Here is a 55484-nt window from a genome sequence, read left to right as displayed (position 1 = left end):
GCGCGGCATCCAGCGCCGTGCGGGCACGGACCGCGTCGCCCGCCTGCAGCGCCTGCTGCAGGGGCTGCAGCGGCGCGGACAAGGGCTCGGCCACGAGGTGCGGCGCGGGGTCGGCCCGCAGGGCGTTGACCCACTGGATGCGGTCGCGCGGACGGCTCAGCACCAGGCGCACGGGGGCCTTGCCCACCTCGGCCAGCGCGGCCTCGTTGGCTGCGACGCGCACCTGGCCCTGGTCGTTGGACAGCTCCACCACGCCCGAGAGCACGGTGAGCACGGTGCGGCCGTCCGGCCCCACCTCCAGGTCCCAGTCGGTGCCGCGGATGGCGGCCACGGCGGCGGGCGTCTGCACCTCCAGCCCCGAGCCGTCGGCGCGCTTGGTCTGCGCCCAGGCGCGGCCCGCGTCCAGCACCAGGCGGGTCAGCGGCTGCGCGGGTGTGGCGAGCGACTTGACCTGCAGCGTGGTGTTCTGGTGCAGGCGCACCTGCGTCTGGTCGGAGAACAGCACGGCCATCTTGGCGGCCTCGCGCGTGCGCACGGAGTCGCCCGCCGCCAGCGGCTGCGCGGTGCGCGCGGGCTGCCACTGCGTGGCGGCGGCCGGGCGCTGGTCGCCCAGGCCCTGCAGGCTCAGGATCTCGGCCGCGGCGCCCGGCGGCACTGCGGCCGGCGCGGTGCAGGGCCAGGCCAGCGCGCAGGCCAGGCTGCAGGCGCTCAGACGCAGGGCGATGGTTGGCATGGGGGTCCCCTCTGGTGTTCGAATAGGCCGCATGGCCCTGTTGGGTGAAATTATCCCGTCGCGGCGGCCTGTTCCTACAGCCGAGCCGCACGCCCGGCCGCACAATAGATCACGAAAGTGCCCTTGACGATGAATTTTTCTCACCGCCTCAAGATCGGCCTATCGGCCTGTTTTTCGCATGCCGACCCCGCGCGGCCGCTGTTCACCAACAAGACCCTGCAGTACGTGGAGCAGTCCATCGCGCACTGGATCATGTCGGCCGGCGCGCTGGTGGTCATGGTGCCCTGCCCCACGGGCGAGACGGCGCGTGGCGACGTGACCCTCAAGCACTACGCGGAGTGGCTCGACGGCGTGGTCATGCACGGCGGCGCCGACGTGTGGCCGGGCAGCTACGGCGAAGTGCCGCTCAAGGACGCCTGGCTGGGCGACCGCGTGCGCGACCTGTACGACCTGGCCGTGGTCGAGGCCTTCGAGCAGGAGGGCAAGCCCATCTTCGGCGTGTGCCGGGGCCTGCAGCTCATCAACGTGGCCTTCGGCGGCACGCTCTACCAGGACATCGAGACGCAGCACCCCGGCGCCATGCAGCACCGCAACGCCAGCACCTACGACCAGCATTTCCACGAGGTGGACATCGTGCCGGGTTCGCGCCTGGCGCGCCTGTACCCCGGCCAGCCGCGCGTGACGGTCAACAGCATCCACCACCAGGGCATCAAGAACCTTGCGCCGGGCTTCGACATCGAGGCCTGGAGCTACCCCGACGCCGTGCCCGAAGCCATCCGCCGCCACCCGCGCCATGGGCGCGGCTACATCGCGGCCACGCAGTGGCACCCGGAGTTCCGCGCCGCAAGCGGCTCGGCGCTGGACGACTCGCCGCTGCTGCACGACTTCCTTGCCGCGTGTGCCGACGCGCGGGCGCGGCCCCGGCCGGGCCACAGCCCGCTGCAGATCCGCGACCGGGCCTCGCGCCTGCTGCGGCAGGCCCTGCTGCGGCGCTTCTAGCGGTCGAGCCGCAGGGTCTGGGACAGGCGGAACCGCCCTTCCGGATAGAGGCTGATGGCCACGTAGAAGCGCCCCTGGTCGCCCTCGCCGTGCAGGCGGTAGACCGCGCGCAGCGCGGGGCTCTTGGGCTGCACGCCCAGGATGGCGGCGACATCCTTGGGAATCTTGCAGGCTTCGACCGTCTGCTCGATGCGGTCGATCGGGTGCTGCTGCAGCTCGCTCAGGAACTGCCACACCGAGCCGCGCTTGTGGCCGATGAGGGGAACGATGCTCCGGTGCTCCGGGCGCAGGTAGAAGTCGGTCCAGGACGCCGCCACCTTGGTATCGGGCGAGTCGCGGTAGGTGGACACCTTGATCCAGGCCTCGCCGATGCCGCACCCCAGCTCGCGCGCGAGCGGAGCGTCGGCCACGACGTCCTCGGTGTTCACCAGGTGCAGCCCGGAGATCGACGAAAAGCGCAGCACGTCGCTGGCGCTGTTGGTCTGCACGCTGTAGGTTTCCTGCGGATTGCGCGCCAGCACCACGCTGCCCACGCGGGGCTTGCGGGTCACGTAACCCTGGCGCTGCAAGGCGGCCAGCGCCGCGCGCGCCGTGAAGCGGCTGACGCCGTGCATCTCGCACAGGACCATCTCGGGGGGCAGCGTCCCTCCCACCGGATACTGCCCTGAAGCTATCTGCTGCTGCAGCGTCTCCGCCAGCTCTACATAGATGGGCTTGCCCAATCTCGGTCCTCGAATGGTGTGCGGCCCAGCCGCCGGCGGCGCGGCGGAGCCAGCGGTTCAATGCGTGTTCGCGGGTGGCGGCACGTCGCACGCGATCATCGCGTCGAGCGCCAGCACGCCCTGGCCTTTGGGCAATACGATAACAGGATTGACATCCATTTCGGCCAGCGCGTCCGCATGGTGCGCAGCGAAGCGCGACAGGCAGACCATCGCATCGACGAGCGCCTCCTCGTCCGCCTCGGGCTGTCCCCGGAAGCCCCGCAGCAGCGTGGCGGCGCGGGTTCTCGAGATCAGCTCCCTGGCCCCTTCGGGGCTCAGCGGGCACAGCCCGAACGCCACGTCCTTGAACAGCTCGACGGAGATGCCGCCCAGGCCGAACATCAGCACCGGCCCGAACGCCGGATCGCGCTTGATGCCCAGCACCACCTCGACACCGCGCGGCGCCATCTCTTCGACGAGGAAGCCCTGGAAGTCCAGCTCCGGCGAACGCTCCAGCATGGTCCGGGCGGCGGCCTCGGCAGCTTCGGGGCTCTGGAGGTTCAGCGCCACCAGGCCATGCTCGCTCTTGTGGGCGATGCCGCGCGCTAGGCCCTTGACCACGACCGGTCGGCCCAGTTCCGCCGAGCACCGGGCGACGTCGTCCACCCGCGCCGCGACCTGGGAAGCCGGCACGCGGATTCCCAGCGCTTTCAGCAGTTCCTTCGACTGCACCTCGTCCACCAGCCCCTGCCGCGCGGGCAGCGGCGGGAAACGCCCGTCCGCACCGCCTGCGGCGGCAGCGGGCCTGCGCCGCTCGCGCGCCTTGCCGATCAACTGGGCCGCCGCGCGCAGGCTGCGGGCGATCGGGATGCCCATGGCCCGCGCGCGCTCGAAGCCCGGCTCCTGCACGTAGCCGGACACGGGAATGATGGCGCTGGCCTTGTCGCTGGGGCCCAGCACGTCCAGCGCCTGGTTCAGCCAGAGCTGCGAGCGCTCGTCGCGCGGCGCGCCCACGCCGACCCACAGCACCGAATCGATGGCCTCGTCCTCCAGCGCGATGGCCAGCGCATGCCTGGGCAGTTCCGGATCGCTGAAGACCGCCCCGCCCACGTCCAGCGGGTTGGACGCTTTCACATAGGACGGCAGGATGGCCTCCAGCCGCGCCAGCGTCGTGGGGGAGAGCTCCGGCAAAGGCACCTGCGCATCCGCGCACTCGTCGGCCAGGATGGAGGCCGCGCCCCCCGACAGGGTGAAGACGAGCAGGCCGCCGGTTCCGACCGGCTTGCGCTGCTTCCAATGGGACAGCAGGGACGCCGTGGGCAGCAGGTCTTCGCTCTCGGCCACGCGCACGATGCCCTGCTCGCGGCAGACGGTCGAGAAAATCTCGTCCGAGCCCGCCAGCGCGCCCGTGTGCGACATCACCGCCTGCCGGCCCAGCTCCGACGTGCCGGCCTTGAACACGACCAGCGGCTTGCCCCGCTCGCGCGCCTTGCGGGCCGCTTCCACGAACCGCCGGGGCTGCCGCAGCCCCTCGATCATCAGGGCGATGACGTCGATCTGCGGATCGTCCAGCATGTATTCGACGATCTCCTCCATGCCGATGTCCATGGCGTTGCCCACGTGTGCGTACAGCCCCACGTCGGCACCTGCATCCTCGCCGTTGAGCAGCAGCCCGCCCATCATGGCGCCGCTTTGCGTCACCAGCCCGACACGCCCCGCGCGCGCATGGGCCATCGATTCGAAGCTGCTGTTGTATCCCAGGCTGAGTCCTTGCGCGGGATTACCGGCGCCCAGGCAGTTCGGCCCGAGCATGCGCATGGACGCACCCTCCAGCAGGGCCTGCAGCCGCCGCGCCCGCCGCACGCCCTCCTCGCCCTGCTCCTCCCAGCCGGCGCTGCACACGACGATGGCCTTCACCCCGGCCTGCCGGCACTCCTGCACCGCGGCCAGCGTCATCTCCGCGCCGAGGGCGATGGTGACCAGCTCCGGCACCTCCGGCAGGTCCGCCAGCGCGCGGTAGCAGCGCACGCCGAACAACTCCTCGTACTTGGGATTGATCGGATACAGCCCGCCCTGGAAGCCATGGCGCAGGCAGTTTCGCAGGCCGCGCGACGCGGGGGTGTTGGGACGCTCGGACGCGCCGATGAACGCGATGGACCGGGGGCGGAACAAGGCATCGAGGCTGGCAGCGGGATGCTGCAGGGCGGTGTGCTCGGCAAAGGTATTCACGGTATGTCTCACTGCTTTCTTGGTAAAGGCATCAATGGGAAGGGTGGACGGGCAAACGCGCGAAGCGCCTGCAGCCCTGCGCATCCACCGACGACACGAGCCACCCTTCGCCTTCGAGGAAGTTCAGATGGGCGATGGCCTCGCCGAGCCCGAAGCCGATCTCCTCGTTCCTCAGTTCCCTCCCGAACAGCGCGGGCAGGAACTCGTAGCCCGTCATGGGCCGGTCGCAGGCCTGCAGGACCGCAGCCAGGCGCTCCTCGTGGTGCGCGCGGATTTCCTCCACGCGCCGGGCGATGCCGCGGAAGGGCTGCCGGTGCGAAGGCAGCAGCAGGGCCTGCGCAGGCAGGTCCTCGAACTGGCGCAGCGATTCCAGGTAGGACAGCAGGGGGTTCTGGTCGCCGCCGGGCCAGACGGCGATGTTCGGCGTGATCTTGGGCAGCACCTGGTCGCCGCCGAGCAAAAGGCCCTCTTCCGCGCACCAGAGGCTCAGGTGCTCCGGGGCATGCCCCCTGCCGATGATCGGCGTCCAGGTCCGGCCGCCCAGGACCAGCGGCTGGGACACGTCGATGCGAACGACGTTTTCCGGCAGCCGCCCCACCTGCGTTCCGTAGCGCGGCATGTGCTGCAGCAGCGCCGCAGCGACGCTCTGCGGCAGCCCGTGCTCCCGCCAGACGGGCGTGCGCTCGGCCACGACATCGCGCGCGGGGTCCGCATAGCGTCCGGCGACATGGAGTTCCCCGGGCGTCATCAGGATGGGCACCTCGAATCGCTCCGAGAGCCATCCGGCCAGCCCGATGTGGTCGGGATGGTGGTGCGTGACCACGATGCGGCGCAGCGGCCCCTGCGCGAACAGGGAGGAGCCGAACACGGCATTCCAGACATCGCGGCTGGCGGGCGTATCGATGCCCGTGTCGACCAGGGTCCAGCCATCGCTTTCGCGCAGCAGATAGACGTTGATGTGGTTGAGCGCGAAGGGCAGCGGCAGGCGCAGGAGAAAAATCCCCTCGGCCAGTTCGACCGGCGCGCCCACCTCCACCACGGCCTCGTCATAGGCCAGCGGCGCGAGCCCGGCGCGCCGCGTCCAGAGCGATGGCCGGATCGGCGAGACCGCCGCACCCTCTACGGAAACCGTCAGATCGCGCTGCATGCTCACAACCCCATCTGCTTGGCGATGATGGTGCGCTGGATCTCGGAAGCGCCCGCACCGATCATGCCGATCCGCGAGTCGCGGAAGAATAGCTCCATGTCGTACTCCTTGAGCACGCCGTAGCCGCCCATGATCTGCACGCCGTGGTTCGCGATCTCGAACATCGCCTCGCTCGCCCAGAGCTTGGCCATCGACATCTCCTTGAAGCAGGGCAGGCCCTGCTGGAGCATCCAGGCCACGCGGTAGCCGAGCAGCCTGGCCACGTCGGTCTTGATCTGCATGTCGGCCAGCTTGTGCTGCACCGCCTGGAACTTGGAGATGGGTTGCCCGAACTGCCGGCGCTCCTTCGCATAGCGCGAGACATAGTCGATCATGGCCTGCGACGTGCCCGCGTACATCATGGCCACGCTCAGCCGCTCGATGCCCAGGCCGCTGTTGAGGTTGGCCCAGCCCTCGTGCAGCTTGCCCATCATGCGCGCGCGGGGCACCTTCACGTTGCGGAAGAAGACCTCGTTGGTGTGCGTCGCCGAGCGGCCCATCTGCTTGAGCGGGCGGATCTCGATGCCGGGCGCATCCGCATCCACCAGGAAGATCGTGATGCCGTCGTGCTTCTTCTGCGGGTTGCGCAGCGTCCGCGTCACCGTCACGATCTGGTTCGCCACGTGCGCGTTGGTCGTGAACATCTTCTGCCCGTTGAGCACGAAGTGGTCGCCCTCCTCCTGTGCGAACAGCTCCACGGCCGCGGCGTCCGAGCCGACGTTGGGCTCGCTCAGGGCGAACGCCAGCCGGGTTTCGCCGGCGATCACCTTGGGCAGGAACTCCTGCCTTTGCTCCTCGGTGCCATACGTCAGGATGTTGTAGGCGCCCAGAACCACCGTCGTGAAGTAGGACGTGCCGGCGCCATACCAGCCGTAGCCCGCCTCTTCGAGGAAGATGGCCAGTTCCATGGGGCCGAGCCCCGAGCCGCCGTACTTCTCAGGGAACGGAATGCCCATCCATCCCTGCCGCGCCATGCTCGCGTAGAGCTCGTGCGGAAAGCGGTCGTTGTCGCTGCACGCCCGGATGTACTCGCGCGTGCACTCCTTGGCCATGAAGCGGCGGACCGACTCCCTCAACATCTGTTGCTCTTCGGTGAATCCGAATTCCATCGTGCTGTCTCCTTTCGTATGGTTCAACGTGGCTTGCGGCTCAGGAAGCGGGCGACCGCCGCGCGGTGCTCCTCGGACGTGAAGCACTGGCCCAGCGATAGCGCCTCCTGCTCCAGGGTGGCGTCCAGGCCGTTCGACTGCGCGAAGCGCTGCAGTTGCTTGATGCGCGCCAGCGCCTCCGCAGGCAGCGCAGCCAGGTGCTGCGCCATCTGCAGCGTGGCCTGCGGCAGGTCCTGGTGCGCCACCACGCGGTTGACGAGCCCGTAGCGCTCTGCCGTTTCCGCGCCGATGAACTCGCCCAGCAGCAGCAGCTCCATCGCGCGCCCCAGGCCCACCACGCGCTGCAGCAGGTAGGAGCAGCCGAACTCCGGCGTGATCCCGATGCGTGCGAACGGCAGGCAAAAGCGCGCCTGGTCCGAGGCGATCCGCAGGTCGCATGCCAGCGCGATGGTGGTCCCGCCGCCCACCGCGACGCCGTTGACGGCCGCGATCACCGGCTTGTCCAGGGTCTGCAGCAGGCGGGCCAGCACGTTGGGGCCGTTGCGGATGCGGTCGCTCCACTGCTGCGCGGACATATCCCGACCGCGCTCGAACGTGTCCTGCATGTCGCCGCCCGCGCAGAACGCATCGCCCACGCCCGTGACCACCAACACCCTCACCGCGGGATCATGCGCCGCGTCCTGGCACAACTGTGCGATCTGGCGCGTGGTCGTATCCCCAAGCGCATTGCGGCGCTCAGGACGGTCGATGCGCACCCAGGCGATGGCGTCGCTTTTCTCGTACTTCAGGTCGGTGATTTGCATGGCGGAAAGGGACACACGTCAAATCTTTATATGTCCGGACAATATTTTGAACACTGGACGTTGTCAACAGCGCCCGGCCGATATTCATTAGGGAATATCGCTACATGCATATCGCCTATTCTTCGTTGACACCGCGTCGGGCGCAACTGTATTGTCCGGATCAGCACATGTGACTACTTCCCTGACAACGACCGAGCCCGGCCGGAACTGCAGCCCTGCCGGCACGGTTTTCCACGAGGACATCTGTGTATGAAGCGCCGCATCGCATTGCTCACCGCACTGGCCGCCCTGACGGCCAGCCCGTATTCCTTCGGGGAGACGGCCTTTCCCCAGAAGGGCGTCACCTTCATCGTTCCACTCGCCGCGGGCGGCGGGACGGACATCCTGGCGCGCAAGCTCGCGCTCAACCTGGGGTCCATCTGGGGCCAGCCCGTCGTCGTGGAGAACGTGAGCGGCGCCAGCTCCATCATCGGGACCCAGCGCGTCGCCCGGGCCGCATCCGACGGCTACACGCTGCTGGTCACGACCAACGGCGCCATCGTCAGCAACCGCTATCTGTTCAAGTCACTGCCCTACGACCCCGACAAGGACTTCATCCCCGTGGCGCAGCTCGCGGACATCGACATGGTGCTGCTCGCCCACCAATCGCTGGGCGCCAACAACCTCAAGGAACTGGTGGCCCTGGCCAAGCGCGACCCCGGCAAGGTCACCTATGCGTCCTATGGCAACGGCTCCCAGCCGCACCTGCTCATGGAGCTGTTCAACAAGCGTGAAGGCATCCAGATCACGCACGTTCCCTACAAGGGCCTGGGCCCCGCGCTCACGTCCGTGATGGCCGGCGAAACCATGATGACGCTGACCGGCCGCGGCTCGGGCGACGCGGCGATCCGCTCGGGCAAAACCAAGGTCCTCAACTACAACTCCGACAAGCGCGACCCGCTGCACCCCGAGGTGCCCACGTCGGAAGAATCCGGCTATCCCTACTTCCGCGTGGCGACCTGGCACGGCGTCTTCGCGCCGCGCGGCACGCCCAAGGACGTCGTCGCCAAGATCCACCGCGACATCAACAAGGTCCTCAACCAGCCGGAATTCCGCGAAGACATGGCCAAGCGCGGCTACGCCATTCCCACCCGCACGCCCGAGGAGTTCGCATCGGCGATCCAGGAAGAGGTCAAGGCGACGGGCGAAATGGTCAAGGCCGCAGGGCTCGCGCCGGAATAGCCGCCGCAATCCGACAAAAAAAGCCGGCCCCTGGCCGGCTTTTTCGTGGCTGGCACCGCCTCAGACCGTCGCCCCCGTGATGCGCACGATCTCGGTCCACTTCTGCAGCTCGCCGGCAATGAAGGCCGCCGACTGGGCCGCATCCAGCGGTAGCGGCTCCATCCCCATGCCGAGCAGCTTCTCGCGCGCCTGCGTATCGGAGAGGTATTCCACGATGCCGGCGTTGAGCCGCTGGACGACGGCCTGGGGCATCTTCGCAGGCCCCATGACGCCGTACCATGCCTTGATGTCGAAGCCGGGCAACCCCTGCTGGGCGAGCGGCGCGACGTCGGCGAGCGTGGGGGACGGCTCCGCCGCCGTCTGGCCCAGTGCGCGCAGCTTGCCGGCGCGGATGTGGGGCAGCGCCGTCGGGATGTCCACGAACAGCATCGTCAGCTGGCCGCCCAGCAGGTCCTGCATGGCGAGCGCGCTGCCCTTGTAGGGCACGTGCAGCACGTCGACGTTGGCGAGCTTGTTGAACAGCTCGCCCGACAGGTGCTGCGACGTGCCAGCGCCCGAGGAGCCGAACGACAGCTTGCCGGGCTGGGCGCGCGCCATCGCGATCAGGTCCTGCGCGCTGCGCACGTTCAGCGACGCGTTCACGACCAGCACGTTCTTCTGGACCACCGTGGCGGAGATGGGCGTGAAGTCCTTGAGCGGATCGAACGGCAGGCGCTTGCCGTAGATGCTGGGCGCGATGCCGTGGGTGGCGCTCGACCCCATCACCAGCGTGTAGCCGTCGGGAGCGCTCTTGGCCACGTATTCCGCGCCGATGTTGCCGCTGGCCCCCGTCTTGTTCTCCACCACGACGGGCTGCCCCAGCGTGTCGCCCAGGCGCTGCGCGAGCAGCCGCGCGAGCTGGTCCAGCGCGCCGCCCGCCGCGAACGGATTGATGATGTGGACGGGCCGCGCAGGATAGGCCTGCGCGAACACCGAGGGCGCGCAGGCCGCGAGCGCGCCGCCTGCAAGGGAGTGGATGAAGTGACGACGCTGCATGGATGTCTCCGTGGTTTCGTTATGGCAGTCAACGGGCGGAAGTCCCGCCCCCGTGCGTCTTCAGAGCTTGCCGGCGTAGCTGGCCTGGAAGGCCGCGGCGGGGTCGCACTGGATGCCGTAGGGCGGAATGGGGTAGCGGATGCCGTGGCCGGCCAGCCAGTCCAGGCCCAGCACGATTTCCTGCAGGTGCGAGACCTGCAGCGCGATCAGCAGCTCATCGTCCTGCACGCCGCCGAAGCGGCGCTCCGCGAAGCAGGGGATGGACATGCTGGGCTCGCGCGTCGCCAGCCCCGCGCCCCAGCTGTCGGCGCAGGCGGACTCGCCCGTGGTCGCGAACTGGTAGCGCACGTAGCTGCGGTGCTGCAGGGCGTTGATGAGCGTGACCATCTGGCCCGGCGTGGCATAGACCAGCACCGAGTCGGGCTGCTTCAGGCGGCCGCTCGCCAGCGGCGACAGCACCACGCCCACGTACTTGCCGCTGGGCACGCGCGGCATCTGGGCCTGGTGCTCGCGCGAGGCCTCGATGGTGGCGAACCACACGCCATGGAACATGCTGCCGTCCAGGTATTTCTTCCCCGGCGCATTCAGCCCCATGACGCCGCCGCAGTTGCTGTCGGGCGGCACATGCTCGTGCGTGGCGCCCAGCGTCCACCCCAGCCAGCGGGCCTGGCCCACCAGCTGGCACATGGAGAAACGCGTGCCCTCCACGGGCCAGCGGATGCCCTTGATGCCACGCATCTCGTCGACGGTCTCGAACAGCTGCAGCGCCAGCGGCGCGCTGCGCAGGCGCAGGCGCTGCATGAGCCGGTCGACGAGGTCCTGGTAATCCACCTCAGTGGCTGTTGCTTCGCTCATGGGGTTCTCCATCGGTTGTTGTCGGCAGCGGGCCCGTGGCGGCGGACAGCAGCGCACGGCTGGTCTCGCCCCAGCGCGGCGCGGCCTCGCATTCCACGTCGATCAGGTCGAGGCAGCGCATGACGCTGTGGTCCACGATGTCCGCGACGGACTGCGGGCGGTTGTAGAACGCCGGCACCGGCGGAAAGACGATGGCGCCCGCCTGCGTGACGCGCAGCATGCTTTCGATGTGCCCCGCGTGCAGCGGCGTCTCCCGCAGCATCAGCACCACGCGCCTGCGCTCCTTGAGCGCCACGTCGGCCGCGCGGGCCATCAGCTCGCCCGTGTTGCCCCAGGCGAGGTTGGACATGGTCTTGATCGAGCACGGCGCGACCACCATCGCATGCACCCGGAACGAGCCCGAGGAGATGGAGGCGCCGATGTCGGCGCTGGAATGGACGACATCGGCCAGCGCTTCCACCTGCTCCACGCGCAGCGACGTCTCCAACTGCAGGGTCTGGCGCGCGGAGCGGCTGACGATGAGGTGCGTTTCCACGTCGGGCACGCCGCGCAGCATCTCCAGCATGCGGATGCCGTAGGCGCTGCCGCTGGCACCCGAGATGCCGACGACGACCCTCCGCCGCGCGGCGGCGCGGGCGCTCATTCCACGCTCACCTTGAAGCACACCTGCCCCCAACTGCCGTTGCAGAAACCCGCGTCCTGGCAGCTGAAGGTGTTGAACCACATACCGTCGGGGTCCAGTCCTTCGGCGATGCGGTCGTGCGCCATGGCGGCGTGGATGGTCATGGGCGCCACGGCGTAGATGCACACGTTGCAGGACTTCACGACGCCGGCCGCGCTGACCTCGATGCGGTCGCCCATCTTGAAGCCCGCGGCGCAGCCGTGGCTGGCGACGACCGTCGCCACCACCGTGCGGCGGTTGGCCTCGGGAATGGCCTCGGCGGCCCGGCGCCGGCGCTCGTCGGCGCGGAACTCCGCCATCTGCTCGTCCGTGTACCCCAGGCTCGCCTGGAACTTGTCCCAGTTGAACGGCTTGGCTGGCTTGGAGGGATGCGAGGTATCGCTCATGTGGCTTGCCTTTCGGAAAGTGGGGTGGGAAACGCCGTCAGTAGCCGCGCGCGAGCATCGACTTGAGGTAGTCCGGCTGGCGGGCCCGCAGCCGGGACGCGGCCTCGGCGCCGATCCAGTCCTCGATGGCCACGTTCTCGAAGCGCCCGCGCTCGTAGCGGTCGGACCGGTTGAACGGCGCCGTCGCGTCGATGTAGACCTTGCGGCCCGTGCCCGCTGCGTCGCCTTCGGCCAGCATGCCGCTCACCTTGGCCCGGGGCGAGAGCATCAGCCCCTCGCGCATGTCCGAACGCGTGATGACGGCCCACATCACGTCGTCGGCGTTGGTCAGGTCGATGTCGTGGTCCACCGCGATGACCCAGCCCAGGTCGGAATGCGCCGACAGCGCACCGAACGCCAGGTTGTTCTGCAAACCCTCGTCGCGGAAGCTCTTGCGCCGGATGCGGATGACCACGCCCAGGCAGCCGCGCATGGCCTGCAGCACGTGGCAGTTGTCGAAGACGCGCGGGCTGATGCGGCGGCAGGCGTCGAACACCGAGGCCTCGGCCGGCAGCGCCATGAGGTTGGTGGTCTCGGCATTCACGGCCAGGGGGAACCAGTACACGGGATTGGTGCGGTGCGTGATCGCGGTCACGTTGAACTGCCACACGCGCCAGGCGCGGCCCATGTAGCCGCCGGCCTCGGGCATCATGCCCTTCTCGCCGTCCTTGCCCGAGTCCTCCTCGGACACCAGGCGGTCGGTGTCGATATAGCCTTCGAGCACGTATTCGGCCTCGGCCAGGCTCCACGCGCCTTCCTGCGAGCGGCAGGGCACGACCTCGACCGCCTGGCCCTGCAGCGCGCCCGCCATGCCCAGCTCGTCGTAGCCCAGCGGCGTCAGGGTCTGCTGCGTGCTGCCGGAGCAGGCCAGCAGCACCGCCGGCCCCGCGCCGATGTTGACGCTGATCGGAATGCGCCGCTCGCCGCGCGCACGCAGCTTACGCGCGATCTCCAGCAGGTGCCGCCCGGCCTGGATGGTGATGCAGGTATGGTCCGGACCAAGCACCCGCATGCGGTGGTACGAACCGTTGAATGCGCCCGTGTCCGGGTCGCGCACCAGCGCCAGCCCGCCGGTGATCACGCAGCCCGCGTCGGCCTGGGTCTGCTGCGCCAGCGGCAAGGCCTTGAAAAGGTCGATGCCGCTCGTGGTCACGTGCGCCTGGCTCGCCCCCTCGCTCACGATCCGGGACGGCACGGGGTTCAGCGCCGCGTCGGCCAGGCGGCGCGGCAGGTCGATGGCTTCGATGCCGCACCAGCGCGCGATGCGCTGGCGGTCGCTGAACACGTTGGTCACGATCCGGTGCCCCGGGTAGCCCCTGAGCTGGTCGAACACCACCATCGGGCCCGCGTCCGTGGTGCGCGCGATGGCGGCCACCTCCAGATGCGGGTTGGTTTCCCGCGTGATCGTCAGCAGATCGTCATGTGCCCGGGCCTCTTCCATGGCGGCCGACAGGCTGGTTACGGCGTGCATCTTGTCTCCTGGTCATCGGTCTATTTGTCCGGACTATATAAGATCAAGAAGGCTTGTCAAGCGGGTGCGCACGGACGTCCGCGCCGGCCCTTGCGGCCTGCGCAGGCACGTGCGGCCGCACTGCCGCCGGGGTTATTCCAGGTGGTTTTCCAGCAGCCGTATCGCGGCCGCGACCTCGGGCTCGGACGCGCGCGCCAGGCATCCGCCGCGCTCGCCGTAGAAGCGCACGACGTGCTGCACGGCACCTGGCGCGGAAGCCCCGCCCTGCGGCCAGGGCATGGCCGAGAGCAGGGCCAGCCCATGGCGCTCCGCCTCCAGCTCGCAGCGCTGGATGTCGGCGCGCAGGCCGCGCACCGCCGGGTCGTCCTTGCCGAGCGCGCGCCGCACGGCACGCAGCGGCTTCACCACGGTGTCGCGCCACCCGCGGATCGCCGCGTCGGCCCGGCCGACGTGCTCCGGTCCTGCCGGCCCCTGGCCCCGGCCCTGCGCATAGGCCAGGTGCAGCAGCACCAGCACATCGACGCCCAGGGCCTCCTGCAGCAGCAGGCAGGCCTGCGCCACGCCGGGGCGTGCGTAGGTGGCGATGACGCTGCGCCATTCATCGCCAGCGTTGAAAGCGGGGCCGTCTTCTTCGGGACGCATGGAAGTCTCCTGGACAGGTGGGCAAAGCCATGGAGCGTACCGCCAGTCATGGCATGCAAGCCCGGGAGAAAGAACGCCCTGCGGAACCGCTATTTGAATGAAATAGGCCCCCAACGCTTGTGCAGAAAGCGCGAGCAGCTATGTTTTCTGGAGCATCCGCGCGCGGCGCTTGCGCTCCCAGATCACGATGCCGGTGACCGAGAGCATGACCACCACCAGCCCCATGAACGACATGAGGATGCGCCCCGGCAGCCCCAGGATGCGCCCGGAGTGCAGCGGCAGTTGCAGCTGCACGAAGACGTCGGCCGCAGTGCCGTGCCAGGGGCGGTGCATGCCCAGCACCTCGCCCGTGTCGGAGCTGACGTAGATGTTCGACAGGCCCATGCCCATCGCGCCCAGCTCGTGGGTCGGGTCGAAGAACGAGATGTTGTAGAACGGGAAGTCGCCGCCGTACCAGATGCCGCCCGGCGGGTGCTCGAAGCCCAGGCGCTCGCCCTCGCGGCGCGCGATGGCGATGGCGTCGGCGAAGCCGATGCGCGGCTCGATGAAGGTGCCCAGCGGTGCGGGCTTGAGGGTTTCGTAGGGGCCCGGCGTGGTCGTCGAGATCTTGCTCATCACCGGATAGAACACTTCGCGGTAGAGGTTGAGCGAGAACGAGGTGAACGACACCACGATGATGATGCCCCACACCCAGAGGCCTCCCGCGCGGTGCAGGTCGAAGTTGAGCTTGTAGCCCCCCGCACGCCAGCGCACCGCCCACGAGGGGCGCCAGCGGCTGGCCCAGGTGCGCGCGGAGCGCACCTTCTGGCGCACCGGGAAAGTGAGGTAGAGCGCCACGAAGCTGTCGATCAGCCACATCAGCGCCACGCCGCCCATGAGCCAGAAGCCCCAGCGGTCGCTGCCCCAGAAGGCGGGCATGTGCAGGCTCTCGTGCAGGTGGCGCAGCCAGGGCATGAGGTTGCGCTTGCTGAGCGCGATGCTGCGCGAGTTGCGGTGGCCGGTGATGCGGGCCGTGACGGGATCGACGTAGACGGTGTTGTAGTCCAGCACGAACCTGGCGCCGGTGGACGGGTCGGTGCGCGGGCGCACGAGGAAGGAGGCGGCGTGGCCCTCCTCCAGCCCCAGCGTCATGTAGCTCACCTCGGCGCGCGGATCGTCGGCCTCCACGGCGGCAGCCAGCCGCAGCGGGTCCTGCAGCGGACCTCGGCCGGGGGTGTGCATGATGTCCGCGTTGAGCCACTCGTCGATCTCGTGGTCCCACGAGATCACCGCGCCGGTGAGCCCGGCGACGATGAGGAACAGGGCCACGGTAAGCCCCGCCCAGCGGTGCACGAGCGTCCAGAAGGCGCGCATCAGAAGTCGACGCTAGCCGTGAGCGAGAACGTGCGCGGCGCGCCCTGCACCAGGTAGCCGTAGGTGGTGTAGCCGCCCACCGAGGCCCAGTAGCCGCGGTTGGCCACGTTGTCCACGCGCGCGTTGAGCGTGACGAGCCGGCCGCCTACGTCCAGCAGGTAGCGCGCGCCCAGGTCCAGCCGGGTCCAGCCCGGCGCGCGCAGGGTGCTGGCCGCGTTGGCGTACTGGGCGCCGGTGTAGAGCACGCGCGCGTTGAGCGCGAGGCCGCTGACGCCCGGCACGTCCCACTCGGCACCCAGGTTGGCCTGGGTGCGCGGCACGCCCACCACGCGGTTGCCGTCGAAGGCGCCGCCCGCCGTGGTCAGGTACTTGGCATCCAGCAGCGTCAGGCCGCCGAGCACGCGCAGGCCCTTGGCGGGTTCGCCGAACACGTTGAACTCCAGCCCCCGGTTGCGCTGCTTGCCGAACACGCCGTAGACGTTGTTCATCACGTAGGCGCTGGGCATGTCGGTGGTGAAGAAGGCGGCGCTGGCGCCGATGCTGCCGCCGTCGTACTTGAGGCCCACTTCCTTCTGGCGCGTGACGTAGGGCGCGAACACCTCGCCGGCATTGGCGACGGGCTGCCCGCCGCTGGTCGCCGGGGCGGAGCCGCCCTTGGCCAGCCCTTCGATGTAGTTGGCGTAGACCGACACGTCGGAGCGTAGCTTGAACACGATGCCGCCCACCGGGGTCACGCGGCTCTTGTCGTAGCTGCCGGCGCTGGCGCCGGTGGTGGCATCGAAGCCGTCGACCTTGATGGTCTGGTGGCGCAGGCCCAGCGTGACCAGCAGGCGCTCGTCCAGGAAGGCCATGGTGTCGGCCAGCGCCAGGCTGCCGGTCTTGATGCGCTCGGTCTCGCGCGGGCTGCCCAGCGTGCCGCCAAAGCCGGTCAGGGCCGGCGGGGTCAGCGCCACGGGGTTGTAGATGTTGTTGGTCTGGCCGGTCGCGTAGTTGTAGCCCCAGGCGTTGCGTTCGCTGGAGTCGAAGGCCGAGAGCGACGCCACGGCCGTGTGCTTGACCGCGCCGGTCTCGAACTTGCCGCGCACGCCCAGCTCGCCGGTCTTGATGTGGTTCTCGCGCGTGTTGTCGAAGCGGTTGAGCGTGGCATTGCCCGTGGCGCTCGAGAGCGTCAGGCCCGACAGGGAATTGTCTTCCTTGCCGCGGCGCATGCCCAGGGCTGCCCAGCCCGTCCACTGGTCGCTGAAGTCGAACTCGCCGCGCACGGTGCCGAACAAGTCGCGGCTGTCGGAGTACGTCCAGGGCTGGGCGTAGTTGGCCTTGGCATCGGGCACGGCCGGCATCGGCAGGCTGGCCGTGGGCGTGACGGCGGGCCGGGGCGCGCTCAGCTTGTGCTCCTGCCAGCCCAGGTCGGCCGACAGGCGCGTGCGGCTGCTGCGCCAGTCCAGGCCCAGCGAGCCCACGGTGGTGCGCGTGTCCTCGTTGTCCACGCCCGTGTCGCCGCTGCGCCGCGCCAGGTTCAGGCGCACGCCCGTGGCGTTGTCGGGGCCGAAGCGGCGGGAGAGATCGGTGGCCGCGTAGAGCTGCCCGCCGCTGGCCACGCCCACGGCCACGCGGCTGAGCGGCTCGTTGCTGGCGCGCTTGGGCACCACGTTGATGAGGCCGCCCAGGCCGCCGCCGCTCACGCTGCCCGCACCCGATCCGCTCAGGAACGCGTTCGCGCCGCGGAACACCTCCACGCGCTCGACGAACTCGGTGGCCATGTACTGGCGCGGCACCAGGCCGTACAGGCCGTTGTAGGCCACGTCGTCCGAATACAGTGTGAAGCCGCGCACGAAGTACGTCTGCTGGAAATTGCCGAAGCCCCGTGCCTGGCGCACGCCGGCATCGTTGAGCAGCACGTCGCCCACGCTCTTGGCCTGCTGGTCCTGGATCAGCTCGCTGGTGTAGCTGGTGGCGGAGAACGGCGTGTCCATCATGTCCTGGGTGCCCAGCACGCCCGCGCGCGCGCCGCGCGCCACCTGCCCGCCCGCGTAGGGCTTGGCCAGGCCCTGGGCCGACGCGTCGGCGCTGGCCTCCACGGTCACGGTGGCCAGGGAGGGTGCGCTGTCGGAGGCCTGTGCCTGCGCGCCGGCGGCGCCCGCCGCGAGCGCCAGGCCCACGGCCGCCGCGACGGGCAGCAGCGGGAAGCGGATAGTGTTCGGATGCATGATGAAAAGGATATTGAGAAAGATTCGCAATTATCTTTCAACAACCGGCTTTAGGCATTTATGAGACAAATAGCACCCCAGACCAATCAGGACAAGCGCGAGCAGCTCACTTTTACATAGCGAGCTGCCGCACCGCCACGTCAATGGTGGTGGCCGTGGCCGCCGTGCACGTGGCGGTGGGCGATTTCCTCGGCCGTGGCGGCGCGCACCTCGGTCACCTTGCAGGCGAAGCGCAGCGCCTTGCCGGCCAGCGGGTGGTTGCCGTCCAGGTGCACCTCGGGGCCCTTGATCTTGACCACGTGGAACACCTGCGGCTGCCCGTCCGCACCCGGCCCCTGGAGCTGGCCGCCCACCTTCACGCCGGGCGGGAATTCGCTCTTGGGGATGGTGCGCACCAGGCTCTCGTCGCGCGGGCCGAAGGCGTCCTCCACGGCCAGGTCAACCGTGGCGGCATGGCCCGCGGCCTGGCCTTCCAGCGCGGCCTCCACCTTGGCGAAGAGATTCTCGTAGCCGCCGTGCAGGTAGGCCACGTGGCCGGAGTCGAGCAGCTTGCCCGTGGCAGGTTCGGTGATCTTGTAGGTCAGGGTGACGGCGGTGTCTTTGGCGATATGCATGGCAATGGGTTCACGAAACGAAGGCGCCATTGTCCCGCACGCGCCCCGCGCTCAGTCGAGCTTCACGCCCGTGGCCTGGACCACCTTGCGCCATTTCTCCACGTCGGCCGCGATGTCGCGCGCGAACGCCTCGGGCTTGTTGGCCACGGGCTCGGCGCCCAGGTCGCGCAGCTGCTTGGCCACCTCGGGCTGCTGCACGGCCTGCGCCACGGCCGATTGCTGCGTGTCGAGCACCGCCTTGGGCGTGCCCGCGGGCGCCAGCAGGCCGAACCATCCGGAGACCTCGTAGCCCGGCACGCCGCTCTCGGCCACCGTGGGAATGTCGGGCGCGCCGGGCCAGCGCTGCGGCGTGGTCACGGCCAGCGCGCGCACCTTGCCGCCGCGCACGAAGCCGATGGTGGACGGCAGGTTGTCGAAGCCCACCTGGATCTGCCCGCCGATCAGGTCGGTGAGCATGGGCGCGGCGCCCTTGTAGGGCACGTGCGTCATGTCCACGCCGGCCATCATCTTGAGCAGCTCCGCGCTCATGTGCGGCGAGCCGCCGGGGCTGGTGGAGCCGAAGTTGATCTTGCCCGGCTGCGCCTTGGCCAGCGCCAACAGCTCGCCCAATGTCCTGGCGGGCACGCTCGGGTGCACCACCACGATGTTGGGCGTGCTGGCGACCACGGTGACGGGCGCGAAGTCCTTCACCGCGTCGTAGGGCAGGTTCTTCTGCAGCGCGGAGTTGATGCCGTGCGAGCTGGCCGTGCCCATGACCAGCGTGTAGCCGTCGGGCGCAGACTGGGCCACGGCCACGGACCCGATGGCGCCGCTCGCGCCCGCGCGGTTCTCCACCACGAAGGGCTGCTTGAGCCGCTCGGCGAGCTGCGCGGCGGCGATGCGCGCGATGATGTCCGTGGTGCCGCCCGCCGGGTAGGGCACGACGATGCGCACCGGCTTGGCGGGGTAGTTCTGGGCGTGGGCCAGCACGGCGCAGGCCGAAAGGGCCACAGCCGCGAGCGTGCGAAGCATCCTGAAGTTCATGGTGGTGTCTCCTTGCTTGTGGTGTAGGGGGTGTCAGGCGGGCGCACGCTCGCGCAGCAGCGGCGCCAGCTCGTCGGGCACGTCGAGCTCGAAGCCCAGGATGGCCGCCGACAGCGCCTTGCCGTAGTTGTCCAGCGACAGGCTGCGCGAGACGCCGCCGCCCAGGGCGCCGTGCGCGACGAAGTTGAGCGCGTGCAGGTTCTCCGCCTCGTAGCGCAGCACCTCGCCGGTGATGGCCGCGCGGTGGAAGGCCTTGAAGCGCTCGGCGGTGAGCTGCTCCTTGAGCAGCGGATACAGCGCGGGTTCGTAGGCGAACACGGCGATGTTGGAGGTGTTGCCCTTGTCGCCCGAGCGCGTGTGGGCCAGCTGTTCCAGTCGTGCCTTCATGGCGGTCGCTCCTCAGCTCGTGAAATAGTCGATGTGCGCCGCGACCTGCCCGCGCGGCACGAGCGATGACCACACGCCGATCACCTCGCGCGTGCGGTCCTGGTGCGGCACGCGCTTGCCGGTGTGGCCCACGCCGGAGACGGCCATGCCGTCCACCTCGCGGCCGACCTTGACGGCCTCCTCGCGCGTGCGGGTGCGCGCGGCCACGCGCACGGCGACTTCGTAGGGCTCGGGCGCATCGGGCGGCGTGGCCGCGCCGTGGATGGCGTTCAGGCCCAGGAAGTCGATGCGCACCTCCTCGGCGTCGAGCTGCACGATCTTGAAGCGCTCTTCCAGAATCTTCTTGGCGAGCTGCGCGCGGCGCAGCGCGCCGGGGCCGGCGTAGAAGAACATGTCCTCGCCGATGAAGCCCTCGGTGCAGCCCATCGAGACCTTGAGCGTGGGCGTGCGCGGCTTGCCGGTGAGGCCGGTGACGCGCACGCGGTCGGGGCCCAGGGGCTCGATGCGCGCGCGGGTGAAGTCCACCACCACGTCGGGCGTGATGTAGTGGGCGGGGTCGTGCACCTCGTAGAGCATCTGCTCCTTGACGGTCTGCGCGGTGATGGCGCCGCCCGTGCCCGCCACCTTGGAGAGCGTGACGCCGCCCTGCGCATCCACCTCGGCGATGGGGAAGGCGAAGTTCCACGGGTCGGGCACGTCCTTGAGGCCCGGGTCGGCGAAGTAGCCACCCGTCACCTGCGCGCCGCACTCCATCAGGTGGCCGATGCCGCTGCCCGCACCGATCCTTTCGTGGTCGAGCGGGTCCCAGCCGAACTCGTACATCATGGGCGCGAGGAACAGCGACGGGTCGGCCACGCGGCCCGTCACCACGATCTGCGCGCCCTCGCGCAGCGCCTGCACGATGGGCTCGGCGCCCATGTAGGCCTCGGCGGAGATCAGCGTGTCCTTGAGCGTGGCCGTGGGCTGGCCGTTTTCGAGGATGGTGGGCGCCAGCTCCAGCACGCGGTCGGTGATGAGGCTGCCGCCCACCGCCGCCACCTTCACGCCCGCGATGCCCAGCTCGCGCAGCAGCTCCACGATGCGCCGGGCCGCGCCCTGCGGGTTGATCCAGCCCTGGTTGGAGACGATGCGCGTGCCCCGACGCATGCAGGCGGGCAGCACGGCGCGCATGCGGTCGTCCAAGTAGGTGTCGTAGCCGGGAAAGGACGGGTCGCGCCGCGCGCGCACCTGCGCGGCGGAGACCGTCGCCTCGGCCATGGTCTCGAAGCACAGATAGTCGAGGTCGCCGCGCTCGGCATTGAGCGCCGCGGGCTCCACACGGTCGCCCCACCAGGCCGCGCCCGAGCCGATGCGCAGCAGCTTGTTCTCACTCATTCGCGTTGTCTCCGTTCTGGGTCTGCGGGGCATTCTGTAGAGTGACGGCCAGGCAGACAACGCATGCGGCGGCAAAGCGCATGTGAACGGATTTCACAGGAATCTCATGGACAAGTTCGGCGAACTGCAGGTGTTCCTGCGCGTGGTGGAGGAAGGCAGCTTTTCCGGCGCGGGCCGCAGGCTGCACCAGTCGCCCTCGACGATCAGCAAGCTCATCGCGCGCATGGAAGCGCGTCTGGGCGTGCGGCTGTTCGAGCGCGTGGCGGGCGCCATCCGCCTCACGCAGGAGGGCGAGCGCTTTCGCGCGGCGGGCGAGCAGGTGGTGCAGGCGATGGAGGAGGCCGAGGCCGGCGCGCGCGTGGCCGATGCCGAGGTCTCGGGCACCGTGCGCATCCACACCGCGCTGACCACGGCCAAGTACCTCGTCGCGCCCCGTCTGCCCAGGCTGCTGGACAAGCACCCGCGCCTGCACCTGGACTTCGTGCTGGGCACGCAGCGCGGCGACTTCATCCGCCAGGGGCTGGACGTGGCCATCCACAGCGGCCGGCCCACGGAGCAGACGCTGATCGGCCGCCCGCTGATGCTGCGCCCCTGGGTCATCGCCGCCGCGCCCGGCTACCTGCAGCGCTTCGGCACGCCCGCGCAGCCCGAGGACCTGCTGCGCCACCGGTGCCTGAACTTCACCATCCGCACGCAGTGGAACCGCTGGACGTTCCACGACGAGGGCGGGCTCAAGACCATCGACATCCCGAACTACATCGGCGCGGACCAGGGCGAGCTGCTGCGTACCTTCGCGCTGCTGGGGCTGGGCGTGGTGCGGCTCGCGCGTTTCCACATCGCGGGCGACCTGGCGACGGGCGCGCTCGTGCCGCTGCTCACGCAGTACCAGGAGCGCACCGAGGACGACCGCTTCTATCTGCTCTACCCGCGCGGCCGCTCGCTCGCGCCGCGCGTGCGGGCGGTGGTGGACTTCCTGGCGCAGGAATTCAGCGCCTGACGCTCAGGCGCCCTGCGGCACCTCGTCGGCCTGCGCGCCGGGGTGCCGCGCGAAGCGCCGGGCCTCGGGGCCGTGCACCGGGTCGTGGCTGTCCCACGGCCAGCCGCCGAACTGGGTGCGGCGGTAGTCCTGCATGGCCTGCATGATTTCCTGCTGCGTGTTCATGACGAACGGGCCGTACTGCGCCACCGGCTCGCCGATGGGGCGGCCCTGCAGCAGCAGGCATTCCACGGCGTCGCTGCCGGTGTTGTGCAGCTCCAGCGCCTGGTCCGCCACGATCTCCAGCGCCGCATGGCCGGGCACGCGGCCGCCGGCGAGCGCCAGGCCCTGGCCCGTGAACCAGTAGAGCATGCGCCGCGTGCCTTCGCCCCGGGCAGCAGGCAGCGTCCAGCGCGCACCGGGTTCCAGGCGCAGCGTCCAGATGGCCACGTCGCCCTCGGCATCAGCGGCCCAGGACTCGGGCGGGGGCGGCAGCGGCGTGGCCCCCGGCAGTGCGCCGGCGACCACGGTGACGGTGGCACCGTCCTGCTCCACGCGCGGGATGCGCTCGTTCCAGAACATGGTGAAGTGCGGCGCGGCCATCTTGCGGCGGGCGGGCAGGTTCAGCCAGATCTGGAACAGCTCCAGCGGGTTGGGCTGGTCGGCGCGCAGCAGCGGGAACATCTCCGAGTGCTGGATGCCGCGCCCGGCGGTGAGCCACTGCACGTCGCCGCCGCCGAAGCGCGCGGCCGCGCCCAGCGAGTCGGCGTGGTCGATCAGGCCCTTGCGCACCAGCGTCACGGTCTCGAAGCCGCGGTGCGGGTGGCCGGGGAAGCCCGGCACGCTGTCGCCGTGGTACATGGAAAAGCCGTCCTTGCGGCTGAAGTCGCTGCCGATCTGGCGCTCCTCCAGCGCCACCGCCTGCACGCCCATGGCGCCGTTGCCGGCGGGGTAGGCATCGTCGTGGTGGGCGCAGAAGAGGAACGGGTCCAGCGTGGGCCACAGCGGGCCGAGGGGCTGGCTGCGCAGGATGGGAGAGGAAGTCATGGACAAGGTGCTCCAGGGCGTGGGAATGCGGCAATGCGCCGTTTCCAGCATATGCGGGCGCCCGGCGCGGAAACCAGCGGCGCGCGTGCAACGCTGTGGTGCGCGGATGGGACAATGGCAGCACCTGCAGCCAAATCGGCCTCCAGCGCTTATCCATCAAGCGCAACCAGCTATTTTTTTGGGAGCAACTCTACACGCTGCGCAGAGGCTGGTTGAGCTCGGTGCGCCACGCGCTGGCGTCGGAGCCGGTCTCGGGGCCGGTGAGGTAGCACTCCCACAGGTCGCCGGTCACGTCGAGCTGCTGCTGCGCGGCCCAGTCCATGAAGGCGCGCCAGGCCTGCGGCAGGTCCTCGTAGCGGCCGCGGTGCTCGGTGCGGGCCACGCGCATCGCGGGCCACTGGCTGGGGCGCATACGGCCGGCCGGGCCGACGGGCTTGTCCACGGGCACGCCGATCTCGAAATCGAAGCTGTCGGTGGGGCGGCGCAGGTGGTGGGTGAACAGCGGGCCTGCGGGCCTGGCGCCCTGGGCGCGCACGCCCTCCAGCAGCTCGGCCACGCCGCGGTCCATGGTGTTGCGGATGTCCTCGCGCGTGCAGCGCACGTGGATCACGGCGGTGTCGCGCGCGGCGGCGATCTCGACGATGCGGGGCGGCTCGATCATGGTCAGCCCGCGTCCGTAACCACCATCCACGACACGCCGAAGCGGTCGTTGACCATGCCGAACGCGGGCGAGAAGAAGGTCTTGGCCAGCGGCATGACCACCGCGCCGCCGTCGGCCAGCGCGTCGAAGCGGGCGCGCGCCTCGGCCTCGCTGGGCGAGGACAGTGCCAGCGAGATGCCCTGGAACATCGGCCTGCCGCCCGCGTCGCCGTCCGAGGCCATGAGCGCCGTCTCGCCGATGTGGAACTCGGCGTGCATGACCTTGTCGCCCGGCGGCGCGGCGCTGGCGCATTCGCCGGACGGCGGCTCCGGGCTGTCGCGGAAGCGCATCAGCACCATGGTCTGCGCGCCCAGCGCCTGCGCGTAGAAATCCAGCGCCTCCTCGCAGCGGCCGTCGAACATCAGGTAGGGCTGGACTTGCATGCATCGCTCCTTTCGGCGGTGGAACAGCCCATCGTAGGCACGCGCGGGCCGCTCGGGTGTAGGCCGACGCCGGGCCTGCAAAAACAGCCAAATCGGCCTGCAGCGCCCGACCATCCAGCGCAAGCAGCTATGCGATGAATAGCACCGCCGCCTCAGCGGCCGCGTTGCCGCCCCAGCCACCAGCCCGCCGCCAGGCCCACGGCGCCCAGCGCGGCCACCAGCGCGGCGGTGCCGGCGCGGCGCTGGCGGTTGCCGCCGTCGATGGAGGTCTGCAGCGAGGGGCGGAACAGGTTTCCCTCGCTCGGCGGCACGGGCGTGGCGTGGCGCAGGCCCAGGTCGCTCAGCCAGCGCATGGCGCGCGCCGTGCCCCCGGGGGCGATCGCATGCGCCACGCGGCCCGGCAGCGCGCCCGCGCCCAGCCAAGTGACGGCGCGGGGCCGGGGCGCGTCCGCCAGGTCCACGATGGCCTGGGCCACGGCGCGCGGGTCCACCATGGGCAGCGGCGGGCGGATGCGCCGGCCGGTGTAGTTGGCGCCGTGCGACAGGCCCGGCGAATCGACGAAGGTGGGCGCCACGTCGCACACGTGCACGTGCGGCAGGCCGGCCACCTCGGCGCGCAGGCTCTCCGACAGGCCGCGCAGGCCGAACTTGCTGGCCGCGTAGGCCGCCGCATAGGGCGTGGGCACCCAGCCGCCGAGCGAGATCATGTTGACCAGCAGCCCGTGGCCCTGGGCGCGAAAGCGCGTGAGCGCCGCGTGCGCGCCGTGCAGGTGGCCCAGCAGGTTGGCCTCGATCACGCGCCGGTGGGCCGCCAGCGGCACGCCGTCGAAGCGGCCCACCGCGCCCACGCCCACGGCGTTGACCCAGACGTCGATGCGCCCGAAGTGGCGCACGGTTTTGTCGGCCAGGGCCAGCACGGCGTCGGCGTCGGTCACGTCGGTGGGCATGCCCAGCGCCTGCCCGCCCGCGGCGTTGCAGGCCAGGGCCACGGGCGCCAGCGTCTCGGGGTTGCGCGCCGCCAGCACCAGGCGCGCGCCGCGCCGCGCGAAGGCCAGCGCGGTGGCATGGCCGATGCCGCTGGAGGCCCCGGTGACGACGACGACGGGCTGGGCGGGAAAGGGCGAAACGGGCGGGTTGCGGTGCATGGCGCGGTAGGGGAAGCGGGCGGGATGGCGTATTTGTAACCGCACCTCCCGCCCCTGCCGCGTAGGACGGGGGCGATCGCCGCGCCAGCGGTTTCAAGCCGAATCGACTTCCAGCGCCCGTCCATCAAGCGCTGGCAGCTATCAAATCAGGATTTCTCAGGGACGTGGCTTGTTGCCGAAACGCACGACCAGGCCCTGGGGCGTGACGGTGATGCTCTCGGGCTGCACGCCCAGGCCGTCGGCCAGGGCGAGGTCCTTGGGCTGCAGCTGGTGCAGCACCACCTCGCGCAGCGACTGGTCGGCCAGCTGCTGGCCGTAGAGCGCCAGCGCCTGCGCGGCCTGGGGCCTGAGGCCGTCCAGGCGCAGCGCATTCACGCGCAGGTCGTGCGCCCGCAGGGTGCGATCCGAAGGCTCGTAGCGCAGCGCGAAGTCCACGTCGAACGTGCCGCCGTGGCTGCGCCGCAGCAGCGGGCCGCTGGCCTGCACGTCGGCCACGGCGTTGATCTGGTTGCGCTCGGGCAGCAGCGCGAGGCGCGGCGTCTGCAGCTGCAGGTCGAGCAGGCCGGCCACGGGGTAGCTGCGCGGAAAGCGCCCGTCGAGCGCCTGCTGCATCTGGCGCAGGCTGACGGTGTAGCTGGGCTGCGCGCTGGCGCAGGCCGAGAGCAGCGCGAGCGGCCCGGCGGCAGTGAAGGAGAGGAGGTGTCTGCGGCGCATCGCCCCGATTGTGGCCGTCACCCGGCCAGCGCCTGCAACCGGACGTGAGCGGCGCTGCCGGGGTCCACCGGCCGCTGGTGCTTGGCGAGCAGGTAGCGTTCGCTGAACACGTCCAGCCACGCATCGAGCGCGTCGGCCGCCAGGCCCTCGCCCGCGAGGTCGAGGCACTGGGCCGCCACCTCGGCGGTGCAGAAATGGTCGCCGCGCGTGGAGCGGCGCAGGCGGTAGCGCGAGGCTTCGCCGCCTTCGAGGCTCAGCACAGGGAAGCGGTCGAGCCAGGGGCTCTTGCGGAACATCTTGCGCGCCTCGGGCCAGGTCGCGTCGAGCAGCACAAACAGCGGTTTTTTTGCGCCGGCGGCGGCGGGTTCGACCGTGCGCACCACGCGCGCGGGCTCCACGAACTCGCCGGGGAACACCACGCAGGGCTGCCACTGTGGATCGGCCAGCAGGGCGAGCAGCGCAGGGGGCACCTCGGTGCGCGCCCAGCCGAAGGCATGGGTGTCGGCCACCACGTCGGCGATGAGCCAGCCGGTGTTGCTGGGCTTGAGCGGCTCGGCGTCGTGCATCAGCAGGCACACGCCCGCACGCGTGGCGACCTGCGGGCGCAGCAGGCACATGCAGTGGCTGGTCACCAGCCGGCAGCCCGGGCAATGCACGCGGCGCGAGCCGCCGCGCGCCAGGAAGGGCCGCGTGCTGCGGGCCAGGCGCGCGTCGCGCAGCAGGGATACCGCATGGGGTGGGGCTGGGAGCATGGATGGGGCGGACGCAAAGCCGGGCATTGTCGCGCACGCGGCGCCCCCGGGTTAGCCCTGACCCGGCGCGCCAATCGTTTTATCCATTGAAACTTCCATACCGTCTTTTGACCCTCTGCCGCCCGTGCACCTAAATTGCACGCCGAACGACGTTTCAACCAAAGAAACACGCCCATGCCCCCTTCAACCCGTCCCAAAGCCGTGGTGATCCCCCCGCCCGGCGGCAGCACGTCCACCGTGGAGCGCGCCATGCGCGTGCTGCGCGTGATGTCCGAGGGCGGCAACGCCCGCCTGACCGACATCGCCGCCGCGGCCGACCTGGACAAGGCCACCGCGCTGCGCCTGCTGGAGGTGATGGTGCAGGGCGGCTTCGTGATGCGCGACGCGCAGAGCAAGCAGTTCTCGCTCGGGCCCGAGCTGATGGTGCTGGGCGCCGCGGCGCTGCGGCGGTTCGATCCGCGCTCGCTCGCGCGCCCCAGCCTGCTGCGGCTGGTGGGGCGGTTCGAGGACAGTGTGGTGCTCTCCATCCCCAGCGGCGTGGAGTCGCTGTGCATCGACGTGGAGGAAGGCACCTACCCGATCCGCGCCAACTACCTGCGCGTAGGCAGCCGCCGGCCGCTGGGCGCCGGCGCGGGCAGCCTGGCGCTGCTGGCCTGGATGCCCGAGGCCGAGCGCGAAGCGGCGCTGGACATCCTGGCCGGCCAGATGGGCCGCTACCCGCGCATCACGCCCGCGCTGCTGCGCGAGCGCATCGCCGATGCGCGCAGCAGGGGCCACGTCGTGCTGCTGGACGTGGTGATCGAGCGCATGGGCGGCATCGCCGTGCCCATCCTCGACCCCGAGGGCCGCCCCGTGGCGGCGCTGAGCATCGCCGCGCTGAACGATCGCATTCTCTCGCGCGAAGCGGCGCTGGCCCAGGCGCTGCTGCACGAGTCCACCGTCTGCCAGGTGCGCTGGGCCGAGGCCATGCGCACCCGCATGGCGGCCACCCGCCACACCAAGGAGACCGCACGATGACATCCCCCACCCCCACCGCGTGGCTGCGCGGCGCGGGCAGCATCCCCTTCGGCCGCCATGAAGGCCAGAGCCCGATCGACCTGATGGCCGCCGCCACGCGGCAGGCGCTGGCAAGCAGCGGGCTCGCGCGCGGCGCCATTGACGGCGTGCTCTGCGGCTACGCCACCACGCTGCCGCACCTGATGCTGTCCACGCTGCTGTGCGAGCGCCTGGGCCTGGCGCCGCGCTATGCGCACGGCATGCAGCTGGGCGGCGCCACGGGCGCGGCCATGCTCATGGCCGCACGCGAGCTGGTACGCGCGGGCCGCTGCCGCAACGTGCTGGTGGTGGCGGGCGAGAACCGCCTCACGGGCCAGTCGCGCGACAGCGCCATCCAGACCCTGGCCCAGGTGGGCGACGCCGACTACGAGGTGCCCAACGGCGCCAGCGTGCCCGCGTACTACGCGCTCATGGCCTCGGAATACATGCAGCGCACGGGCGTCACCAGTGCCGACCTGGCGGAGTTCGCCGTGCTCATGCGCGCCAACGCCGCGCGCCACCCCGAAGCGCATTTGCGCACGCCCATCACGCAGGCCGAGGTGCTGGCCTCCAAGCCCATCGCCGCGCCGCTGTCGCTGCTGGACTGCTGCCCGATCTCGGACGGCGCCATGGCGCTCGTCGTCTCCGCCGAGCCCGGCCCGCACGCGCCCATCCGCATGGCGGGCGCGGGCCAGGCGCACCGCCACCAGCACCTCACGGCCATGGCCGACGTGATGCAGTGCGGCGCGGGCGAAGCCGCCGCGCAGGCGTTCGCCGAGGCGGAGGTGGATCAGGAGGGCATTGATTACCTGGGCATCTACGACTCTTTCACGATCACGCTGGTGATGCTGCTCGAAGAGATCGGCTTCGCCCCGCGCGCGGGTGCCGCCGCGCGGGCCCGCGCGGGCGATTTCGCGCCCACGGGCGCGCTGCCGCTGAACACGCACGGCGGGCTGCTGTCGTTCGGGCACTGCGGCGTGGCCGGCGGCATGGCGCACGCGGTAGAGGCCTGGCGCCAGATGGCAGGCCAAGCGGGCGAGCGCCAGATCCGCGCGCCGCGCCGCGCCTTCGTGCATGCCGACGGTGGCGTGATGTCCTCGCACGTGAGCCTCATCCTTTCGCGGGAGAACTGACCATGCTTGCCGCCCCCTTCAACGACGGCCTGCGCGCGGGCGTGGTCCGCTTGCAGCGCTGCGCCGCCTGCGGCCACGCCCAGACCCTGGCGCGCCACGCCTGCCAGCGCTGCGGCCACGAAGACCTGCGCTGGCATGACGCCGCGGGCACCGCCACCGTGCGCGCCGCCACGGTGGTGGCGCGCGCGCCGTCCGACGACTTCCGCCCGCTCGCGCCCTACACGCTGGTGATCGTGGAGCTGGACGAAGGCCCGCGCCTCATGGGCCATGCCGTGCCGGGCGTGCAGATCGGCCAGCGCGTGCGCGCCGGATTCTTCGAGCACCAGGGCCGCGCCCTGCTGCGCTTTTCCCCTATCGACTGAAACCACACCAAGGAGACACACATGCACCCCATTCCCTCCCGCCGCCGCTGGATCGGCATCGCCTGCGCCGCGCTGTGCGCAGCGCCCCTCGCCTGGGCCAGCGGCTACCCCGAAAAGCCCGTGAAGCTCGTCGTGCCCTACCCGCCGGGCGGCCCCACCGACATCGTGGCGCGCGTGGTGGCGCAGAAGCTCCAGGAGCAGATGGGCCAGCCCTTCGTGGTGGACAACCGCCCCGGCGCGGGCGCCAACATCGGCGCCGAGGCCGTGGCCCGCAGCGCGCCCGACGGCTACACGCTGGTCGTAGCCACCACGGCGCACGCCATCAACCCCTCGCTGTTCGCCAAGCTCAACTACTCCATCACCAAGGACTTCGCGCCCATCTCGCAGCTCACCAGCGGCCCGCTGGTCATCGTGACCAGCCCCGCCACGCCCGCGAACAACGTGAAGGAGCTGATCGCGCTGGCCAAGTCCAGGCAGGGCGGCCTCAACTACGCCTCGTCGGGCAACGGCCAGTCCACGCACCTGTCGGCCGAGCTGTTCAGCGCCATGGCCGGCGTGAAGATGGCCCACGTGCCCTACAAGGGCAGCGCGCCCGCGCTCACCGACGTGATGGGCGGCCAGGCCGACCTGATGTTCGACACCATGCTCTCGTCCATGCCGCACGTGAAGGCCGGCAAGCTCAAGGCCCTGGCCGTCACCAGCAGCCAGCGCTCGCCCAGCGCGCCCGACATTCCCACCGTGGCCGAATCGGGCCTGCCCGGCTACGAGGCCATCGCCTGGAACGGCCTGCTGGCCCCGGCCGGCACGCCGCCCGAGGTGGTGAACCGCCTGAACGCGGAGCTGAAGAAGGTGCTGGAGAACCCCGAAGTGAAGCAGCGCTTCGAGGCCCAGGGCTTCTCCGCCGCGTGGGACACCCCCGCCGCCTACGGCAAATTCCTGCAGGCCGAGGTGGACAAGTGGGGCAAGGTGGTCAAGACCTCCGGCGCAAAAATTGACTAACCCCCTGAGTCGCTTCGCGCCTTCCCCCTGGAAGGGGACGCCGCCAGTGCGGCGGGGCGGCCCTTGCACGGCGGCCCTCGCCCGGGTTGCGCCGGTTTCACGGGTTGCGCGTCATGGCTCTTCGACAACTGAGATACACGTAACTGCAATGCAAGACCTGCTCGTCTCCGCCCTCGACCCGCGCTCGGTCGCCATCATTGGCGCGTCCGAGAACATCCACAAGATCGGCGGGCGCCCCATCCACTACATGCAGCGCCACGGCTACCGGGGCGCCGTCTATCCCATCAACCCGGCGCGCGAGGAGATCCAGGGCCACAGGAGCTACGCGTCGCTGGCCGCGCTGCCCGAGGTGCCCGACCTCGCCGTGATCGCCCTGGGCGGCGACAAGACCGTGGCCGCCGTGGAGGAATGCGCCGCGCGCGGCGTGAAGGGCGCCGTAGTCATCGCTTCGGGCTTCGGCGAGACGGGCCCCGCCGGGCGCGAGCTGCAAGACCACATGGTGGCCAAGGCCCGCGCCGCGGGCATGCGCCTCTATGGCCCCAACACGCAGGGCCTGGCCAACTTCGGCACCGGCGCCATCGCCGGCTTTTCCACCATGTTCATCGAGGTGCCGCCGATGGACGGCCCCGTGGGCATCGTGAGCCAGAGCGGCGGCATGAGCTCGATGGCCTACGGCCTGCTGCGCGGGCGCGGCCTGGGCGTGCGCCACGTGCACGCCACGGGCAACGAGGCCGACGTGACCGTGGCCGAGATGGCCTGGGCCGTGGCCCACGACCCCGACGTGAAGCTGCTGCTGCTGTACTTGGAGAACATCGCCCAGCCCGACATGCTGGCCGCCACCGCCGCCTATGCGCGCGAGCGCGACCTGCCCATCGTCGCCGTGAAGGCCGGGCGCACGGCGGGCGGGCAGAAGGCCGCGTCGTCGCACACCGGCGCGCTGGCGAACGAGGACCGCACGGTGGACGCGTTCTTCAAGCACCACGGCATCTGGCGCGTGCGCGACCCGCACGAGCAGGCGCGCGCCGCGCACGCCTACCTCAAGGGCTGGCGACCCGAGGGGCGGCGCCTGGTGGTCATCAGCAACTCCGGCGCGAGCTGCGTGATGGGCGCCGACGCGGCCGACGACGCGGGCCTGGCCCTGGCGCCGCTGAGCGAGGCCACGCAGGCCGCCGTGGCCTCCAAGCTGCCGGGCTTCGCCACCGCGAGCAACCCGATCGACGTGACGGCCGCGCTGCTGTCCAACAGCGGCCTGTTCGGCGACGTGCTGCCCGCCGTGGCGCAAGACCCGGCCGCCGACCTGTTCTTCCTGAACATCCCCGTGGCCGGCGCGGGCTACGACGTGGACCGCTTCGCGCGCGACGCCGCCGCGTTCGAGGCCGCCGCCGGCAAACCCGTGGCCGTGGCCGCGTGGCAGGAGAGCGTGGCCGCGCCCTTCCGCGCCCATGGCATCGCCACCTTCCCCAACGAGGGCGAGGCCATCGCCGTGCTCGCCCAGGTGGCGGGCCACACGGCGCTGATGCGCGCGCCGCGCGCCGCCTGGCCTGCCTTGCCCGACGTGCAGCTGCCCGCCGGCGCGCAGGGCTTCCTCAACGAGGTGGACAGTCTGGGCCTGCTGGCGCGCCACGGCGTGCCCACCGTGCCCATGCACCTGTGCCGCACGGCCGACGAAGCGCGCGCCGCGTTCGACGCCATCGGCGCGCCCGCGGTCGTCAAGGCCTGCTCGGCCGAGGTGCCGCACAAGTCGGAGCATGGCCTGGTGGCCCTGGGCGTGCAGACGCGCGAGCAGGCCGCCGAGCTGTTCGAGCGCTTCTGGGCCAAGATGGATGCGATGGGCGTGCAGCGCGACGGCGTGATCGTGGCCGCCACGCGCAAGGCCCGGCGCGAGTTCATGGTGGGCGCGCGCATCGACCCGGTGTTCGGCCCCGTGGTCGTGGTGGGCGACGGCGGCAAGTACGTCGAGGCGCTCAAGGACTGCGCCGTGCTGCTGCCGCCGTTCTCCGAGGAACAGGTGCAGGCGGCGCTGCGCACGCTGCGCATCGCGCCGCTGCTCGATGGCGTGCGCGGCGAGCCGCCGCTGGACGTGCGCGCCCTCTCGCGCATCGCCGTGGCCGTGGGCCGGGTGATCGCGGGCGCGCGCTGCGCCATCGCCTCGCTGGATCTCAACCCGGTGATGGTGGGCGCCGCGGGCGAAGGCGCCGTGGTGGTGGATGCGCTGGTAGAAGTATCAAAACCATAGCTGCTCGCGCTTGATAGACAAGCGCTGCAGCCGGTTTTGATTACTATTCCTCAGCCGCGCGGCGGTACCTCAAGACCACGCTGCACGGCAGGCCGCGCCACGAACGCGGCCAGCACGCGCTGCACGTTGGGGAAGGCATCGAAACCCACCAGCTCGCCCGCGCCGTAGAAGCCCACAAGGTTGCGCACCCAGGGGAACACGGCCATGTCGGCGATGGTGTATTCGCCACCCATGATCCAGTCTCGGCCCGCCAGGCGCTGCTCCAGCACACCCAGCAGGCGCTTGGACTCGGCCACGTAGCGGTCGCGCGGGCGCTTGTCCTCGTAGTCCTTGCCCGCGAACTTGTGGAAGAACCCGAGCTGGCCGAACATCGGCCCCAGCCCGCCCATCTGCCACATGAGCCACTGCAGCGTCTCGTAGCGCGCGGCCGCGTCTGCGGGCAGGAAGCGCCCTGTCTTCTCGGCCAGGTACCACAGGATGGCGCCGGTCTCGAACAGCGCCAGCGGCTGGCCGCCCGGACCATGGGGGTCGAGGATGGCGGGGATCTTGTTGTTCGGGTTGAGCGAGAGGAACTCGGGCGAGAACTGGTCGTTCGTCTCGAAGCTGACCAGGTGCGCCTCGTAAGGCAGCGCCATCTCCTCCAGCGCGATCGACACCTTCACGCCGTTGGGCGTGGGCAGCGAATAGAGCTGCAGCCGGTCGGGGTGCTGCGCAGGCCATTTCGCGGTAATGGGATGGGCCGTGATGGGGTGGGTGAGTGCCATGGTCAATCCTTCACGAGGCCGCTGTCGACCACGAGGTTCTGCCCCGTCACGGCGCGCGCCCAGGGCGAGAGGAAAAGAGCACCGCGTCGGCGAACTCGGCGGGCGTGGTCACGCGGCGCAGCGGGGTGAGGCTGGCGATCAGGTCGAACACCGCCTCGGGCGTGGCGCTGCTCGCATCGGTGGTGCGCAGCAGCCCGCCCGAGACCATGTTCACCGTGATCCCATGAGGCCCCAGGTCGTTCGCCGCCGTGCGCGTGAGCGACAGCAGCGCCGCCTTGGCGGCCGTGTAGTCGTGGTAGGGCACCACAGGGTTCTGGAACAGGTTGGTGCCCACGTTCACGATGCGCCCGAAGCCCTGCGCGCGCATGGCGGGCAGCGCGGCCTGCATGGTGTTGAGCGCGCCCTTCACGGCGCCCTCGATCTGCTGGCTGAAGCGCTCCCACGCGATGTCGCCCAGCTTGGGGCGCGCATCTCCGTCGAACGAGAACTGCGCCAGCGCGTTGTTCACCACCGCGCTAATGCCGGCGCCCGTGCGCTCGCGCGCGACGGCGAAGAGGCGTTGCACCGCGGCGGCATCGGTCACATCGGCCTGCAGCGCAATGGCGCGCGGCCCCAGTTCCTCGGCCAGCGCCTGCGCGGCGGCATCGCTGCGGTGGTAGTTGATGACGACCCCCGCGCCCTCGCGCGCCAGCGCGCGCGTGACGGCCTGGCCCAGGCCCCGGGCGCCGCCGGTGACCAGAACCCATTGTTCGGACAAAAGCATGGAATCGCACTCCTATGGTGTCTCTCGCAAACAGGGCCCCAGGGCCCAAAACACGACGGCGCCCAAGGGCGCCGCCGCCGGCCATTGTGCGTGGCCGGGAAAACTACCAGAGGCCGTGCGCCTTCAGGCGGCCGCTGGCTTCGGTGGGCGGTGCAGCACGCACAGCTTGTTGCCCGCCGGATCGCGCAGATAGGCCAGGTACAGCCGCCCGCCCGGAGCGTTCTCACGCCAGCCCGGCGGGTCTTCGCAGGTCACGCCGCCGGCAGCCACGCCCGCCGCATGCGCCGCATCCACCTGCGCGGGCGACTCGGCCGCGAAGCCCGTCGTGGCGCCGTTGCCGTGGCAGGCCGGCGCACCGTCGATGGGCGCGGAGATCGCGAAGGTGTTGCCCGCGTGGCGCCAGAAGGTGCGGCCCTTGGGGTCAGTGAAGCCAGGCTTGCAGCCCAGGGCGCCGAGAAAGGCGTCGTAGAACTGCTTGGATTGGTCGGGGTTGCTGGCTCCCAGCATGACGTGGCTGAACATGGGGGTGGGTCTCCTTGGTGAAATGCGTTGGAGGGCACCTGGAGGGCAGGTGCGCGACACATGAGTCGCTGGCAAGAATGGTAGCGGGGGAAGCGCTGGGGCGCAGAAAAGCTACAAGGAGGGGGTCAACCGACCAGTCCTCACTCGCAGCCGATGGCCATGGGACGAGTCGTGTACTTAACGCCTGAGTTATACGGCCTCGAGTTGCTTCAGGGTTTTCCCATTGGCGTCCTTCCATGCGGTTCGACCATTTGCAGTGCCGCCATGAATTACCGCCGCTGCTGCACTTGGGCTCGAGAATTCGTGATTCTTGGTGAACACAAAGTACCCCTCGGCCAGCGCCAACACGCCATCTTTGAGGAGCTGTTCACGAGCGTTAATGACCCAGGGGTAGTCTTTAGCTGAGGGACGAAGCGAGGGAACAGCCTGCGACTGAGCAAGCACCACGATGCCGTTTGGCGTGAGGTGTCCGCTGGCTTTGAGACCACTGATCTCACAGAAAAGGAGCCGCGCCTCTTCTTTAGACTCCGGTGGGGCGGCGATGGGTACCAGCACTTCCACCCCCAAAGCGGGAAGCAACTGTTCGATCTTCTTAAGGAAGATTTCCATATCCGCGCGATCAGATTCGGGAAGCTTTGATGTAGTTGCCTGAGAGTTCGTCAGGCCCGTCCGGCCGGCGAGCTTTGCCAGTTCGATGATCCGGCCTTCAAGGTAGCGGATATGGGACTTGGTGAGGTTCTCGTCTTTGCTGGTGAAATAAACGACGTGGTTCCAGAAGTCCTTGTCTACGTGCTGCTTGAGCCGCGATTGAATCGACTCTGCTTCGCCAATATAAACGGCTGGGCCACCGGACAATGGGTCTATGCCAGTGAGCAAGTAAACGCCGACATTAGCCGCCTCCTCACGCATAAGGAGCTGATCGAGCTCCGTGCGCGGGCCGGCGACGGCCTTCCCCGACCAGTTGGAAATCTCACCAGTCCGCAGACGCTTCGGGTCACCATGGGGCAGGTAGATTTTGATCGTGGCGCTAGGCATGTGTGTTGTCCGTATAACGTTTGACATCAGAGGCGCCGACCGGCTCTGCTTGGGGCCAATAAGCACGTCCCACCACTGTAGGTAGTCGTCCTCCAGTTTCTGCTCCAACCGCTCGGTCAGTCTGCGTTCTCCCTTGCATGCGGCCCGCGCATGCACCGAAGGCAGGGGACCAACGTCGCCATGCCACCTCTTGCTACTCCGTTGGTTTCACCCAGAAACACTTTATAGACAGTGAAACTGATGGGTAGCTGACTTTAACCCCGGGTGAGCGTCACGTACGTTAACCGCTGGAGCTGGGCGGATTGATAAGGCGGTATCAAACCTGAAGTGCAACACCTGAACCTCAGGTAACTTGCACAGATGACATCCCGATGACCCACACCAGAGCGTGTCCCACGAAACCATCTACAACGCCATCTACGCCTATCCCCGCGGGGAGCTGAAGAAGCAGTTGCTCGCCTTGTTGCGCCAGGGCCGCAGCGGGCGCCGCCCCCGCTCGGCCGGCCAGGACCGGCGCGGACTGATCCCCGACATGGTCAGCATCCACGTGCGCCCACCCGAGGCCGACCACCGGCTCATGCCCGGGCACTGGGAGGGCGACCTGATCAAGGGCGCCAACAACCGCTCCGCCGTGGGCGTACTGGTCGAGCGCAGCACGCGCCTGGTGCTGCTGTGCCGCATGCCCGATGCCACCGCTGAATCGGCCCTGGCGGCCTTCACGGCCAAGCTCAACCAGGTGGCCCGGCCCATGCGCCAGACGCTCACCTACGATCAGGGCAAGGAGATGGCCCGCCATCGCGAACTCGCCCAGGCCACGGGCGTGCGCGTGTACTTCTGCGATCCACACAGCCCATGGCAGCGCGGCAGCTGCGAGAACATTCACTGAGACGGAAACTCCCTCTCAATCGAGGTGTTGCACTTCAGGTTTGAGACCGCCTAACAAAAACAACCTCTAGCGCTTATTCAGCAAGCACAAGTAGCTACCAAATTTGATTTTCCGCACTGTGCGGCGGTGAGGGCTCCGGTTTAGCGGCCAGGCAAGGAGGTGACCGCTCCACCCACCACCATCTCCCGGCTCCCCGGCGGGCAAGGCTGGTCGGTGTAGGTCACCTGATCGCCCTTGACGCATTTGCGCGGCTGGGCGATGGGCTCCGATGCCGCGCCCGCCGCGCCCTGGGCTGCGGGCGCCCGCTTGCCCTGCGGCAGGGTGTCGGGGCCGGGGCGGGTGGCCTTGCGCCATAGCTGCGCGGCCCAGGGGCCGGCGTGGGGCGTCCACTGGTCGGCGGTCCACCAGGCCGCCACGCCGCCCGCGATGGCGGCGGCGGCCAGGCCGCCCCAGAAGATGCGCTCGCCCCGGCTCAGCATGGGCTTCAGCCCAGGTGCTGCCCCAGCACGCCAGCCAGTTCGAACATGCCGATGCTGTCCTTGCCGAAGACGGCGCGCAGCTTGTCGTCGGCGAGGATGGTGCGCTTGTCCTTGGGGTCCTGCAGGTTGTGGGCCTTGATGTATTCCCACATCTTCTTGACGGCCTCGGGGCGGGCCACTGGTTCGGCGCCGATCACGGCGGCGAGTTGCGCGCTGGGCGCCTTGCCGGCGGCGGGCTTGCGCGTGGCAGTCTTCTTGGCTGCGGGCTTGGCGGCTTTTTTGGCAGCAGCGCTTGCCTTGCCTGCGCTGGCAGCTCCTGTTTTCGCAGCAGCGGCGGTCTTGCGCGGGGGGTATTTGGATTCGCGCTGCTCGAACTCGAAGTTGACCTTGCCGGCCGCCGCGTCCCAGGCCAGGAAGGCCTTGAAGGGGCGGCGCGTGCGGTTGGAGATGAACTTGTCGAGCAGGTCGGTCTTGCCGGTGTCCAGCAGCTTCTTCATCTGAGCGGGTTCCACGGGCTGCTGCAGGATGACCTTGCCGCTCTTGAAGTTGCAGCTCGGCGTGGGCTGCTGCGCGGTGGGCACGGCCTTGGCGCAGACGTAGTTGCCGCCGTGCTCATAGACGGGCGCGCCGCAGACGGGGCATGGGCCCAGGCTCTCCTGGCCGGTGAAATCGACGATCTCGCCCGATTCCTCGTTCTGGTCGTCGCCGAAGTCGAATTCGAGCTTGTAGTTGCCCGCTTCCTCGTCGCGCGCGATGGTGACTTCGGCCGTGAAGGGCCAGCCGGCCTTGGAGCGGAAGCCCTCCAGCGGGCCGATGCGGCGCTCGCGCAGGAGCTGCTCGGCCTCGGCGGTCTCGAACGTGCGCCCGGCGGGCGACTTGGTGAACGAGAAGCCGCAGCCTTCGCCGTTGCCGCCCGCGCCCGTGCAGGCATAGCGGCGGTAGTTCTCCTTGACCACGCCGCCGCAGTTGGGGCACGGCGCGGCGAGTTGGGCGTAGTCGCCGGGGACGGTGTCGCGGTCGTATTCCTTGGCCTTCTTGACGAGCTTCTCGGTCATGGCCTGGATCTGCTGCATGAAGGCTTCGCGGCTCAGCTGGCCCTTTTCCATCTGCGCGAGCTTGTATTCCCACTCGCCCGTGAGGTCGGCGCGGCAGAGTTCCTCCACCTGCAGGCCGCGCAGCAGCGTCATGAGCTGGAACGCCTTGGCGGTGGGGATCAGCTCGCGGCCTTCGCGCAGCATGTATTTCTCGGTCAGCAGCCCTTCGATGATGGCCGCGCGCGTGGCGGGGGTGCCCAGGCCCTTTTCCTGCATGGCGCTGCGCAGTTCCTCGTCCTCCACCTGCTTGCCCGCGCTTTCCATGGCGCCGAGCAGCGTGGCTTCGGAGTAGCGCGCGGGGGGCTTGGTCTTGAGCGACTTGACCTCGGCGAATTCGGTGTGCGTCATCTCGCCGGGCTTCACGGCCACCAGCGGCTGGCCCTTGTCGCCGGCCTTGCCGTCCTCCACCTCGTTGGCAGCCTCCTTGCCGTAGATGGCGAGCCAGCCGGGCTTGACGAGCACCTTGCCCTCGGTCTTGAACGAGTGGCCCACGACCTGGCTGATGCGCGTGGTGACCATGTATTCCGCGCTGGGGAAGAACACGGCCATGAAGCGGCGCACGACGAGGTCGTAGAGCTTCTGCTCGGCATCCGACAGGCCGCTGGGCGCCTGCGTGGTGGGAATGATGGCGAAGTGGTCGCTGACCTTGCTTTTGTCGAAGATGCGCTTGGAGGGGCGCACGTAGTTGTCGTCGAGCGCCTGCTGCGCGTAGGGCGCGAGGTGGCGCATGCCGCTGGTGGCCAGCATGCCGAAGGTGTTCCTGGCCACGGGCAAATAGTCTTCAGGCAGCGCGCGCGAGTCGGTACGCGGATAGGTCAGGGCCTTGTGGCGCTCGTACAGGCTTTGCGCCAGCGCCAGCGTGGTCTTGGCAGAGAAGCCGAACTTGCCGTTGGCTTCACGCTGCAGGCTGGTCAGGTCGAACAGCAGGGGCGAGGCCTGCGTGGTGGGCTTGCTTTCCTCTGTGACGGTGGCGGCCTTGCCGCGCACGGCGTGGGCGATCTCCTCGGCCTCGCGCAGGTTCCACAGGCGGTCGGCGCGGCCCTCGGGGTCGTCGGTCTTCTTCCACTTCGGATCGAACCACTTGCCCAGGTATTCGCCCGCCTCGGCGTGGAAGCCCGCATGGACTTCCCAGTAGTCGCGGCTGACGAACTTGCGGATCTTTTCCTCGCGCTCCACCACCAGCGAGAGCGTGGGCGTCTGCACGCGGCCCACGGTGGTGAGGAAGAAGCCGCCGTCGCGCGAGTTGAACGCCGTCATGGCCCGCGTGCCGTTGATGCCGACGAGCCAGTCGGCCTCGCTGCGGCTGCGCGCGGCATGGGCCAGGCCCTGCATCTGCTGGTCGCTGCGCAGGTGCGCGAAGCCGTCGCGGATGGCCTGGGGCGTCATGCTCTGCAGCCACAGGCGCTTGACGGGCTTGCCCAGGGGCTTGGCGCCGCCCGCGTACTGCTCGATGAGGCGGAAGATCAGCTCGCCCTCGCGCCCCGCGTCGCAGGCGTTCACGAGGTCGGTCACGTCCTTGCGCTTGGCGAGCTTGACGACGGCGTTCAGGCGGCCCTTGGTCTTGTCCACGGGCTTCAGGTCGAAATACGGCGGGATCACCGGCAGGTGGGCGAAGCTCCACTTGCCGCGCTTCACGTCGAATTCCTCCGGTGCCTGGATCTCCACCAGGTGGCCCACGGCGCTGGTGACGACGTACTGCTCGTTCTCGAAATACTCGTCGTGCTTGTCGAACTTGCCCGCCACGGGCGTGAGGGCGCGCACGATGTCCTGCGCCACCGAGGGCTTTTCTGCGATTACCAGGGTCTTGGTCATTTTCTTGTGGGTCGATCTCGCCTGTCACGGCGCTTCTACAATCCGCTTCTCACGCGCGCACGCGCACGCATGTGTGTGCATATTCAAACTAACAGAGTTTCCCCATGCCCCGCCGCACCGCTCCGCCCGCCGTTCCCACCGCAGCCCCCGGCCGGCGCATCCAGGCGCGGCGCTCGGGCGTGCATGGCAAAGGCGTGTTCGCCGTGCAAGACATCGCCGAGGGCGAGGTGGTCATCGAGTACACGGGCGAGGTCATCAGCTGGCAGGAGGCCCAGGACCGGCACCCGCACGACCCCGCGCAGCCCAACCACACCTTCTACTTCCACGTGGATGAAGACCGCGTGATCGACGCAAAGTTCGGCGGCAACTCCGCGCGCTGGATCAACCACAGTTGCGACCCCAACTGCTTCGCCGACGAGCAGGACGGCCGCATCTTCATCACCGCGCTGCGCAACATCCGCGCGGGCGAGGAGCTGAACTACGACTACGGCCTGATCATCGAGGAGCGCTACACCCCGAAGCTCAAGGCCGAATACCCGTGCTGGTGCGGCAGCGAGAACTGCCGGGGCACGCTGCTGGCGCCCAAGCGCGGCTGGCGGCCGCCCCTGCCCGGCCCGAAGGGAGGCCGCGCATGAACGCCGCCGCGCACTGGCCGGCCGAGGCCCTGTGGGAGGCCATCGCGCCGCTGCTGCCCGGCTTCACGGTGGAGGTGCTCCCCTCCATCGACTCCACCAGCACCGAGCTCATGCGCCGCGCGCGCGCCGGGCGCATGGAGCCCACGCTGCTCATCGCCGAGGAGCAGACCGCCGGGCGCGGCCGCCTGGGCCGCCAGTGGCTCACCGGCGCCTACGAGGGCACGGGCGTGGTGCCGGCCCTCACCTTCTCGCTGGGGCTGCCCCTGGCGCCGCGCGAATGGTCGGGCCTGTCACTCGCCGTGGGCGTGAGCGTGGCCGAAAGCCTGCAGCCCGTGCTACCCGCCGCCGGCAGCGGCAAGCCGCGCATCCTGCTCAAGTGGCCCAACGACCTGTGGCTGGATGACGGCCGCAAGCTCGGCGGCATCCTGGTGGAGACGGCCAGCTTCACTGCCACGCCCGGCGAGCCGCGCTACGTCGTCATCGGCATCGGCCTGAACGTGCTGCCCGTGCTGGCCCCGGACCTGTCCACCCCGCCCGCCTGCCTGCGCGAGGTGGACTCCAGCCTCAACGCCGCCAGCAGCCTGCAGCGCCTGGCCCTGCCGCTGGTGCAGACGCTGCTGGGCTTCGCCGAGCACGGCTTCGCGCCCTTCCAGGCGCGCTTTGCGCAGCGCGACCTGCTGCTGGGCCGCGGCGTCACCTTGAGCAACGGCCAGCACGGCACGGCCCACGGCGTGAGCGAAGACGGCGCGCTGCTGGTGCACACGGCCGGCGGCATGCAGGCCGTCACCAGCGCAGACATCAGCGTGCGCCCCACGCCGGCCTGAACATGCTGCGCGTCGCCGTCCTCGTCCTGCTGCTGGCCAACGCCGGGTACTACGCCTGGTCGCAAGGCCTGCTGCGCGGCTGGGGCCTGGGGCCCGAGAGCGAGTCCGAACCGCAGCGCATGGAGCAGCAGATCGCGCCGGACAACCTGCGCATCGTGCCACCCGCGCGCCGGGAAACGCCCCCGGCCCCGCCCGCGAGCGCCCCCGCTGCCCCGGCCAGCCCGGCCGCAGCGGCCTCCGCCGAGCCCCTGGCCTGCCTGCAGGCCGGCGTGTTCGACGCCCGCCAGGCCGAAGCCCTGCGCGCCGCTCTGGCGCCGTGGCCCGAGGGCAGTTGGGCGATGGAGGCCACGCCCATCACGGGCCGCTGGATGGTCTACATGGGCCGCTTCGCCGACGAGGAGACGGTGGCCAAGAAGCGCGCCGAGCTGCGCGCGCTCAAGATCGGCTACGACCGCCCGGGCGCCGCGCTGGAGCCCGGCCTGTCGCTGGGGCGGTTTTCCACCGAGGAGGCCGCCCAGCGCGGCCTGGGCCAACTGGCCAGCCAGGGCGTGCGCACCGCCCGCGTGGTGCAGGAGCGGGCCGACGCGCCCGGCTACACGCTGCGCCTGCCCGCCGTGGGCGACGCGCTGCGCCCGCGGCTCGACGTGCTGCAGCCGGCCTTGGCGGGCAAGACGCTGCGCGCCTGCGGTTAAGAGCAAAATCAGCCTCCAGCGCTTTCTGGACAAGCGCAGGCAGCTATCGATAAGGGAGCATCAGCCGCGCGGGTCGGTGGCGAGCAACAGTTCCACCAGCGCCTGCAGGTCGCGCTGCAGCCGCGCGAAGCCCTCCGGCAGGATCTCCAGCGTCTGCTCGTCCATGTAGAGCTTGCGGTTGATCTCGATCTGGATGCCGTGGCGGTGCCGCGCCGGATCGCCGTAGCGGCGCACCAGTTCCACCCCCTTGTAGGGGTGGTTGTAGTCCACGCCGTAGCCCCGCGCGCGCAGGAAGTCGCAGACCACGCGCGAGAGCGCCGGGTCGGCCGTGGTGCCGTCGCGGTCGCCGATCACGAAGTCCGCATGGTGCAGGCCGGGGTGCAGGGTGGCGTGGCTGGCGGCCACGGCGGGCATGGAGTGGCAGTTGATGTGGATGCTGTAGCCGTGCCGCGCGTGGGCCGCGTCGATCTCGGCCGCCACGGCCGCGTGGTAGGGGCGCCAGCAGCGCTCGATGCGCGCGCGCACCTCTTCCACGGCGAGCTGGCGGTCGTAGATGGGCTCGCCCTCGTCGGTGAACTTCCAGACCAGGCCCTTGCCCAGGCGCACCTTCTGCAGCACGACAGGGTCGGTGGTCACGGGGTCGGGCCAGGGGGCGTCGAGCAGGGTCTCGTCCAGCTCGGTGGTGTCGCGGTTGGCGTCCAGGTAGATGCGCGGGAAGTGCGCCTCCACCCAGCCCACGCCCAGGCCCGGCGCGAAGGCGTAGAGCTTTTCGACGTGCGTGTCCTCGGCGCGCCGCAGCACGGGCAAGGCCAGCGCGGAGCGGAAGTCCTCGGGATAGACGGTGCCGCTGTGCGGCGAATCCAGCACCAGGGGCGTGCGCCCTGGGATATGGGTCAGCATGGCTTGCATGGGCAGATGCTCAGAATTCGATCGACCCTGATTCTGGCGCAAGCAGCTCCCGGTGCACCCTCTCGGTTTCACGCACAGCCGTGCGAAAAGCCCTGCCCCCGCCCGCGCGACGGGGCGGGCAGGCAGGGCTCGCGCGTCAGCCCTTGAGGGGACATGCGCTCTTTTCGAGCGGCTCGAACGCCTGGTCCCGGGGAATGACCCGCAGGATCTTGAGCAGGTCCCACTCGCCCTTCGACTCCGCGGGCTTCTTCGCCTCGGCCAGGTACATGTCGTGCAGCATGAGGCCGTTGGCGAGGATGCGCCCGTCCTTGGCGAAGAAGTCGTTGACGGGCGTCGCGCGCATCTTCTCCATGACCTTGTCGGCCTCTACCGTGCCCGCGGCCTGCACCGCCTTCAGGTAGTGCATGACGGCGGAGTACATGCCCGCCTGGACCATCGTGGGCATCATCTTGGTCTGCCCGTAGAACTTCTTGCCGAACGCGCGCGTCTCGTCGTTGTAGTCCCAGTAGAACGCCGTGGTGAACTGCAGGCCCTGCGAGGCGTTCAGGCCCATGCCCTTGAGGTCGCTGTCGAAGATCAGCAGCGGCGCCACCACCTGCTTGCCGCTGCCGAAGCCGAACTCCCGGGCCTGGCGCACGGCGTTCTGGGTGTCGCGCCCCGCGTTGGCCAGCCCGATTACCTGCGCCTTCGACGCCTGGGCCTGCAGCAGGAACGAGGCGAAGTCGGAGGCCGACAGCGGGTGGCGGATCTTGCCCAGCACCTTGCCGCCGGACGCCTCGACGACGCTGGCCGCGTTCGCCTCGAGCGCATGGCCGAACGCATAGTCGGCGGTGATGAAGAACCAGTCCTTCTTGCCCTCGTCCACGATGGCGCGGGCGGTGCCGTTTGCCAGCGCGTAGGTGTTGTAGACGTAGTGGATGCCGTAGGGCGAGCACTGCTTGCCCGTGAGCTCGGTCGTGGCCGAGCCCGCGAAGATGCTGATCTTCTTCTTGCTCTCGCCCAGCTTCTGCAGCGCCAGGGCCGAAGCCGAGTCGGTGGATTCGATGATCATCTCGACGTTCTGCCGGTCGAGCCATTCGCGGGCGCGGGTCGAGGTGATGTCCACCTTGTTCTGGTAGTCCGCGCTCAGGACCTCGATGGGGCGGCCCAGCACCGTCCCGCCGAAATCCTGGACCGCCATCTTCACGGCGGTGACGCCACCCGGGCCGCCGATGCCCGAGTAGACGCCCGTCATGTCGACGATCGCGCCGATGCGCAGGGGCTCGGCGGCCTGCGCCCAGGGGCACAGGGCGGCGAGCAAAGTCAATGCGCCAAGGCGCGCTGCAGAGGAATTCATGGATATCTCCTGTCTTTCGTTGTCGTGGCGGACCGGAAACGACATGCCGGGGCCGCTCGCGGCTCCCAGGCGCAACATCCATGCCAATGGTTCGCGCACGCTTCTTCCCCTGGGAAAGCGCCGCTGCGGTGTCTTCGGGCTGCAGGCGAATACACCCGGCGTGGAAAAACATGTAGCCGCGAAGGACACTCAGTCCACGCCGCCGGGCTCCTCCTCGTCCAGCATGCTCAACCGCTTGTAGAGGTAGGAGCGCGAGATGCCCAGCTCTTCCGCCACGCGCTTCTTGTTGCCCCCGGTGCGGCGCATCGCCTCCACGATCATTTCCGACTCGACGCGCTCCCGGGTTTCCCGCATGTCCGCCTTCGGCCTGTCCGGCTCGCGGGCGGGCCGCCAGCCCGGTATCTTGTCGGTCCCTTCGAGGTCTTCGAAATCCGCGGCAGAGAGCGTTCGGCCGTCGCAGAAGATCGCCGCGCGCTCGACGGCATGCTGCAGCTGGCGGATGTTGCCGGGCCACGCGCTCGACTGCAGGAACCGGATGGCCGATTCCGAGATGGACTTCCTGGGCGCGCCGTGGCGCAGCGCGAAGGCTTCGAGGAAGGCCTCCACGAGTTCCGGGATGTCCTCCAGCCGCTCCCGCAGCGCGGGCAGGCGCAGCGTGACGGTGCTGATGCGGTAGAACAGGTCCAGGCGGAAAGACGCGCTCGCTATCATGGACTTGAAGTCCCGGTTGCTAGCCGAGATGAGCCGGAAGTCGGACTGCCGCGCCCGGTCGCCGCCAAGGCGCTCGAACTGCCCGTCCTGCAGCACGCGCAGCATCTTGACCTGCATGTCCAGCGGCATGTCGCCGATCTCGTCGAGGAACAGCGTGCCGGAGTCGGCGGCCTCGAACTTGCCCTTGCGGCCCTTGCGGTCCGCGCCGGTGAAGGCGCCCGCCTCGTAGCCGAACAGCTCGCTTTCCACGAGGTTGGGCGGCAGCGCTGCCGAGTTCACCAGCACCAGCGGCTTGTCGCTGCGCGGGCTGAGCATGTGGATCGCATGGGCCACCATCTCCTTGCCCGTGCCGCTTTCCCCCGTGAGCAGCACCGGTACGTCCAGAGGCGCCACGCGCAGGATGTCCTCCTTGAGGCGGCGCACCGCATCGCTGCGTCCGATGATCTGGTCGAGGCCGTAGCTGCGGTTGCGCAGGCCCGAGAGCTCGCGGCGGTAGAAGGCCAGTTCCTGCTTCACCTGCGCCAGCTCGCCGGTCAGCGCGCGCATCGCCTCGGGCCCCTTGAACATGACCTGCCCGATGGCCGCCACCACGCGCCCGCCCCGGTCGAAGACCGGCAGCCGCGAGACCACGCGCGTCACGCCGTTCATCTCCTGCAGCTGGGCCACTTGCCCCTTGCCGGTGGCCACCACCTCCTGCAGCTTGGTGTTCTCGATCACCGAGGTGACGGGCCTGCCGAAGCTCTCGCCGTGCTTCAGCCCGAAGAACTTCTCGTGCACCGGGCTCATGTAGGTGATGCGCGCCGACGTGTCGACCACCACGATGGCCTTGTAGGGGTCCGTGACGAAGTGCCGCAGGATGTCCGGAGCTGCGTCCACGGCGGCGATGAACTCGCTGAGCTCATCGCCCTCCGGCAGCGCGAAGACCAGGAAGCAGACCGCTTCCGGCGAGGGAATGGCGGCCACGGTCAACGGGCGCTCCAGCTCGGTCAGCGTGACGAGGCGCTTGAGGGGGACGCGGTCGCGGTTGTGCCACAGCCGGCCCAGCGACCGGGCCACCAGTTCGTCCCGCCCCAGGCCGCAGGCGAACACCGGCGCACCCCCGGCGTCCAGCACCAGGACGCCCTCTGATTCACGTTTCATGTCTCCACCATCAGTCTTCGGTCAGTCAGCAGGGCCAAGTGTCTTCGATGACTACACAAGTGTCTTCCCGTCCGTTCTGAATACATCCGAAGGACACAGCAACGACAGGCCATCCGTGCCCACGGGATCCAGGCCCCGGCTCTGCATGCAATAGGGATGCCGAGTGCATGCGATACCGCCAAGCCTCTGGCACACCCCTTGCAAAGAAGGTGGCGGAGACGGCCAACCCACTCGACATGAGCACACTGAAAACACTTCCATACCAGGCGACAGGCGATGGCCTGTCCTACCTGAAAGGTGTTCGCGTACTGGACTTCACGACCTCCGTCGCCGGCCCCTACGGCACGCTGCTGCTCGCGGACCTGGGCGCCGAAGTCGTGAAGGTCGAGAAAAAGCGGGGAGGCGACGACACCCGCGCCTGGGGCCCGCCGTTCCTGGACGGCGAGTCGCTCTGGTATCTGAGCATGAACCGCAACAAGCGCAGCATCACCATCGACCTCGCCCAGCCCGAGGGGCAGGCGCTGGCCCGCGAGCTGGCGAAGGCGGCGGACGTGGTCGTGCTGAATGCGACACAGCGCGTGCAGAAGAAACTGGGGCTCGACCATGCGGCCCTGAAAGCCCTCAACCCCCGGCTCATCCACGTGTCGGTGACCGGATTCGGCCTGCAGGGCCCGCGCGCCGACCTGCCCTGCTACGACCTCATCGCCGAGGGCTATTCCGGCGTGATGCACCTCACGGGAGAAGCGGACCGGCCGCCGCAGAAGGTCGGCACGCCGGCCGCGGACCTGCTGGCGGGGCAGGACATCGCCCTCGCCACCCTGGCGGCTCTGCTGGAGCGCGGCCGCACGGGCGTGGGCCGGCAGATCGACGTGTCCATGGTCGCGACCATGGCGCGCTTCATGAGCCCCCGCATCGTGCCCTACCTCGGCTCCGGCGAAACGCCCTGCCGCTCCGGCGGAACCGATTCGGTGATCTCCATCTACCAGGTCTTCGACACGGCAGACCACCCGATCACCCTGGGCCTCGGCAACGACGCGATATGGCAACGCTTCTGGGACGCGGTGGGCCGCCCCGGGTTCGGCCGGCAGCCAGGGTTCGAGACCAACGCACTGCGGCGGCAGGCGCGCCCGGCGATCGTGCGCGCCATCGCCGAGCTGCTCGCCACGCAGACGCGCGCGCACTGGCTGGCGCTGTTCGCGCAGCACCGCATCCCCTCGGGCCCCATCAACGGCATCGACCAGCTCGTAGAGGACGCGCCGCTGCGCGAGGAAGGCATGTTCTTCGCCACCGAAGGCCCCCGCGGCCTGGTGCCGCAGGTCGGCCTCGGCATCCGCTTCGATGGCGAAAGCGCCGTCCTGCGCCACCCGCCCCCCAGTTGGGACAAGACACGCAGCAGGTCCTGGCGGACGTGCTGGCCATGTCCCCCGAGCGCATCGCGGCTCTCATCGATTCAGCCATCGTCTAAGAAGGAGACACCATGACATTCACCGAAATCCTCTACGAGGAAGACGGCCCCATCGGCACCATCACGCTGAACCGGCCCCACGACGGCAACATGTTCACCGAGACCATGTGCCACGAGATCCGCGACTGCATCAACGCCATCCGCCGCGAGACGCGCACGCGCGTGGTGGTCATCACCGGCGCCGGCGACAAGTTCTTCTGCACGGGCGGCCGCAAGGAGGGCATGGAGGACACGAACCTCTACGCCGGCGTGCTGCCCACGCTGGAGATGTACGAGAGCATCGACCGGCTGCAGAAACCCGTGATCGCCTCGGTCAACGGCTTCGCCGTGGGCGGCGGCAACGTGCTGCAGGTGGTCTGCGACCTGACCATCGCCAAGGAGTCGGCAGTCTTCCGCCAGGTGGGCCCGATGGTGGGCAGCTTCGACGCGGGCTACGGCACGTGGTACCTCGAAGACCTCGTGGGCAAGAAGCGCGCGAAGGACATCTGGTACCGCAACCCCAAGATGACGGCGCGCGAGGCGCTCGAGATCGGGCTGATCAACCGCGTCGTGCCCGACGCCGAGCTGGCCGCCGCCACGCGCGAATACGCGCTCGAAGTGGCCGAGCGCGGCGCCTTCGCGCTGGCCTCGCTCAAGAGCGCCTTCAACGCGCGCCACGGCGGCGTGAGCGGCCTCTCGCGCATGGCGCACGACCTGCTGCTGCGCGGCTACCTCAACACCGGCGAGCACGACGAGCTGGCAGCCGCCTTCGCCGAACGCCGCAAGCCCGACGCCTCGAAGTTCGGACACTGACGCCGGGGACGGCCATGCAGAACATACTGACACTGCACAACCCGCAGAACGCGCGGGACTACTACCTGGCCGGGGTCTGGCAGCAGGACACCCTCTACACGCTGGCGCGCCGCCACGCGCGCGAGCGGCCCACCTCCTGCGCGCTGCGCGACAACGACGTGCGGCTCACCTGGCGCGAAGTGGTGGACTGGGCCGACAGCGTGGCCGAGGCGCTGCACCGCCAGGGCCTGCGCCCCGGCGACCGCGTGGGCGTGTGGCTGCCGAACGTGGTGCAGGGCGCCATCGTCTTCCTCGCGTGCTCGCGCAACGGGTATGTCTGCTGTCCGTCCCTGCACCAGAACTACACGGTCGACGAGATCTGCACGCTGCTCGACCGCATCCAGTGCCGCGCCCTGTTCGCCATGCCCGGCTATGGCGCGGACGCGGACCGACACTCCATCTTCGAGCGCCGCGGCAGCATCGCCACGCTGGCCGCGACCTTCGCGCTGCCGGGCGCGGGCCAGCCCGTGCCCGCCGGGGCCGAGCCCTTCCCCGCCCGGCTGCCGCCCGCCGCGCTGTCGTCGCCCGACCTGAACCCCGACAAGATCGTCTACCTGGCCTTCACGTCGGGCACCACCGGCCTGCCCAAGGGCGTGATGCACAGCGACAACACCCTGCTGGCCAACGGCCGCGCGCTGGCCGCCGACTGGGGGCACACGGCGGACAGCGTCGTGCTCTCGCTCAGCCCCATGAGCCACCACATCGGCACCGTGGCGCTGGAGCAGGTGCTGGTGACCGGCGCCGAGCTGGTCATCACCAACCCGCGCCCGGGCCGGCATGCGCTGGACTGGATCGTGGAGACCGGCGCCACCTACGTGATGGGCGTGCCCACGCACGCGATGGACATCCTCCAGGAAGTGCGCGAGCGCGGCCTCACCGCCCTGGGCGCGGTGCGCACCTTCTACATGGCGGGCGCGCCCATTCCCCGCGAGGTGGCGCAGAAGTTCGTCTCCCTCGACATCACGCCGCAGAACGTCTACGGCATGACGGAGAACGGCTCGCACAACTACACCGTGCCCGCCAACACGCCCGAGACCATCGTCGCCACCTGCGGGCGCCCCTGCCGCGGCTACGAGATCCGGCTGTGGAAGCAGACCGACCCGGACGTGGAGGCCGAGCCCGGCGAGATCGGCGAGATCGGCGGGCGCGGCGGCCTGCTGATGCTGGGCTACTTCAGCAACCAGGTCGCCACCGAAACCTCGTTCAACCTGCACGGCTGGTTCATGAGCGGCGACCTGGGCGTGCTGGACGCGAACGGCTGCCTCGTCATCATGGGCCGCAAGAAGGACCTGATCATCCGGGGCGGGCACAACATCCATCCGGCCCGCATCGAGGAGCTGGCGATGCGCCACCCGCACGTGGAGCGCGCCGCCGCGTTCGGCGTGCAGGACGAGCGCCTGGGTGAGAAGGTCTGCCTCTCGGTCGTGCCGCGCGCGAACCAGGCGATCGACCCGCAGGCGCTGCTGGCCCACCTGGCCGACAGCGGGCTTTCGAAGTACGACATGCCCGAATTCTTCATCAGCCTCGCGCAGTTCCCGCTGACCCCCAGCGGGAAGATCCTCAAGCGCCACCTCGTCGACATGGCGCAGCGCGGCGACATCCAGCCGGAGCCGGTGCGCTACAAGGCGCCGGCTGCCACAGGAGCATGACGATGACCGTCGAGACCCGATTCGAGGGCCCCTACGCGGTCCTCACCCTCCAACGGCCAGAGGCCCTGAACGCCCTGCAGTTCGAGATGATCGAAGCACTTTCCGCGGCGATCGACCAGGTGGCCGCCTCGGATGCGCGCGCTCTCGTCGTGACCGGCGCGGGCCCCAAGGCGTTCTGCGCGGGCGCGGACATCAAGGAGCTGATGGACCGCGGCCTCATGGCGCAGCGCCGGGGCGCGCAGCTCGGCCAGCGCACGTTCGGCAAGCTCGCGCAACTGGCGATCCCGTCGGTGGCGGTCATCCACGGCTACGCCTTCGGCGGCGGGCTCGAACTCGCGCTGGCCTGCACCTTCCGCATCGCCACGGAGAAGGCGCGCATGGGCCTGCCGGAAATCAAGCTCGGGCTGATCCCCGGCTACGGCGGCACGCAGCGCCTGCCCCGCCTCGTCGGGCAAGCCCGCGCACTGGAGATGGTGATGTCCGGCCGAACCGTCGATGCCGGCGAGGCCGAGCGCTGGGGGCTGGTCAACCGCCTCGTGGCCGCGGGCGATCCCGCCGAGCTCGGCAAGGCCTACATGGCCCAGTTCATCGGCTACGGCCTGTGCGCCTCGCGCTTCGCGCGCGAAGCCGTGGAGCGCGGTATGGACACCACGCTGGACGCGGGCCTGGAGATCGAGGCCGATCTCTCCACCCTGGCCTACCAGACCCAGGACAGCATCGAAGGCATGCGCGCCTTCGTCGAGAAACGCCAGCCGGAGTTCAAGGATGCCTGATACCCAGCAAGAAACCGTGATCGTCACGGGCGCGAGCCGGGGCATCGGCGCCTCGATCGCGGTGGAACTGGCCCGCACCGGGCTGAACGTGGCCTGCCTGTCGCGCTCGGGCGAACTGCCTGAAGCAGAGTCGCTCGATGCGGACGCACGCGCCCGGCTCGCAGCCCTGCGCTGCGACATCACCGATGCCGGCGAGATCGCCGCCGCATTCGCCGCCGCGGCGGGCACGTTCGGCACGCCCGTCACGGGCCTCGTCAACAACGCGGGCATCCACCTGCAGGGACCGACGGCCACCTTCCCCATCGCGGACTTCGAGCGCGTGATGCGCACCAACACCTCGTCGGTGCTGCTCGCGAGCCAGACCGCCTACCCCTACCTGCGCGCGGCGGGCTCGGCGCTGATCGTCAACATCGGCTCGTTCTACGACAAGCTGGGCGTGCGCGGCAACGCCGCCTACTGCGCCTCGAAGGCGGCGGTCGGCGCGCTCTCGCGCTGCCTCGCGGTGGAGTGGGCGCGCGACGGCATCCAGGTCGTCAACATCGCGCCGGGCTACATCGAGACGGACCTGAACGCGAGCGAGCTCAACGCGGGCGCGCTCAAGGAGTTCCTCAGGAAGCGCATCCCCGCGGGCGGCCCCGGCCAGAGCGCCGACATCGGCCGCCTCGCCGCGCTGCTGTTTCAGCTGCCAGGCCGCTTCCTGACCGGCGAGACGATCTACATCGACGGCGGCCAGGGCATGGCGCTTTGACCACGAACCACACGGAGAACTTCATGAACATGCTGGAACGGATGGACGCAGGGCTGCCGCTGTCGCCCGAGGAGCGCATGCTCCTGGACAGCGTCAAGGACCTGTGCGCCACCCGCATCGCCCCGGGCGCGGCGGAATACGACCGCACGGGCGCATTCCCCTGGGAGAACGTCGAGGCGCTCAACGCGCTGGGCCTGAACGCCATGTTCGTGCCCGAGGCCTACGGCGGCTCGCCGCTGTCCTTCGTGAGCTACCTCGCCTGCGTGCGCGAGGTCTCCAAGGCCTGCGCCGCCACGGGCATCGTCTGGGCCACGAACTTCCACGCCATCAAGCCGCTGATCGAATACGGCAGCGAGGAGCAGAAGGCCCGCCTGCTGCCGCGCATCGCCGAAGGCGGGCTGGCCGCGCTGGCGATCACGGAGCCCTCGGCGGGCTCCGACGCAACGGGCATGCGCACCAGCTTCACGCCCGACGGGGACGACATCGTCATCAACGGCGGCAAGACCTTCATCACCAACGGCGACGTGGCCGACCTGTACCTGGTGTTCGGCAAGTGGTCGGAAATCGACGACCCGAAGGCCGCCATCTCGGTGGCCATCCTCGAGAAGGGCACCGAGGGGCTGCGCGTGCTGGGCACGGAGCACAAGATGGGCACGCGCGCATCGAGCACGGCCAGCCTCGCGTTCGACGGCTGCCGCATCCCGCGCGCCAACCTGCTGCGCGCGCCGGGCCAGGGCCTGTCCATCCTGTTCGGCTCGCTCAACCGCTCGCGCCCCAGCGTCGCGGCGCACGCGCTGGGCATCGCGCGCGCGGCGTTCGAGGACGCGGTGGCCTACATCAACGAGCGGCGCCAGTCGGGCAGGCGCATCCTCGAATTCCAGGGCATCCAGTTCATGCTCGCCGACATGGCGACGGAGCTGGCGCTCTGCGAATCGTGGCTGTGGCGCGTGGGCGCGATGGTGGACTCGGGCGGGCAGGACTTCGGCATCGAGGCCTCGATGCTCAAGCAGCGCGCCTCCGACGCGGCCATGCGCATCACCACCGACGCAGTGCAGCTCTTCGGCGGCTACGGCTACTGCAGCGACTACCGCGTCGAGCGGCTCATGCGCGACGCCAAGATCACCCAGATCTGGGAAGGAACCAACCAGGTGCACCGGCAGTTGATCGGCCGCAGCTTCCTGCAGAAATAGGAGACCCAAGTGACGACAGACATCCAGACCGTAGGCATCGCCGGCGCGGGCACCATGGGCGCGGGCATCGCGATCGTGGCGGCGCGTGCGGGCTTGCGCACCCTCGTGTTCGACAAGCGCCAGGACGCGCTGGATCGCGCGCGCGAGCAGACCGGCGCGTTCCTGAAGAAATCGGAGCAGCGCGGCAAGCTGCCGCCCGGCGCGGCCGACGCCGCCCTGGCGCGCTGGCAGGGTACGACGCAGCTCGCCGACATGGCGGCGTGCGACATCGTCATCGAGGCGGTGTTCGAGGACCTCGCGGTCAAGCACGACCTGTTCGGCCAGCTCCACGCCATCTGCCCGGAACACACCCTCTTCGCCTCCAACACCTCGACGATCTCGATCACCGAGATCGCGGGCGGCTCGGGCCGGGCCGACCGCTTCGTGGGCATGCACTTCTGCCTGCCCGCGCAGCTGATGAAGCTGATCGAGATGTCGCCCGGCCTCAGCACGTCGGAAGACACCTTCCGCCGCGCCTGGACCTTCGCCGAGGCGCTGGGCCAGAAGCCCGTGGCCACGCAGGACACGCCCGGCTTCATCCTCAACTACTTCCTGATCCCGTTCAACAACGATGCGATCCGCCTCGTGGAGCAGGGCGTGGCCGAGCCGGCCGACATCGACACGGCGATCAAGACCGCCCTCGGCTACCCGATGGGCCCGCTGGAGCTGCTCGACCTCGTGGGCATGGACACGCAAAAGCTCCTGTGCGAGGCCATGCACGGGCTCACGCACGAGGCGCGCGCGGCCTGCCCGCCGCTGGTGCGCCGCATGATCGCGGCCGAGCGGCTCGGCAAGAAGACGGGCCGGGGCTTCCACACCTACGGCGACACCAAGATGTTCGGAGCGTGAGATGAGCAGCTATTCCATCGTCCAGGCCGGCGAGAGCCGGTCGTTTCCCGCCGCCCATGCCTTCCTTGAACAGGCCTCGCAGGGCGACGCGCCCGGCCTCGTGTACCTCGGCGCGCAGGCGGGCAGCGCCTTCGCCCAAGGCCAGGGCCATGCGCAGCGCGCCTTCGTCGCGATCGAGCTGGGCACCGAGTGCCTGGGCACGCACACGGGCGAGCGCCGGGGCCTCGAAGGCTCGAACGTGGTCGGCTTCGCGCGCTTCCGGCTGGGGGATGCCGACCCGAGCCCGCTCGTGGAACTGGTCCGCCAGCCCGGCACGCAGCCCGAGGCCCTGGAGGCCGCGCGGGCCGCGTTCCAGTCGGCGGGGCTGGTCGTCGCCGTGTGCGGCGACTTCCCCGGGCGCATCGTCGACCGGCTGATCCGCCCCTACTTCAACGCGGCGCTGCGGCGCCTCGACGAGAAGCTCGCCAGTGCCGACGATCTCGACAAGACGCTCTGCCTGGGCCTGGGCTATCCGGAGGGCCCGATCTCGCTGCTCGAACGCACGGGGCTCGCGCACCATTTCCAGGTGACGCAGGCGCTCTACGAAGCGCTGGGCCAGAGCGACTACGCGCCGGCGCGCCGCGCGCGCGTGGCGGCAGCGCGATGAGCCAGCCCCTGACCGGCGTGAAGGTGCTGGACTTCAGCACCCTGCTGCCCGGGCCGCTGTGCTCGCTGCTGCTCGCCGAGGCCGGTGCCGAGGTGGTCAAGATCGAGCGCCCGCGGCGCGGCGACGAGATGCGCAGCTACGAGCCCCGCCTGGGCGAGGACAGCGCGAACTTCGTGCTGCTCAACCGCGGCAAGCGCTCCATCGCCATCGACCTGAAGGCGCCCGACGCGCTGGAGCGGCTCATGCCGCTGATCCGCGAGGCCGACGTGCTGATCGAGCAGTTCCGCCCCGCCGTCATGGACCGGCTGGGCCTGGGCTACGCGGCGCTCTCGGCCGCCAACCCGCGCCTGGTGTACTGCTCCATCACCGGCTTCGGCCAGCACGGTCCGCGCGCGCAGGAGGCCGCGCACGACCTGAACTACGTGGCCGCCTCCGGCACTCTGTCGCTGACGGCCGGCAGCGACGGCGCGCCGGTGCTGCCGCCGGCGCTGATCGCCGACATCGCGGGCGGAACCTATCCGGGCCTCGTCAACATCCTGCTGGCCCTGCGCCAGCGCGACCAGACGGGCCGCGGCGCGCACCTGGACGTGGCGATGGCCGACAACCTGTTCACGTTCCAGTACTGGGGCCTGGGCAACGGCGCGCTGGGCCAGTGGCCCGGCACGGGCACGGACCTCGTGACCGGCGGCACGCCGCGCTACCAGATCTACCGCACCGCCGACGGCGCCTTCCTCGCCGCCGCGCCGCTGGAGGACAAGTTCTGGCAGCGCTTCACCGAACTCGTCGGCCTGGACGCCGCCGCGCTCGACGCCATGCCGCCGCCGCAGGCCACCGAGGCCGTGCGCGCCGCCATCGCGCGGCAGACGGCGGCGCACTGGGAGCAGCGCTTCGCGGGGCAGGACGTGTGCACCTGCCGCGTGGTGGGCCTGGAGGAAGCGCGGCGCGACCCCCACTTCGGCGCGCGCGGCCTGTTCTCGCGCACGGTGGCCACGGCCACGGGCGAGCGCATGGCGGCGCTGCCCGTGCCGATCGACGCGGCCTTCCGCGCAACCGACGCCACACTGCCGTCGCCCGCGCTCGGCGCGGACAATCCGCTGCTGGACCACTGAACCCGCAGGCTGGGATCAAGCCGAATCGGCCTTCAGCGCCCACCCATCAAGC

52 protein-coding genes and 3 pseudogenes (1 of these 55 cut by a window edge) are annotated in these 55484 nt (G+C 69.8%); 21 read left to right on the top strand and 34 right to left on the bottom strand.

Annotated features, from left to right (window positions below; genetic code table 11):
* Positions 1–733, bottom strand: partial view of a TonB-dependent receptor domain-containing protein gene (locus tag AAG689_RS23690; RefSeq protein ID WP_406624050.1) — the beginning only. Its footprint begins 2861 nt before the window's first position; 733 of the gene's 3594 nt are visible here — the first part of the coding sequence; its start codon is at positions 731–733; its stop codon lies off the left edge, out of view.
* 129 nt (positions 734–862) lie between these two features.
* Between AAG689_RS23690 and AAG689_RS23685 the strand changes: the two genes are divergently transcribed.
* Positions 863–1732: a gamma-glutamyl-gamma-aminobutyrate hydrolase family protein gene (locus AAG689_RS23685; RefSeq protein WP_020229186.1), complete on the top strand. Its 870-nt coding sequence runs from the start codon at positions 863–865 to the stop codon at positions 1730–1732.
* On the opposite strand, the gene AAG689_RS23680 is transcribed toward AAG689_RS23685, so the two are convergent.
* Genes AAG689_RS23680 through AAG689_RS23660 form a run of 5 tightly spaced genes read right to left on the bottom strand, consistent with a single transcriptional unit; the run spans position 1729 to position 7760 of the window.
* Positions 1729–2454 carry a GntR family transcriptional regulator gene (locus tag AAG689_RS23680; RefSeq protein WP_406624049.1) on the bottom strand — a complete coding sequence of 242 codons (726 nt, stop codon included), beginning with the start codon at positions 2452–2454 and terminating at the stop codon, positions 1729–1731. The two genes, AAG689_RS23685 and AAG689_RS23680, sit on opposite strands and share 4 nt — an antisense overlap.
* A 57-nt stretch (positions 2455–2511) precedes the next feature.
* Positions 2512–4662 carry an acetate--CoA ligase family protein gene (locus AAG689_RS23675; RefSeq protein WP_406624048.1) on the bottom strand — a complete coding sequence of 717 codons (2151 nt, stop codon included), beginning with the start codon at positions 4660–4662 and terminating at the stop codon, positions 2512–2514.
* A 31-nt stretch (positions 4663–4693) separates the two neighbouring features.
* Positions 4694–5809: an MBL fold metallo-hydrolase gene (locus AAG689_RS23670; protein WP_406624047.1), complete on the bottom strand. Its 1116-nt coding sequence runs from the start codon at positions 5807–5809 to the stop codon at positions 4694–4696.
* Positions 5810–5811: 2 nt separating this feature from the next.
* On the bottom strand, positions 5812–6957 hold the full coding sequence (locus tag AAG689_RS23665) for an acyl-CoA dehydrogenase family protein (RefSeq protein WP_406624046.1): 1146 nt from the start codon (positions 6955–6957) through the stop codon (positions 5812–5814).
* Between the two features lie 23 nt (positions 6958–6980).
* Entirely contained in the window at positions 6981–7760 is a 780-nt protein-coding gene (locus AAG689_RS23660) for an enoyl-CoA hydratase/isomerase family protein (RefSeq protein ID WP_406624045.1), read from the bottom strand.
* 249 nt (positions 7761–8009) lie between these two features.
* Between AAG689_RS23660 and AAG689_RS23655 the strand changes: the two genes are divergently transcribed.
* Positions 8010–8981, top strand: a complete 972-nt coding sequence (locus AAG689_RS23655) for a Bug family tripartite tricarboxylate transporter substrate binding protein (RefSeq protein WP_406624044.1) — start codon at positions 8010–8012, stop codon at positions 8979–8981.
* Positions 8982–9041: 60 nt separating this feature from the next.
* Here the strand turns inward: AAG689_RS23655 and AAG689_RS23650 are convergent, their stop codons facing one another.
* From AAG689_RS23650 to AAG689_RS23595, 12 genes are all read right to left on the bottom strand, one after another.
* Positions 9042–10016 carry a Bug family tripartite tricarboxylate transporter substrate binding protein gene (locus AAG689_RS23650; protein WP_406624043.1) on the bottom strand — a complete coding sequence of 325 codons (975 nt, stop codon included), beginning with the start codon at positions 10014–10016 and terminating at the stop codon, positions 9042–9044.
* Between the two features lie 60 nt (positions 10017–10076).
* Positions 10077–10871: a DUF169 domain-containing protein gene (locus AAG689_RS23645; protein ID WP_024001630.1), complete on the bottom strand. Its 795-nt coding sequence runs from the start codon at positions 10869–10871 to the stop codon at positions 10077–10079.
* Positions 10849–11514: a UbiX family flavin prenyltransferase gene (locus tag AAG689_RS23640; protein WP_020229177.1), complete on the bottom strand. Its 666-nt coding sequence runs from the start codon at positions 11512–11514 to the stop codon at positions 10849–10851. The genes AAG689_RS23645 and AAG689_RS23640 overlap by 23 nt, the downstream gene beginning before the upstream one ends.
* On the bottom strand, positions 11511–11939 hold the full coding sequence (locus tag AAG689_RS23635; protein ID WP_406624042.1) for a hypothetical protein: 429 nt from the start codon (positions 11937–11939) through the stop codon (positions 11511–11513). Before AAG689_RS23635 ends, AAG689_RS23640 begins: the two co-directional genes overlap by 4 nt.
* 37 nt (positions 11940–11976) lie before the next feature.
* Positions 11977–13449: a UbiD family decarboxylase domain-containing protein gene (locus AAG689_RS23630; protein WP_406624041.1), complete on the bottom strand. Its 1473-nt coding sequence runs from the start codon at positions 13447–13449 to the stop codon at positions 11977–11979.
* Positions 13450–13581: 132 nt separating this feature from the next.
* Positions 13582–14091: a TIGR02444 family protein gene (locus tag AAG689_RS23625; protein ID WP_406624040.1), complete on the bottom strand. Its 510-nt coding sequence runs from the start codon at positions 14089–14091 to the stop codon at positions 13582–13584.
* Between the two features lie 138 nt (positions 14092–14229).
* A complete protein-coding gene (locus tag AAG689_RS23620) occupies positions 14230–15444 on the bottom strand; it encodes a PepSY-associated TM helix domain-containing protein (protein ID WP_406624039.1) in 1215 nt (404 codons plus the stop codon).
* On the bottom strand, positions 15444–17651 hold the full coding sequence (locus AAG689_RS23615) for a TonB-dependent receptor (protein WP_406624038.1): 2208 nt from the start codon (positions 17649–17651) through the stop codon (positions 15444–15446). The genes AAG689_RS23620 and AAG689_RS23615 overlap by 1 nt, the downstream gene beginning before the upstream one ends.
* A gap of 140 nt (positions 17652–17791) precedes the next feature.
* Positions 17792–18265, bottom strand: a complete 474-nt coding sequence (locus AAG689_RS23610) for a peptidylprolyl isomerase (protein ID WP_406624036.1) — start codon at positions 18263–18265, stop codon at positions 17792–17794.
* A 51-nt stretch (positions 18266–18316) separates the two neighbouring features.
* Positions 18317–19288 carry a Bug family tripartite tricarboxylate transporter substrate binding protein gene (locus AAG689_RS23605; RefSeq protein WP_406624035.1) on the bottom strand — a complete coding sequence of 324 codons (972 nt, stop codon included), beginning with the start codon at positions 19286–19288 and terminating at the stop codon, positions 18317–18319.
* Positions 19289–19321: 33 nt separating this feature from the next.
* Positions 19322–19675: a hypothetical protein gene (locus AAG689_RS23600; RefSeq protein WP_406624034.1), complete on the bottom strand. Its 354-nt coding sequence runs from the start codon at positions 19673–19675 to the stop codon at positions 19322–19324.
* A gap of 12 nt (positions 19676–19687) precedes the next feature.
* A complete protein-coding gene (locus AAG689_RS23595) occupies positions 19688–21049 on the bottom strand; it encodes an acyclic terpene utilization AtuA family protein (protein ID WP_406624033.1) in 1362 nt (453 codons plus the stop codon).
* Between the two features lie 106 nt (positions 21050–21155).
* On the opposite strand from AAG689_RS23595, the gene AAG689_RS23590 reads away from it, so the two are divergent.
* Positions 21156–22046, top strand: a complete 891-nt coding sequence (locus tag AAG689_RS23590; protein WP_406624032.1) for a LysR family transcriptional regulator — start codon at positions 21156–21158, stop codon at positions 22044–22046.
* A 3-nt stretch (positions 22047–22049) separates the two neighbouring features.
* Here the strand turns inward: AAG689_RS23590 and AAG689_RS23585 are convergent, their stop codons facing one another.
* From AAG689_RS23585 to AAG689_RS23560, 6 genes are all read right to left on the bottom strand, one after another.
* Positions 22050–23072: a pirin family protein gene (locus AAG689_RS23585; RefSeq protein ID WP_406624031.1), complete on the bottom strand. Its 1023-nt coding sequence runs from the start codon at positions 23070–23072 to the stop codon at positions 22050–22052.
* Between the two features lie 190 nt (positions 23073–23262).
* On the bottom strand, positions 23263–23733 hold the full coding sequence (locus tag AAG689_RS23580) for a GyrI-like domain-containing protein (protein ID WP_406624030.1): 471 nt from the start codon (positions 23731–23733) through the stop codon (positions 23263–23265).
* A gap of 2 nt (positions 23734–23735) precedes the next feature.
* Positions 23736–24155, bottom strand: coding sequence for a VOC family protein (locus AAG689_RS23575; RefSeq protein ID WP_406624029.1), 420 nt, complete (start codon positions 24153–24155; stop codon positions 23736–23738).
* Positions 24156–24307: 152 nt separating this feature from the next.
* Entirely contained in the window at positions 24308–25300 is a 993-nt protein-coding gene (locus tag AAG689_RS23570) for an SDR family oxidoreductase (protein ID WP_406624028.1), read from the bottom strand.
* Between the two features lie 156 nt (positions 25301–25456).
* Positions 25457–26014 (bottom strand): DUF1439 domain-containing protein, encoded by a 558-nt coding sequence (locus AAG689_RS23565; protein WP_406624027.1) that lies wholly within the window; start codon positions 26012–26014, stop codon positions 25457–25459.
* Positions 26015–26031: 17 nt separating this feature from the next.
* Positions 26032–26766, bottom strand: a complete 735-nt coding sequence (locus AAG689_RS23560) for a tRNA-uridine aminocarboxypropyltransferase (protein ID WP_406624026.1) — start codon at positions 26764–26766, stop codon at positions 26032–26034.
* A 174-nt stretch (positions 26767–26940) separates the two neighbouring features.
* Between AAG689_RS23560 and AAG689_RS23555 the strand changes: the two genes are divergently transcribed.
* From AAG689_RS23555 to AAG689_RS23535, 5 genes are all read left to right on the top strand, one after another.
* Positions 26941–27783 carry an IclR family transcriptional regulator gene (locus AAG689_RS23555; RefSeq protein WP_406624025.1) on the top strand — a complete coding sequence of 281 codons (843 nt, stop codon included), beginning with the start codon at positions 26941–26943 and terminating at the stop codon, positions 27781–27783.
* On the top strand, positions 27780–28934 hold the full coding sequence (locus AAG689_RS23550) for a thiolase family protein (protein WP_406624024.1): 1155 nt from the start codon (positions 27780–27782) through the stop codon (positions 28932–28934). Before AAG689_RS23555 ends, AAG689_RS23550 begins: the two co-directional genes overlap by 4 nt.
* A gap of 2 nt (positions 28935–28936) precedes the next feature.
* Entirely contained in the window at positions 28937–29296 is a 360-nt protein-coding gene (locus AAG689_RS23545; protein ID WP_406624023.1) for a Zn-ribbon domain-containing OB-fold protein, read from the top strand.
* A 21-nt stretch (positions 29297–29317) separates the two neighbouring features.
* The gene (locus AAG689_RS23540) at positions 29318–30295 is read left to right on the top strand and encodes a tripartite tricarboxylate transporter substrate binding protein (protein WP_406624022.1); all 978 of its coding nucleotides are present in this window, start codon (positions 29318–29320) and stop codon (positions 30293–30295) included.
* A 148-nt stretch (positions 30296–30443) separates the two neighbouring features.
* Positions 30444–32531 carry an acetate--CoA ligase family protein gene (locus AAG689_RS23535; protein WP_406624021.1) on the top strand — a complete coding sequence of 696 codons (2088 nt, stop codon included), beginning with the start codon at positions 30444–30446 and terminating at the stop codon, positions 32529–32531.
* A gap of 50 nt (positions 32532–32581) precedes the next feature.
* On the opposite strand, the gene AAG689_RS23530 is transcribed toward AAG689_RS23535, so the two are convergent.
* The 5 genes and pseudogenes from AAG689_RS23530 to AAG689_RS23510 all read right to left on the bottom strand — a co-directional run.
* On the bottom strand, positions 32582–33295 hold the full coding sequence (locus tag AAG689_RS23530; RefSeq protein WP_406624020.1) for a glutathione S-transferase C-terminal domain-containing protein: 714 nt from the start codon (positions 33293–33295) through the stop codon (positions 32582–32584).
* A gap of 2 nt (positions 33296–33297) precedes the next feature.
* Positions 33298–34058: pseudogene (locus AAG689_RS23525) on the bottom strand (3-oxoacyl-ACP reductase).
* Positions 34059–34181: 123 nt separating this feature from the next.
* The gene (locus AAG689_RS23520; protein WP_020229153.1) at positions 34182–34580 is read right to left on the bottom strand and encodes a VOC family protein; all 399 of its coding nucleotides are present in this window, start codon (positions 34578–34580) and stop codon (positions 34182–34184) included.
* A gap of 189 nt (positions 34581–34769) precedes the next feature.
* Positions 34770–35615: a GIY-YIG nuclease family protein gene (locus AAG689_RS23515; RefSeq protein ID WP_406626396.1), complete on the bottom strand. Its 846-nt coding sequence runs from the start codon at positions 35613–35615 to the stop codon at positions 34770–34772.
* Between the two features lie 42 nt (positions 35616–35657).
* Positions 35658–35797: pseudogene (locus AAG689_RS23510) on the bottom strand (NERD domain-containing protein); the annotation flags it as partial.
* Between the two features lie 206 nt (positions 35798–36003).
* Here AAG689_RS23510 and AAG689_RS23505 point away from each other — a divergent pair.
* Positions 36004–36498: pseudogene (locus AAG689_RS23505) on the top strand (IS30 family transposase); the annotation flags it as partial.
* 143 nt (positions 36499–36641) lie between these two features.
* On the opposite strand, the gene AAG689_RS23500 reads toward AAG689_RS23505, so the two are convergent.
* Positions 36642–36980 carry a DUF4124 domain-containing protein gene (locus tag AAG689_RS23500; protein WP_406624019.1) on the bottom strand — a complete coding sequence of 113 codons (339 nt, stop codon included), beginning with the start codon at positions 36978–36980 and terminating at the stop codon, positions 36642–36644.
* 5 nt (positions 36981–36985) lie between these two features.
* Positions 36986–39886, bottom strand: a complete 2901-nt coding sequence (locus AAG689_RS23495; protein WP_406624018.1) for a DNA topoisomerase III — start codon at positions 39884–39886, stop codon at positions 36986–36988.
* 104 nt (positions 39887–39990) lie between these two features.
* On the opposite strand from AAG689_RS23495, the gene AAG689_RS23490 reads away from it, so the two are divergent.
* From AAG689_RS23490 to AAG689_RS23480, 3 genes are read left to right on the top strand one after another with little or no spacing between them, the layout of a single operon-like run.
* A complete protein-coding gene (locus AAG689_RS23490; RefSeq protein ID WP_020229247.1) occupies positions 39991–40521 on the top strand; it encodes an SET domain-containing protein in 531 nt (176 codons plus the stop codon).
* On the top strand, positions 40518–41345 hold the full coding sequence (locus AAG689_RS23485) for a biotin--[acetyl-CoA-carboxylase] ligase (RefSeq protein WP_406624017.1): 828 nt from the start codon (positions 40518–40520) through the stop codon (positions 41343–41345). Before AAG689_RS23490 ends, AAG689_RS23485 begins: the two co-directional genes overlap by 4 nt.
* A gap of 2 nt (positions 41346–41347) precedes the next feature.
* Complete coding sequence (locus tag AAG689_RS23480) at positions 41348–42037, top strand: SPOR domain-containing protein (RefSeq protein ID WP_406624016.1); 690 nt, start codon at positions 41348–41350, stop codon at positions 42035–42037.
* Positions 42038–42097: 60 nt separating this feature from the next.
* Here AAG689_RS23480 and AAG689_RS23475 read toward each other — a convergent pair whose 3' ends face one another.
* From AAG689_RS23475 to AAG689_RS23465, 3 genes are all read right to left on the bottom strand, one after another.
* Complete coding sequence (locus tag AAG689_RS23475; protein ID WP_406624014.1) at positions 42098–42946, bottom strand: N-formylglutamate amidohydrolase; 849 nt, start codon at positions 42944–42946, stop codon at positions 42098–42100.
* Positions 42947–43082: 136 nt separating this feature from the next.
* Positions 43083–44282, bottom strand: a complete 1200-nt coding sequence (locus tag AAG689_RS23470) for an ABC transporter substrate-binding protein (RefSeq protein WP_406624013.1) — start codon at positions 44280–44282, stop codon at positions 43083–43085.
* Positions 44283–44471: 189 nt separating this feature from the next.
* Positions 44472–46133, bottom strand: a complete 1662-nt coding sequence (locus AAG689_RS23465; protein ID WP_406624012.1) for a sigma-54 interaction domain-containing protein — start codon at positions 46131–46133, stop codon at positions 44472–44474.
* 236 nt (positions 46134–46369) lie between these two features.
* Between AAG689_RS23465 and AAG689_RS23460 the strand changes: the two genes are divergently transcribed.
* Genes AAG689_RS23460 through AAG689_RS23420 form a run of 9 tightly spaced genes read left to right on the top strand, consistent with a single transcriptional unit; the run spans position 46370 to position 55432 of the window.
* Positions 46370–47614 carry a CaiB/BaiF CoA transferase family protein gene (locus AAG689_RS23460; RefSeq protein WP_406624011.1) on the top strand — a complete coding sequence of 415 codons (1245 nt, stop codon included), beginning with the start codon at positions 46370–46372 and terminating at the stop codon, positions 47612–47614.
* Entirely contained in the window at positions 47611–48390 is a 780-nt protein-coding gene (locus AAG689_RS23455) for an enoyl-CoA hydratase-related protein (protein ID WP_406624010.1), read from the top strand. The genes AAG689_RS23460 and AAG689_RS23455 overlap by 4 nt, the downstream gene beginning before the upstream one ends.
* A gap of 14 nt (positions 48391–48404) precedes the next feature.
* Positions 48405–50078, top strand: a complete 1674-nt coding sequence (locus AAG689_RS23450) for a class I adenylate-forming enzyme family protein (RefSeq protein WP_406624009.1) — start codon at positions 48405–48407, stop codon at positions 50076–50078.
* Positions 50079–50080: 2 nt separating this feature from the next.
* Positions 50081–50851, top strand: a complete 771-nt coding sequence (locus tag AAG689_RS23445; RefSeq protein ID WP_406624008.1) for an enoyl-CoA hydratase/isomerase family protein — start codon at positions 50081–50083, stop codon at positions 50849–50851.
* A complete protein-coding gene (locus AAG689_RS23440; RefSeq protein ID WP_406624007.1) occupies positions 50844–51599 on the top strand; it encodes an SDR family NAD(P)-dependent oxidoreductase in 756 nt (251 codons plus the stop codon). The genes AAG689_RS23445 and AAG689_RS23440 overlap by 8 nt, the downstream gene beginning before the upstream one ends.
* 23 nt (positions 51600–51622) lie before the next feature.
* Entirely contained in the window at positions 51623–52789 is a 1167-nt protein-coding gene (locus AAG689_RS23435; protein ID WP_406624006.1) for an acyl-CoA dehydrogenase family protein, read from the top strand.
* A gap of 9 nt (positions 52790–52798) precedes the next feature.
* A complete protein-coding gene (locus tag AAG689_RS23430) occupies positions 52799–53677 on the top strand; it encodes a 3-hydroxyacyl-CoA dehydrogenase family protein (protein ID WP_406624005.1) in 879 nt (292 codons plus the stop codon).
* A gap of 1 nt (position 53678) precedes the next feature.
* Positions 53679–54323: a 3-hydroxyacyl-CoA dehydrogenase family protein gene (locus AAG689_RS23425; RefSeq protein WP_406624004.1), complete on the top strand. Its 645-nt coding sequence runs from the start codon at positions 53679–53681 to the stop codon at positions 54321–54323.
* Complete coding sequence (locus AAG689_RS23420) at positions 54320–55432, top strand: CaiB/BaiF CoA transferase family protein (RefSeq protein WP_406624003.1); 1113 nt, start codon at positions 54320–54322, stop codon at positions 55430–55432. The genes AAG689_RS23425 and AAG689_RS23420 overlap by 4 nt, the downstream gene beginning before the upstream one ends.
* Positions 55433–55484: the final 52 nt, after the last annotated feature.

The sequence above is a fragment of the Acidovorax sp. SDU_ACID1 genome (genome assembly GCF_045291395.1).
Taxonomy (GTDB): domain Bacteria; phylum Pseudomonadota; class Gammaproteobacteria; order Burkholderiales; family Burkholderiaceae_C; genus MR-S7.
This window is presented reverse-complemented; position numbering and strand designations above follow the sequence as displayed.

Bases quoted from the DNA above. Each gene is read 5' to 3' on its own strand.
- AAG689_RS23605 (WP_406624035.1), bottom strand. From the start codon at position 19,288: ATGAACTTCAGGATGCTTCGCACGCTCGCGGCTGTGGCCCTTTCGGCC.
- AAG689_RS23425 (WP_406624004.1), top strand. From the start codon at position 53,679: ATGAGCAGCTATTCCATCGTCCAGGCCGGCGAGAGCCGGTCGTTTCCC.
- AAG689_RS23460 (WP_406624011.1), top strand. From the start codon at position 46,370: ATGAGCACACTGAAAACACTTCCATACCAGGCGACAGGCGATGGCCTG.
- AAG689_RS23435 (WP_406624006.1), top strand. From the start codon at position 51,623: ATGAACATGCTGGAACGGATGGACGCAGGGCTGCCGCTGTCGCCCGAG.
- AAG689_RS23555 (WP_406624025.1), top strand. From the start codon at position 26,941: ATGCCCCCTTCAACCCGTCCCAAAGCCGTGGTGATCCCCCCGCCCGGC.
- AAG689_RS23475 (WP_406624014.1), bottom strand. From the start codon at position 42,946: ATGCAAGCCATGCTGACCCATATCCCAGGGCGCACGCCCCTGGTGCTG.
- AAG689_RS23540 (WP_406624022.1), top strand. From the start codon at position 29,318: ATGCACCCCATTCCCTCCCGCCGCCGCTGGATCGGCATCGCCTGCGCC.
- AAG689_RS23620 (WP_406624039.1), bottom strand. From the start codon at position 15,444: ATGCGCGCCTTCTGGACGCTCGTGCACCGCTGGGCGGGGCTTACCGTG.
- AAG689_RS23665 (WP_406624046.1), bottom strand. From the start codon at position 6,957: ATGGAATTCGGATTCACCGAAGAGCAACAGATGTTGAGGGAGTCGGTC.
- AAG689_RS23445 (WP_406624008.1), top strand. From the start codon at position 50,081: ATGACCGTCGAGACCCGATTCGAGGGCCCCTACGCGGTCCTCACCCTC.
- AAG689_RS23685 (WP_020229186.1), top strand. From the start codon at position 863: ATGAATTTTTCTCACCGCCTCAAGATCGGCCTATCGGCCTGTTTTTCG.
- AAG689_RS23420 (WP_406624003.1), top strand. From the start codon at position 54,320: ATGAGCCAGCCCCTGACCGGCGTGAAGGTGCTGGACTTCAGCACCCTG.
- AAG689_RS23650 (WP_406624043.1), bottom strand. From the start codon at position 10,016: ATGCAGCGTCGTCACTTCATCCACTCCCTTGCAGGCGGCGCGCTCGCG.
- AAG689_RS23640 (WP_020229177.1), bottom strand. From the start codon at position 11,514: ATGAGCGCCCGCGCCGCCGCGCGGCGGAGGGTCGTCGTCGGCATCTCG.
- AAG689_RS23565 (WP_406624027.1), bottom strand. From the start codon at position 26,014: ATGCGCCGCAGACACCTCCTCTCCTTCACTGCCGCCGGGCCGCTCGCG.
- AAG689_RS23580 (WP_406624030.1), bottom strand. From the start codon at position 23,733: ATGATCGAGCCGCCCCGCATCGTCGAGATCGCCGCCGCGCGCGACACC.
- AAG689_RS23545 (WP_406624023.1), top strand. From the start codon at position 28,937: ATGCTTGCCGCCCCCTTCAACGACGGCCTGCGCGCGGGCGTGGTCCGC.
- AAG689_RS23500 (WP_406624019.1), bottom strand. From the start codon at position 36,980: ATGCTGAGCCGGGGCGAGCGCATCTTCTGGGGCGGCCTGGCCGCCGCC.
- AAG689_RS23645 (WP_024001630.1), bottom strand. From the start codon at position 10,871: ATGAGCGAAGCAACAGCCACTGAGGTGGATTACCAGGACCTCGTCGAC.
- AAG689_RS23610 (WP_406624036.1), bottom strand. From the start codon at position 18,265: ATGCATATCGCCAAAGACACCGCCGTCACCCTGACCTACAAGATCACC.
- AAG689_RS23625 (WP_406624040.1), bottom strand. From the start codon at position 14,091: ATGCGTCCCGAAGAAGACGGCCCCGCTTTCAACGCTGGCGATGAATGG.
- AAG689_RS23465 (WP_406624012.1), bottom strand. From the start codon at position 46,133: ATGAAACGTGAATCAGAGGGCGTCCTGGTGCTGGACGCCGGGGGTGCG.
- AAG689_RS23535 (WP_406624021.1), top strand. From the start codon at position 30,444: ATGCAAGACCTGCTCGTCTCCGCCCTCGACCCGCGCTCGGTCGCCATC.
- AAG689_RS23550 (WP_406624024.1), top strand. From the start codon at position 27,780: ATGACATCCCCCACCCCCACCGCGTGGCTGCGCGGCGCGGGCAGCATC.
- AAG689_RS23440 (WP_406624007.1), top strand. From the start codon at position 50,844: ATGCCTGATACCCAGCAAGAAACCGTGATCGTCACGGGCGCGAGCCGG.
- AAG689_RS23615 (WP_406624038.1), bottom strand. From the start codon at position 17,651: ATGCATCCGAACACTATCCGCTTCCCGCTGCTGCCCGTCGCGGCGGCC.
- AAG689_RS23635 (WP_406624042.1), bottom strand. From the start codon at position 11,939: ATGAGCGATACCTCGCATCCCTCCAAGCCAGCCAAGCCGTTCAACTGG.
- AAG689_RS23585 (WP_406624031.1), bottom strand. From the start codon at position 23,072: ATGACTTCCTCTCCCATCCTGCGCAGCCAGCCCCTCGGCCCGCTGTGG.
- AAG689_RS23560 (WP_406624026.1), bottom strand. From the start codon at position 26,766: ATGCTCCCAGCCCCACCCCATGCGGTATCCCTGCTGCGCGACGCGCGC.
- AAG689_RS23530 (WP_406624020.1), bottom strand. From the start codon at position 33,295: ATGGCACTCACCCACCCCATCACGGCCCATCCCATTACCGCGAAATGG.
- AAG689_RS23450 (WP_406624009.1), top strand. From the start codon at position 48,405: ATGCAGAACATACTGACACTGCACAACCCGCAGAACGCGCGGGACTAC.
- AAG689_RS23595 (WP_406624033.1), bottom strand. From the start codon at position 21,049: ATGAGTGAGAACAAGCTGCTGCGCATCGGCTCGGGCGCGGCCTGGTGG.
- AAG689_RS23515 (WP_406626396.1), bottom strand. From the start codon at position 35,615: ATGCCTAGCGCCACGATCAAAATCTACCTGCCCCATGGTGACCCGAAG.
- AAG689_RS23490 (WP_020229247.1), top strand. From the start codon at position 39,991: ATGCCCCGCCGCACCGCTCCGCCCGCCGTTCCCACCGCAGCCCCCGGC.
- AAG689_RS23485 (WP_406624017.1), top strand. From the start codon at position 40,518: ATGAACGCCGCCGCGCACTGGCCGGCCGAGGCCCTGTGGGAGGCCATC.
- AAG689_RS23455 (WP_406624010.1), top strand. From the start codon at position 47,611: ATGACATTCACCGAAATCCTCTACGAGGAAGACGGCCCCATCGGCACC.
- AAG689_RS23670 (WP_406624047.1), bottom strand. From the start codon at position 5,809: ATGCAGCGCGATCTGACGGTTTCCGTAGAGGGTGCGGCGGTCTCGCCG.
- AAG689_RS23600 (WP_406624034.1), bottom strand. From the start codon at position 19,675: ATGAAGGCACGACTGGAACAGCTGGCCCACACGCGCTCGGGCGACAAG.
- AAG689_RS23630 (WP_406624041.1), bottom strand. From the start codon at position 13,449: ATGCACGCCGTAACCAGCCTGTCGGCCGCCATGGAAGAGGCCCGGGCA.
- AAG689_RS23660 (WP_406624045.1), bottom strand. From the start codon at position 7,760: ATGCAAATCACCGACCTGAAGTACGAGAAAAGCGACGCCATCGCCTGG.
- AAG689_RS23655 (WP_406624044.1), top strand. From the start codon at position 8,010: ATGAAGCGCCGCATCGCATTGCTCACCGCACTGGCCGCCCTGACGGCC.
- AAG689_RS23575 (WP_406624029.1), bottom strand. From the start codon at position 24,155: ATGCAAGTCCAGCCCTACCTGATGTTCGACGGCCGCTGCGAGGAGGCG.
- AAG689_RS23495 (WP_406624018.1), bottom strand. From the start codon at position 39,886: ATGACCAAGACCCTGGTAATCGCAGAAAAGCCCTCGGTGGCGCAGGAC.
- AAG689_RS23590 (WP_406624032.1), top strand. From the start codon at position 21,156: ATGGACAAGTTCGGCGAACTGCAGGTGTTCCTGCGCGTGGTGGAGGAA.
- AAG689_RS23480 (WP_406624016.1), top strand. From the start codon at position 41,348: ATGCTGCGCGTCGCCGTCCTCGTCCTGCTGCTGGCCAACGCCGGGTAC.
- AAG689_RS23570 (WP_406624028.1), bottom strand. From the start codon at position 25,300: ATGCACCGCAACCCGCCCGTTTCGCCCTTTCCCGCCCAGCCCGTCGTC.
- AAG689_RS23470 (WP_406624013.1), bottom strand. From the start codon at position 44,282: ATGAATTCCTCTGCAGCGCGCCTTGGCGCATTGACTTTGCTCGCCGCC.
- AAG689_RS23520 (WP_020229153.1), bottom strand. From the start codon at position 34,580: ATGTTCAGCCACGTCATGCTGGGAGCCAGCAACCCCGACCAATCCAAG.